General features: G+C 64.7%; 42 protein-coding genes. 28 read left to right on the plus strand and 14 right to left on the minus strand.

Going from position 1 to position 42,069, the window contains the following annotated elements; genetic code table 11:
- The first annotated feature begins 270 nt into the window (after positions 1 to 270).
- The 4 genes from gcvA (at position 271) to FUT88_RS08245 (ending at position 3,176) form a co-directional block, all read left to right on the plus strand.
- Positions 271 to 1,197 (plus strand): transcriptional regulator GcvA, encoded by a 927-nt coding sequence (gcvA, locus tag FUT88_RS08230; RefSeq protein WP_147214555.1) that lies wholly within the window; start codon positions 271 to 273, stop codon positions 1,195 to 1,197.
- 77 nt (positions 1,198 to 1,274) lie between these two features.
- On the plus strand, positions 1,275 to 1,694 hold the full coding sequence (locus tag FUT88_RS08235) for a VOC family protein (protein ID WP_092972427.1): 420 nt from the start codon (positions 1,275 to 1,277) through the stop codon (positions 1,692 to 1,694).
- A gap of 49 nt (positions 1,695 to 1,743) precedes the next feature.
- Entirely contained in the window at positions 1,744 to 2,493 is a 750-nt protein-coding gene (locus FUT88_RS08240) for a 16S rRNA (uracil(1498)-N(3))-methyltransferase (protein WP_147214556.1), read from the plus strand.
- An 83-nt stretch (positions 2,494 to 2,576) separates the two neighbouring features.
- The gene (locus tag FUT88_RS08245) at positions 2,577 to 3,176 is read left to right on the plus strand and encodes a YidB family protein (RefSeq protein WP_147214557.1); all 600 of its coding nucleotides are present in this window, start codon (positions 2,577 to 2,579) and stop codon (positions 3,174 to 3,176) included.
- 56 nt (positions 3,177 to 3,232) lie between these two features.
- On the opposite strand, the gene FUT88_RS08250 is transcribed toward FUT88_RS08245, so the two are convergent.
- Positions 3,233 to 4,177 carry a LysR family transcriptional regulator gene (locus FUT88_RS08250; RefSeq protein WP_147214558.1) on the minus strand — a complete coding sequence of 315 codons (945 nt, stop codon included), beginning with the start codon at positions 4,175 to 4,177 and terminating at the stop codon, positions 3,233 to 3,235.
- A gap of 203 nt (positions 4,178 to 4,380) precedes the next feature.
- Here FUT88_RS08250 and FUT88_RS08255 point away from each other — a divergent pair, with 203 nt between their 5' ends.
- The 7 genes from FUT88_RS08255 (at position 4,381) to araH (ending at position 13,135) form a co-directional block, all read left to right on the plus strand.
- Positions 4,381 to 6,117 carry an IlvD/Edd family dehydratase gene (locus tag FUT88_RS08255; protein ID WP_147214559.1) on the plus strand — a complete coding sequence of 579 codons (1,737 nt, stop codon included), beginning with the start codon at positions 4,381 to 4,383 and terminating at the stop codon, positions 6,115 to 6,117.
- Between the two features lie 15 nt (positions 6,118 to 6,132).
- Complete coding sequence (locus FUT88_RS08260; RefSeq protein WP_147214560.1) at positions 6,133 to 7,458, plus strand: MFS transporter; 1,326 nt, start codon at positions 6,133 to 6,135, stop codon at positions 7,456 to 7,458.
- A 25-nt stretch (positions 7,459 to 7,483) separates the two neighbouring features.
- Positions 7,484 to 8,413: a dihydrodipicolinate synthase family protein gene (locus FUT88_RS08265; protein ID WP_147214561.1), complete on the plus strand. Its 930-nt coding sequence runs from the start codon at positions 7,484 to 7,486 to the stop codon at positions 8,411 to 8,413.
- A 2-nt stretch (positions 8,414 to 8,415) separates the two neighbouring features.
- Positions 8,416 to 9,354: a Gfo/Idh/MocA family protein gene (locus tag FUT88_RS08270; RefSeq protein ID WP_147214562.1), complete on the plus strand. Its 939-nt coding sequence runs from the start codon at positions 8,416 to 8,418 to the stop codon at positions 9,352 to 9,354.
- A gap of 53 nt (positions 9,355 to 9,407) precedes the next feature.
- Positions 9,408 to 10,412: an arabinose ABC transporter substrate-binding protein gene (locus FUT88_RS08275; protein WP_147214563.1), complete on the plus strand. Its 1,005-nt coding sequence runs from the start codon at positions 9,408 to 9,410 to the stop codon at positions 10,410 to 10,412.
- A 152-nt stretch (positions 10,413 to 10,564) separates the two neighbouring features.
- Positions 10,565 to 12,094, plus strand: a complete 1,530-nt coding sequence (gene araG / locus FUT88_RS08280) for an L-arabinose ABC transporter ATP-binding protein AraG (protein ID WP_147214564.1) — start codon at positions 10,565 to 10,567, stop codon at positions 12,092 to 12,094.
- Positions 12,095 to 12,124: 30 nt separating this feature from the next.
- On the plus strand, positions 12,125 to 13,135 hold the full coding sequence (gene araH, locus FUT88_RS08285; RefSeq protein WP_147214591.1) for an L-arabinose ABC transporter permease AraH: 1,011 nt from the start codon (positions 12,125 to 12,127) through the stop codon (positions 13,133 to 13,135).
- A 95-nt stretch (positions 13,136 to 13,230) separates the two neighbouring features.
- Here araH and FUT88_RS08290 read toward each other — a convergent pair whose 3' ends face one another.
- The 3 genes from FUT88_RS08290 to FUT88_RS08300 form a co-directional block, all read right to left on the minus strand.
- Positions 13,231 to 13,854, minus strand: a complete 624-nt coding sequence (locus tag FUT88_RS08290; protein ID WP_009241534.1) for a barstar family protein — start codon at positions 13,852 to 13,854, stop codon at positions 13,231 to 13,233.
- Positions 13,851 to 14,285 (minus strand): ribonuclease, encoded by a 435-nt coding sequence (locus FUT88_RS08295; protein ID WP_147214565.1) that lies wholly within the window; start codon positions 14,283 to 14,285, stop codon positions 13,851 to 13,853. The genes FUT88_RS08290 and FUT88_RS08295 overlap by 4 nt, the downstream gene beginning before the upstream one ends.
- A gap of 472 nt (positions 14,286 to 14,757) precedes the next feature.
- Positions 14,758 to 17,103 carry an NADP-dependent malic enzyme gene (locus FUT88_RS08300; protein ID WP_147214566.1) on the minus strand — a complete coding sequence of 782 codons (2,346 nt, stop codon included), beginning with the start codon at positions 17,101 to 17,103 and terminating at the stop codon, positions 14,758 to 14,760.
- 161 nt (positions 17,104 to 17,264) lie between these two features.
- Here FUT88_RS08300 and thiL point away from each other — a divergent pair, with 161 nt between their 5' ends.
- From thiL to FUT88_RS08315, 3 genes are read left to right on the plus strand one after another with little or no spacing between them, the layout of a single operon-like run.
- Positions 17,265 to 18,350 (plus strand): thiamine-phosphate kinase, encoded by a 1,086-nt coding sequence (thiL, locus tag FUT88_RS08305; RefSeq protein ID WP_147214567.1) that lies wholly within the window; start codon positions 17,265 to 17,267, stop codon positions 18,348 to 18,350.
- On the plus strand, positions 18,347 to 18,925 hold the full coding sequence (locus FUT88_RS08310) for a phosphatidylglycerophosphatase A (protein ID WP_147214568.1): 579 nt from the start codon (positions 18,347 to 18,349) through the stop codon (positions 18,923 to 18,925). The genes thiL and FUT88_RS08310 overlap by 4 nt, the downstream gene beginning before the upstream one ends.
- Before the next feature lie 32 nt (positions 18,926 to 18,957).
- Positions 18,958 to 19,458, plus strand: a complete 501-nt coding sequence (locus FUT88_RS08315; protein WP_027680373.1) for a CinA family protein — start codon at positions 18,958 to 18,960, stop codon at positions 19,456 to 19,458.
- Position 19,459: 1 nt separating this feature from the next.
- Here FUT88_RS08315 and FUT88_RS08320 read toward each other — a convergent pair whose 3' ends face one another.
- Entirely contained in the window at positions 19,460 to 19,678 is a 219-nt protein-coding gene (locus FUT88_RS08320) for a metal transporter (protein ID WP_147214569.1), read from the minus strand.
- Between the two features lie 40 nt (positions 19,679 to 19,718).
- Entirely contained in the window at positions 19,719 to 20,534 is an 816-nt protein-coding gene (gene pyrF / locus FUT88_RS08325; protein WP_147214570.1) for an orotidine-5'-phosphate decarboxylase, read from the minus strand.
- A 210-nt stretch (positions 20,535 to 20,744) separates the two neighbouring features.
- Between pyrF and corA the strand changes: the two genes are divergently transcribed.
- The gene (gene corA / locus FUT88_RS08330; RefSeq protein WP_102066831.1) at positions 20,745 to 21,707 is read left to right on the plus strand and encodes a magnesium/cobalt transporter CorA; all 963 of its coding nucleotides are present in this window, start codon (positions 20,745 to 20,747) and stop codon (positions 21,705 to 21,707) included.
- A 3-nt stretch (positions 21,708 to 21,710) separates the two neighbouring features.
- On the opposite strand, the gene mtgA is transcribed toward corA, so the two are convergent.
- The 7 genes from mtgA to mpl form a co-directional block, all read right to left on the minus strand.
- The gene (gene mtgA, locus FUT88_RS08335; protein WP_147214571.1) at positions 21,711 to 22,415 is read right to left on the minus strand and encodes a monofunctional biosynthetic peptidoglycan transglycosylase; all 705 of its coding nucleotides are present in this window, start codon (positions 22,413 to 22,415) and stop codon (positions 21,711 to 21,713) included.
- 20 nt (positions 22,416 to 22,435) lie between these two features.
- Positions 22,436 to 23,353: a shikimate dehydrogenase gene (gene aroE, locus FUT88_RS08340; RefSeq protein ID WP_147214572.1), complete on the minus strand. Its 918-nt coding sequence runs from the start codon at positions 23,351 to 23,353 to the stop codon at positions 22,436 to 22,438.
- Positions 23,354 to 23,364: 11 nt separating this feature from the next.
- A complete protein-coding gene (locus FUT88_RS08345; RefSeq protein WP_147214573.1) occupies positions 23,365 to 24,279 on the minus strand; it encodes an energy transducer TonB in 915 nt (304 codons plus the stop codon).
- A gap of 51 nt (positions 24,280 to 24,330) precedes the next feature.
- Complete coding sequence (locus tag FUT88_RS08350) at positions 24,331 to 26,427, minus strand: ribonuclease catalytic domain-containing protein (RefSeq protein ID WP_147214574.1); 2,097 nt, start codon at positions 26,425 to 26,427, stop codon at positions 24,331 to 24,333.
- Positions 26,428 to 26,581: 154 nt separating this feature from the next.
- Positions 26,582 to 27,160 carry a chorismate--pyruvate lyase family protein gene (locus FUT88_RS08355; protein ID WP_147214575.1) on the minus strand — a complete coding sequence of 193 codons (579 nt, stop codon included), beginning with the start codon at positions 27,158 to 27,160 and terminating at the stop codon, positions 26,582 to 26,584.
- On the minus strand, positions 27,157 to 27,780 hold the full coding sequence (locus FUT88_RS08360; protein ID WP_147214576.1) for a YqiA/YcfP family alpha/beta fold hydrolase: 624 nt from the start codon (positions 27,778 to 27,780) through the stop codon (positions 27,157 to 27,159). The genes FUT88_RS08355 and FUT88_RS08360 overlap by 4 nt, the downstream gene beginning before the upstream one ends.
- A 6-nt stretch (positions 27,781 to 27,786) precedes the next feature.
- Positions 27,787 to 29,172: a UDP-N-acetylmuramate:L-alanyl-gamma-D-glutamyl-meso-diaminopimelate ligase gene (gene mpl, locus FUT88_RS08365; protein ID WP_147214577.1), complete on the minus strand. Its 1,386-nt coding sequence runs from the start codon at positions 29,170 to 29,172 to the stop codon at positions 27,787 to 27,789.
- A gap of 78 nt (positions 29,173 to 29,250) precedes the next feature.
- On the opposite strand from mpl, the gene FUT88_RS08370 reads away from it, so the two are divergent.
- From FUT88_RS08370 to FUT88_RS08415, 10 genes are all read left to right on the plus strand, one after another.
- A complete protein-coding gene (locus tag FUT88_RS08370; RefSeq protein WP_147214578.1) occupies positions 29,251 to 29,925 on the plus strand; it encodes a UDP-N-acetylmuramate--alanine ligase in 675 nt (224 codons plus the stop codon).
- A gap of 66 nt (positions 29,926 to 29,991) precedes the next feature.
- Positions 29,992 to 30,516, plus strand: coding sequence for a TlpA family protein disulfide reductase (locus FUT88_RS08375; protein WP_147214579.1), 525 nt, complete (start codon positions 29,992 to 29,994; stop codon positions 30,514 to 30,516).
- 183 nt (positions 30,517 to 30,699) lie between these two features.
- A complete protein-coding gene (gene aroQ, locus FUT88_RS08380; RefSeq protein ID WP_147214580.1) occupies positions 30,700 to 31,167 on the plus strand; it encodes a type II 3-dehydroquinate dehydratase in 468 nt (155 codons plus the stop codon).
- 138 nt (positions 31,168 to 31,305) lie between these two features.
- Complete coding sequence (accB, locus tag FUT88_RS08385) at positions 31,306 to 31,773, plus strand: acetyl-CoA carboxylase biotin carboxyl carrier protein (RefSeq protein ID WP_147214581.1); 468 nt, start codon at positions 31,306 to 31,308, stop codon at positions 31,771 to 31,773.
- A 133-nt stretch (positions 31,774 to 31,906) separates the two neighbouring features.
- Entirely contained in the window at positions 31,907 to 33,274 is a 1,368-nt protein-coding gene (gene accC, locus FUT88_RS08390; RefSeq protein WP_147214582.1) for an acetyl-CoA carboxylase biotin carboxylase subunit, read from the plus strand.
- The gene (prmA, locus tag FUT88_RS08395; protein ID WP_147214583.1) at positions 33,271 to 34,167 is read left to right on the plus strand and encodes a 50S ribosomal protein L11 methyltransferase; all 897 of its coding nucleotides are present in this window, start codon (positions 33,271 to 33,273) and stop codon (positions 34,165 to 34,167) included. The genes accC and prmA overlap by 4 nt, the downstream gene beginning before the upstream one ends.
- 96 nt (positions 34,168 to 34,263) lie before the next feature.
- On the plus strand, positions 34,264 to 35,706 hold the full coding sequence (locus FUT88_RS08400; RefSeq protein ID WP_147214584.1) for a DUF3426 domain-containing protein: 1,443 nt from the start codon (positions 34,264 to 34,266) through the stop codon (positions 35,704 to 35,706).
- 120 nt (positions 35,707 to 35,826) lie between these two features.
- Positions 35,827 to 36,327: a thiol peroxidase gene (tpx, locus tag FUT88_RS08405; RefSeq protein ID WP_004632960.1), complete on the plus strand. Its 501-nt coding sequence runs from the start codon at positions 35,827 to 35,829 to the stop codon at positions 36,325 to 36,327.
- A gap of 92 nt (positions 36,328 to 36,419) precedes the next feature.
- A complete protein-coding gene (locus FUT88_RS08410; protein ID WP_147214585.1) occupies positions 36,420 to 37,355 on the plus strand; it encodes a carbohydrate kinase family protein in 936 nt (311 codons plus the stop codon).
- A gap of 9 nt (positions 37,356 to 37,364) precedes the next feature.
- Entirely contained in the window at positions 37,365 to 37,832 is a 468-nt protein-coding gene (locus FUT88_RS08415) for a membrane protein (protein WP_009241557.1), read from the plus strand.
- A gap of 251 nt (positions 37,833 to 38,083) precedes the next feature.
- On the opposite strand, the gene FUT88_RS08420 is transcribed toward FUT88_RS08415, so the two are convergent.
- Positions 38,084 to 38,614 (minus strand): histone H1-like DNA-binding protein, encoded by a 531-nt coding sequence (locus FUT88_RS08420; protein ID WP_147214586.1) that lies wholly within the window; start codon positions 38,612 to 38,614, stop codon positions 38,084 to 38,086.
- 1,248 nt (positions 38,615 to 39,862) lie between these two features.
- Here FUT88_RS08420 and FUT88_RS08435 point away from each other — a divergent pair.
- The 3 genes from FUT88_RS08435 to FUT88_RS08445 form a co-directional block, all read left to right on the plus strand.
- The gene (locus tag FUT88_RS08435; protein ID WP_147214588.1) at positions 39,863 to 40,270 is read left to right on the plus strand and encodes a hypothetical protein; all 408 of its coding nucleotides are present in this window, start codon (positions 39,863 to 39,865) and stop codon (positions 40,268 to 40,270) included.
- Positions 40,271 to 40,350: 80 nt separating this feature from the next.
- Positions 40,351 to 41,148, plus strand: coding sequence for a collagen-like triple helix repeat-containing protein (locus tag FUT88_RS08440; protein WP_147214589.1), 798 nt, complete (start codon positions 40,351 to 40,353; stop codon positions 41,146 to 41,148).
- 132 nt (positions 41,149 to 41,280) lie between these two features.
- Positions 41,281 to 42,069: collagen-like triple helix repeat-containing protein (locus FUT88_RS08445; RefSeq protein ID WP_147214590.1), on the plus strand; the 789-nt coding region annotated here is incomplete at its 3' end.

The following is a 42,069-nucleotide window of genomic DNA, read 5'->3' on the forward strand; positions in this document are numbered from 1 at the left end:
AGCGTGACGTTGGTTTGTGCGAGGGCGGGAGCGGTCCAGCCAGCGAGCGCAAGGCCGCACGCCAGCATCCCGCGAACAGCGGTGGTTCGATTCATGACGTCTCCTGAAATGTTTTTGTAGGCGGGGTCCGGTGCGGCGCGCGGTTTGAGATCGCTGGAGGCACACACCAGGCATCGTCACCGTCCCCAGGCGCATTTGTAGTCGGGGCGGCCTTAACGTGGCAAACTACAAATTCTTCGTTAGACGTTAAATTTTTCTTAACGAGAACGCATGCCACGGCGCCTCCCTCCCCTTAATGCGTTGCGCGTCTTTGAAGTCGCGGGCCGGCACCTGAGCTTCAGCCGGGCCGCCGATGAGCTTTGCGTGACGAACGCCGCCGTCAGCCACCAGATCAAGCAGCTCGAAGATCATCTGGGGAAAAAGCTCTTCGCGCGCCGCAACAACCAGCTCACGCTCACAGACGCCGGCGAGAACTACCTGCCCCGCGTGCGCGACGCGCTGCGTGCGCTGGAACAGGCCACCGATCTGTTGATGGACACCGCCGACGCGCCCCTGCGCGTGGCTGTGCCGCCAACCTTCGGCGCCAAGTGGCTGGTGCCGCGGCTGTACCGCTTCTTCAACCAACATCCGCACGTGCGCGTCGAGGTGTCGACCGCCGACGTGCAGGACCACGGCCAGTTCGATCTGTGCATCGACGACCGGCAAGTCAATGCGCCCAACCTTCGCGTCGAGTGGTTCACCTCCACCGATTTCTTCCCCGTGTGCAACGCCACGCTGCAGGCCGCCATCCGCATGCCGCAGGACCTCGCCACGCAGACGCTGCTGCACGAGCGCGGCGGACGCCATCTCGCGCACCATCCAACGTGGCGGCAATGGCTTGACGAGGTGGGTGTTCCCCACATCGACGCCACGCGCGGGCCGGCGTTTTCCGAGGCGCTGATGGCCCTGCAGGCCGCCATTGATGGCCAAGGCGTGGCGCTCGGCCAGGGCATCCTCGTCGAATACGACATCGCCGCCGGACGCCTGATGCGGCCGCTTGCGACTGAAGCCTCGCTGCGCCTGTCGTACTACCTGATCTATCCGCACCAGGCTGCCGAACACGCAGGCTTTGCCCTGTTTCGCCAATGGCTCGTCGACGAAGTTGCCCGCAGCGGTGGGCGCGCCCGCAATGAACTCGCGGCAGGCGAGGTGTTTTGATTTCTTTTTGATTGTGGTGCGGCCGGCGCTCTACACTACTCGTCCCTGGTTGCATCGCGCCGAAGAAGGAGCCCGCCATGAGCTTCCCCCGCCCCGCCAACACGCCGTGGCTCGTCCCGTACCTGACCGTGCGCGACGCCTCGGCCGCCATCGCCTTCTATCGCAACGCGTTCGGTTTCGGTGTGCAGGATGAGGTGCACGACCATGGCCGCCCGATCCACGTCGAGATGACGTACCAGGGCCAGCTCATGCTGATGTTTGCGCCCGAAGGCGCCTTCGGCTCCACCGCCAAAGCCCCGGCCGGCGCCGGCTTTGAATGCCCGCAGAGCTTCCACCTCTATTGCGACGACGTCGACACCGTGTACCAGCACGCGCTCGACCAGGGTGCCGCGTCGATCATGGCGCCGCATGATGCCTTCTGGGGCGAGCGCTACGCCGCCGTACGCGATCCCGATGGTTATCGCTGGGGCCTTGCCTGCCGCCCTGCCGCAGCCTGATCGCGCCATCGCCGGATCGCCTGACCGATTCACAACAAGGATTGCAGTAATGGGGCTTCCCCGTTTTTTCGTCGATACGCCGCTCGCCCCCAACACCACCGTCACGCTGGACGAGTCCGTCACGCGCCACATCCACGTTCTGCGCCTGGCCGCTGGCGATGACGTCTGCCTGTTCGATGGCTCCGGCCACGAATTCCGCGCGCGGCTCGACGCCATCAACAAGCGCGATGCCACTGCCAGCCTTGCCGACGCCACGCAGCCTGACACCGAAGCGCGCTACGCCATCACGCTTGCGCAAGGCATTGCCGGCGGCGACAAGATGGATTGGCTCATCGAAAAGGCCGTCGAACTGGGCATCAATGCCGTCGCGCCGCTGCAGACCGAACGCGGCGTGGTGCGACTCTCGGGCGAGCGCGCCGCCAAGCGCGTGCAGCACTGGCAGGCACTCGTGCAAGCCGCCTGCGAGCAATGCGGCCGCGCCCGCGTGCCGGTGGTCGCGCCGGTCGCCACGCTGCGCGAATGGCTTGCCGCCGCCAAGTCGACCGACACGCCGCGCGTGTTGCTGTCACCGCGCGGCACGCAGTCGCTCACGCAGTGGGCGGTGCAGTCGCGCACGCACATCGAAGGCAGCGGCATCCTCCTGCTGATCGGCCCCGAGGGTGGCCTCTCGCCCGACGAAGAAGCGCTTGCCGAGGCTGCCGGTTTCTTACCACTGACACTCGGGCGACGTATTCTGAGAACGGAATCGGCGGCGCTTGTTGCCGTCTCCGCGCTGCACGCCGTGCTCGGCGAGTTCTAAGTTCTCGCGACGAAACACTGACCGTTTGATCCCCCGGCGGGCCTTATCCCCCCCTGCCCGCCATTGACCAAAGGAGCTTCATCATGGGTCTACTCGATTCGATTCTCGGCGGCGGCAATGACGCCAGCGGCGCGCAATCGTCCTTGCTGGGCAACAAGAAAGTGCTGCTGGCCGTGGGCGTGCTGGCCTACCTGGCAATGAAGCACAGGTCGCCGGGCGCGGGCGATGCGGCCGCGCCGCAAGGGCAGGAAGATCAGGGGGGCGGGCTGTTCGGTTCGCTGGGTGGCTTGCTTGGTGCGGCAGGCGGTGCCGGCGCGCTGGGCAGTCTGCTCGGCGGTGCTGGTGGGGCCGGTGGCCTTGGCGGCCTGCTCGGCGGTTTGCTGGGCGGCGGCAATGGCAACGCGGATCAGGCCGCGGTCGGTGGCCTCGGGCCGCTGCAACAGATCCTGGAGCAAGCGGGTCTGGGCGAAGAGGTCAAATCGTGGATCGGCAATGGCCAGAACCTGCCGGTGTCGGGCGAGCAGATTACCCAGGCACTGAGCGGTACGGGCGCGCTGGAGGAAGTCTCGAAACTGGCCGCCCACTTCGGCGTCAACGAAGGCGACCTCGCGAACCAGCTCGCCGAGGGCCTGCCTGAGGCCGTCAATCACCTCACGCCGCAGGGTGCGGTGCCGGCAGCCTGAGCGTCATCTCGGCACAGTAAAAAAGCCCGCAATGCGGGCTTTTCTTGACTCGGCAATCACGCCGCGCCGTAGGCCGTTCGGCCCGCGTCGCGCAGCGCCTGCACCACATGCAGCGCCGCCGGAGACAACAACCGGTCCGTGCGCGTGATGATGCCGAAGTCGTCCATCTGACACGGTATCGCCATCGGAAGAATCGCCAGCATCCGATACGACGCGTAGTACTGCGCGACGTCGGCGCCGATCACGGCCAGCATGTCGCTCTGCTCGAGGATGCGCGTCAGGAAGAGCAGCGCGGGGGTTTCGACCACGCTGGACGGCGCTGTCAGGCTCTCCCGCTGGAACATCAAATCGAACCGGTGACGCAGCACGCTGCCGATGGGCGGCACCACCCAGGTGGCGGGCTGCACATCGGCCAAGGTCAGCGACGGTTCAGCCAGCAGCGGATGCCCCGGCCGCGCCACCGCCACCACCGGCTCGTCGGCCAGCGGCTCGTAGCGCAGGTGCAGTTTGTCGTGCTCGGCAAACAGCCTGCCGACCACTAAGTCGAGCTTGTCCTGCGCAAGGCGTTCGAGCAGCACGTTGCTGCTTTCGATTTCAAGCGACACCCGCAGCCCCGGATGCTCGCGCGTGATCTGCGCCACCACCGGCGGCAACAGCCGCACGCCGGGCGATGTGATGGTGCCCACCGCCACGTGCCCCAGGTGACCAGCCTTCAGCCCAAGCACCTCCTCCTGCGCCTGGTCCAGGCTGCCGACGACTGCGCGCGCGTGCCGGATCAGCGCATCGCCATAGCGCGTGGGCCGCATGCCGCGCGGCATGCGCTCGAACAGTTGCACATCCAGCATGGCCTCCAGCTCGCGCAGCAGCTTGGAGGCGGCGGGCTGCGTCATGTTCAGCGCGGCGGCCGCCCGGTGGATGTTGCCCTCCTCGGCCAGGGCAATCAGCAGCAGCAGTTGTCGCGTCTTCAGGCGCGCACGGACATACCAGGGGCTGTTCGACATCGGGTCTTCCTCGAGATATCAAATCGGATATCGGTCACGGCCAATATTTCATTGGAAGGATATCAGGGCGCTCCGTACACTCGGTCCGATCAAAAAACCACAACCACACCGGAGACAACGGACGTGCCGCGCGGCCTGCAAGTAGTGCCGCGCTGCCAGTCGACGCGCGCGCTTCGACAACCACGTCCGTAACACACGCACCCATGTCGGAATCGAAACCCAAGCTGCGCTCGGCCGAATGGTTCGGCACCGCCGATAAGAACGGCTTCATGTATCGAAGCTGGATGAAGAACCAGGGCATCCCCGACCACGAATTCGACGGACGCCCGATCATCGGCATCTGCAATACCTGGTCGGAACTGACGCCGTGCAACGCGCATTTCCGCAAGCTGGCCGAACACGTCAAGCGCGGCATTTACGAGGCGGGCGGCTTTCCGGTGGAGTTTCCGGTGTTCTCCAACGGCGAATCGAACCTGCGCCCCACCGCCATGCTCACGCGCAACCTCGCCGCCATGGATGTGGAAGAGGCGATTCGCGGCAACCCGATCGACGCGGTGGTGCTGCTCACGGGCTGCGACAAGACCACGCCCGCCCTGCTGATGGGCGCGGCAAGCTGCGACGTGCCGGCGATTGTCGTGACGGGCGGGCCGATGCTCAACGGCAAGCTCGACGGCAAGAACATCGGCTCGGGCACGGCGGTGTGGCAGCTGCACGAATCGCTCAAGGCCGGCGAGATCGACCTGCATCACTTCCTGTCCGCCGAGGCGGGGATGTCGCGCTCGGCCGGCACCTGCAACACGATGGGCACGGCGTCCACCATGGCCTGCATGGCAGAAGCGCTCGGCACATCGCTGCCGCACAACGCAGCCATTCCCGCAGTGGATGCGCGGCGCTACGTGCTTGCGCACATGTCAGGCATCCGCATCGTCGAGATGGCGCTGCAAGGGCTGACGCTGTCCAAGATCCTCACGCGCGCTGCATTCGAGAACGCCATCCGCGTCAACGCGGCCATTGGTGGCTCCACCAACGCTGTGATCCACCTGAAAGCCATTGCCGGGCGCATCGGCGTGCCGCTTGAGCTGGAAGATTGGTCGCGCATCGGCCGGGATACCCCCACCATCGTCGACCTGATGCCCTCGGGGCGCTTCCTGATGGAGGAGTTCTATTACGCCGGCGGCCTGCCCGCCGTGCTGCGCCGCCTTGGCGAGGCCAAGCTTCTGCCGCACCCCGATGCGCTGACCGTCAACGGCAAGACGCTGTGGGAGAACGTCAAAAACGCGCCCATCACCGACGACGAAGTCATCCGACCGCTCACCAATCCGCTGATCGACGATGGCGGCATTCGCGTGCTGCGCGGCAATCTCGCGCCGCGCGGTGCGGTGCTCAAGCCGTCGGCGGCGAGTCCGGAATTGCTGCGGCATCGCGGCCGTGCAGTCGTGTTCGAAAACCTCGAACACTACAAGGAACGCATCGTCGACGAGACCTTGGACGTGGATGCCAGCTCCGTGCTGGTGATGAAGAACTGCGGGCCGAAGGGATATCCGGGCATGGCCGAGGTGGGCAACATGGGTCTGCCCCCAAAGCTGCTGCGCCAGGGCGTGAAGGACATGGTCCGCATTTCCGACGCACGCATGAGCGGCACCGCCTACGGAACTGTCGTGCTGCACGTCGCGCCCGAAGCTGCCGCTGGCGGGCCGCTGGCCGCGGTGCAGGACGGCGACTGGATCGAACTCGACTGCGAGGCCGGCACGCTGCACCTGGACATCGACGACGCCGAACTGGCGCGCCGCATGGCGGCCTATCAGGCACCGCGCTCCCATGGTGAAGGCGGCGGCTACCAGCGCCTGTACGTCAATCACGTGCTGCAAGCCGACGAAGGCTGCGACCTTGATTTCCTGGTCGGCTGCCGTGGCGCCGCCGTGCCGCGCCACTCGCACTGAGCCGAGGAAAGACCGATGGACATCTCCCAAACCGCAGGCGCCGCTCCGACTTCGGCCGATGCATCGGAGGAGCAGCGCATCATCCGCATGCTCACGCGCAAGCTGATGCCGTTCCTCGCGCTGATCTACGTGGTGGCGTATATCGATCGCTCCGTAGTCGGCTTCGCCAAGCTGCACATGAACGCGGCAGTGGGCATCGGCGATGCTGCCTACGGGCTGGGAGCGGGCCTATTCTTCATCGGCTATTTCCTATGCGAGGTGCCGAGCAACCTGGCACTCGAGCGCTTTGGCGCACGCCGCTGGTTCGCGCGCATTCTGTTTACGTGGGGCGTCATCACCATGGCCATGGCGCTGGTCAGCGGCCCGGTCAGCTTCTACGTGCTGCGCTTCCTGCTCGGTGCGGCCGAGGCCGGCCTGTACCCGGGCATTCTGTATTTCCTGACCAAGTGGTTTCCGATGCGCCACCGTGCGCGCATCGTCGGCTTGCTGGTGCTGGCGCAGCCCGTCGCGCTCATCATCACCGGGCCGATGGCGGGGTGGCTGCTGTCGGTGCCGGGGCTCTTCGGCATGTCCAGCTGGCAGATGCTGTTCGTGGTCAGCGGCCTGCCGGCCACGCTGTTGTGCCTGCCGACGCTGCGTATCCTGCCGGAATCGCCCGCGCATGCGCGCTGGCTGCCCGCTGCAGACCGCGCGTGGATCGAACGTGAGCTGGCCGCAGACCAGGCCGCCTATGCGCTGAAATCGCACGGCAGCCCGCTCAAGGCGCTCAAGGATGTGCGGGTGCTGATGCTGGCGCTGCTGTTTCTGCCGTTTCCGCTGAGCATCTACGGCCTCTCGCTGTGGCTGCCGACGATCATCAAGCAGTTTGGCGTGAGCGATGCCGCCACCGGTTTGCTGTCGGCTGTGCCCTATCTGTTTGCCGTGCTGGGCTTGTACCTGGTGCCGCGCCATTCGGACCGCACGGGCGAGCGCTACTGGCACATCGCCATTCTGTCGGCGCTGGCCGCGCTCGGCATGGCGGCCAGCGCATGGGTTCAAACGCCCGCGCTGCAACTGGCGTGCCTCTGCCTGTTCGCGTTTTCCGCCTATGCAATCCAGGCAGTGCTGTGGACGCTGCCCGGACACTTCCTGACCGGCACGAGCGCCGCCGTGGGCATCGCGACCATCAACTCGCTGTCCAACCTGGGCGGTTACCTCGGCCCCTATGGCATGGGCATCCTCAAGAACGCCACAGGCAGCCTGTCTGCCGGTCTGTACTTCCTTGCCGCCGCGCTGGCATTTGCCGTGGTGATGACGTTCATCGTTCGCGCCGTGCTGGGCGCACGCCAGCACCTCTCCTGACACCCATTCCCGACTTCACGATTTCATGACCCGCAACAGCAAACCGCGCTACCAAGGCATCTTTCCGGTGGTGCCCACCACGTTCACGGAAACTGGCGAACTCGACCTTGCCAGCCAGAAGCGCGCCATCGATTTCATGATCGACGCCGGCTCCGATGGCCTGTGCATCCTCGCCAATTTCTCCGAGCAGTTCTCGCTGTCGGACGACGAACGCGAAGTCCTCACCCGCACCGCGCTGGAACACGTGGCGGGCCGCGTACCGGTGATCGTCACCACGTCGCACTACAGCACGCAGGTCTGCGCACAACGCAGCCGTCGCGCGCAGGACATGGGCGCCGCCATGCTGATGGTGATGCCGCCCTACCACGGCGCCACCTTCCGCGTGCCGGAAACGCAGATCTACGAATTCTTTGCGCGCGTGTCGGATGCCGTGGGCATTCCGATCATGATTCAGGATGCGCCGGCCAGCGGCACTGTGCTGTCTGCGGCATTCCTCGCGCGCGTGGCCCGCGAGATCGAGCAGGTGGCGTACTTCAAGATCGAAACGCCCGGGGCGGCGGCCAAGCTGCGCGAGCTGATCCGCCTCGGCGGCGACGCCATCGAAGGCCCCTGGGACGGCGAAGAGGCCATCACGCTGCTGGCCGATCTCGATGCCGGCGCCACCGGCAGCATGACCGGCGGCGCGTATCCCGACGGCATCCGGCCGATCATCGAGGCGCACGCCAAAGGACAACACGATCTCGCCTTCGATCTGTATCAACGCTGGCTGCCGCTCATCAATCACGAGAACCGGCAGGCCGGCATCCTGGCCGCAAAGGCGCTGATGAAGGAAGGCGGCGTGATTGCCTGCGAGGCATCGCGCCATCCGCTGCCCGCAATGCACCCGGACACGCGCCGGGGCCTGATCGACATTGCCCGGCGGCTCGACCCGCTGGTCTTGCGCTGGGGCCGATAACCATGCACGGCAACTCCACCCCTGTTTCGATCGGCATCGTCGGCGTTGGCAAAATCGCGCGTGACCAGCATCTGCCTGCGCTTGCCGCGCAGCCGGGCTTTACGCTTGCGGCCTGCGCCAGCCCGCATTCGCGCGTTGAGGGCCTGCCGCATTACACGACGCTCGAGGCCATGCTGGCAGACGAACGCGCGCTGCAGGCAGTGTCGCTGTGCACGCCGCCGCAGGTGCGGTTTGCCCAGGCCCGGGCGGCACTCGCCGCCGGCAAGCACGTCATGCTGGAGAAGCCTCCCGGCGCCAGCGTGTCGGAAGTGGCGATCCTCGCTGATCTGGCGCGGCAGAACCGCCGCACCTTGTTCGCCTCCTGGCATTCACGCCACGCGCCCGGTGTCGAGGCCGCTCGGGAGTGGCTGGCAAGCCGCGCCATCGTCTCGGTCGACGTGCAATGGAAAGAAGACGTGCGCCGCTGGCACCCGAACCAGGCATGGATTTGGGAACCCGGCGGCCTGGGCGTCTTCGACCCGGGCATCAACGCGCTGTCGATCCTGACCCGCGTACTGCCTCATGCGTTCTTTCTGACGTCCGCCGACCTGTGGGTGCCCGCCAATCAGCAGACGCCGATTGCAGCACACCTCGCATTCACCGATGAACGCGGCACGGCCATCGCGGCGGAATTCGACTGGCGCCATGACGCGGGCGAGCTATGGCAGATCGACGTGACCACGCGCGACGGCACCCTGCGGCTCGCCCAAGGCGGCAAGCAATTGACCATCGACGGCGCTGAGATCGACGTCGGCCCTGAACGCGAATACCCGAGCCTGTACACACGCTTTCTCGAACTGATCGCCAGTGGTGAAAGCGATGTGGATGTCCGCCCGCTTCAGCATGTCGCCGATGCCATGCTGCTCGGCCGCCGCCATCTGATCGATCCGTTCGTGCCGTGATGCACGGCCGACTTACGTAGTGCCATAAGAGCCATTCCAACGAGGAGACAACCATGCAACGCAAACTTCGCCGGCTGACCCTGTCCGCCCTGGCAGCCGCCCTTTGCCTGGCGCCGCTGGCCGCCAGCCTGCCCGCCCACGCCGACGAGCCGCTCAAGATCGGCTTCCTGGTCAAGATGCCGGAGCAGGCGTGGTTCATCAACGAGCAGAAAGCCGCCACCGAACTTGGCAAGAAGAACGGTTTTTCGGTGGTGAACATCGGTACGCCCGATGGTGAAAAGGTGCTGGCCGCCATCGACAACCTGGGCGCGCAAGGTGCCAAGGGCTTCGTCATCTGCGCACCGGACGTGCGCCTCGGGCCGGCCATCTCCGCACGCGCCAAGCACTACAACATGAAGTTCGTCACGGTGGACGATCAGCTCGTCGACTCGTCCGGCAAGCCGCTGGCCAACGTGCCGCACCTCGGCATGTCGGCCTTCAAGATCGGCAACCAGGTCGGCCAGGCCATCTCCGACGAGATGAAGCGCCGCGGCTGGAAGCCCGAGGAAGTGGGGGCGCTGCGCATCACCAACTACGAACTGCCGACCGCCAAGCTGCGCACCGACGGCGCCACGCAGACGCTGCTGGCCGGCGGCTTCAAGAAAGAGAACATCTTCGACGCGCCGCAAAAGACGACCGACGACGCTGGCGGCTTCAATGCGGCATCGCCGGTGCTGGCGCAGCATGCCAACATCAAGAAGTGGGTGATCTTCGCGCTCAATGAAGAGAGCGTGCTGGGCGGCGTGCGCGCCACCGAGCAACTGCACATCCCGGCAGCCGATGTGATCGGCGTCGGCATCAACGGTGCCGGCGAGGCGTTTGCCGAATTCCAGAAGAAGGAGCAGACGGGCTTCTTCGGCACGATTGCCGTCAGTTCGACCAACCACGGCAAGGACAGCGCTGCAAACCTCGTCGACTGGATCAAGACGGGCAAGCAACCGCCGGCCGATACGCAGACCACCGGCAAGCTGATGGTGCGCAGCAACTGGCAAGAAGTGCGCAAGGAACTGGGCATTTGAGAACCGGCTCACGATCCCACTGCGCGGCTCGCAGTTGACCTTGCGATGCTCGCCGTACCCATGTACGACTGCGCTTCTCAGGCCAGCCTCGGGCCGCTCGCTACGGATCGTGAACCGGTTCAGCGCCAAGGCCAGCGAAAAAAAGGCAATCGATGACAGTCCAATCACTTGAAGAGAGCGGCCCGCCGAACGCTTCCGCTGGCGCGTATCTGAAGCTCGACGGCATCACCGTGCGCTTTCCTGGCGTGCTCGCGCTCGACCACGTCTCGCTCGACATCCGCCGCGGCGAGGTGCACGGCCTGATGGGCGAAAACGGCGCGGGCAAGTCGACGCTGCTCAAGGTGCTGTCGGGCGTCAACCAGCCGGAGAACGGCACGCTGTCGCTCGACGGCGTGCCGCAGCAGTTCACGAACACGCGTGCAGCCATTGCGGCGGGCATCGCGATCATCTATCAGGAACTGCACCTCGTACCTGAACTGACGGTGGCGGAAAACCTGATGCTCGGTGCGCTGCCCAACCGCTTTGGCGTGCTCGACGAGAAGACGCTGATCGCCCGCGCGCTGCGCGAGCTCGAACGGCTGGGCGAGAAGCTCGATCCGGCGCAGCCCGTCAAGCATCTGTCGATCGGCCAGCGCCAGATGATCGAGATCGGCAAGGCGCTGATGCGCGACGCACGCGTGATCGCCTTTGACGAACCCACGAGTTCGCTCTCCTCGCGCGAGACGACGCAGTTGTTCCGCATCATTCGCGCGCTCAAGGCCGAGGGCCGCGCAGTCATCTACGTCACGCATCGCATGGAAGAGGTGTACGAACTGTGCGATCGCGTGACCGTGTTCCGCGACGGCCGGCACATCGACACGTTCAACGCCGGCGCGAACCTCGATCGCGAACGGCTCATCCGCTGCATGGTCGGCCGCTCGATCCAGGACGTGTACGGCTACAAGCCGCGCCCGCTCGGCGGCGTGAAGGTCGACGTGCGCGGACTGATGGGGCCCGGCTTGAGCGAACCCGCATCGTTCCGGGCGCATGCAGGCGAAATCGTCGGCTTCTTCGGGCTGGTGGGCGCAGGGCGCTCCGAGCTGATGAAGCTGCTCTACGGCGCGGTCAAACCCACAGCAGGCGAGATTCGCCTGAACGGCAAGCGCGTCCAGTTCAACTCGCCGCGCGATGCGGTCCGCGCGGGTGTCGCGCTCTGCCCGGAAGACCGCAAGCAGGAAGGCATCGTCGCCATCGCTTCGGTCTCGGACAACCTGAACATCAGTTGCCGGCGCCACTTCAGCCGCTTCAGCGTGCTCAACAACCGGCAGGAAGCGCGGACCACCCAGTCGTTCATCGACAAGCTCGCCATCAAGACGCGCAACGGCGAAACGCCCATCGGCAAGCTGTCGGGCGGCAATCAGCAGAAGGTGATTCTCTCGCGCTGGCTGGCCGAGGACATCGACGTCTTCCTGATGGACGAGCCCACGCGCGGCATCGACGTCGGCGCCCGCAGCGAAATCTACAGCCTGCTCTACGGCCTTGCCGAGGCGGGGCGCACCGTCATCGTCGTGTCGAGCGACCTGGCGGAAGTCATCGGCGTGGCCGACCGCGTGCTCGTGATGAAGCAAGGCCGCATCGTCGGCGATCTGCCCAGAGAGCACGCCTCGCCCGACACCCTCATCAAACTCGCGCTGCCACGCTAGCGCGAATCACGCCTCATGGAAACCGACCCTATGCAAACGCCATCCACCGAATCCGTGCCGGGCGGCCCGCCGTTAGCCGCCTCCGGCATTCCAAGCCGCGCCGCCCTCACGTGGGAGCTGGTCAACCGATCGGGCATCGTCGTGGTGTTCCTCCTGCTGTTCACCGCGCTGGCGTTCACGGTGCCGGGCTTCGTCAGCAGTCGCAACATCCAGGGCCTGCTGCTCTCCGTCACCCTGATCGGCTCCATTTCCGTCACGATGATGTTCGTCCTCGCACTCGGCGAGGTGGACTTGTCCGTCGCCTCCATCGTCGCCTTCGCGGGCGTGGTGGCATCGACGCTCATCACCGCAACGCACAGCGTGGCGCTTGGTGTCGGAGCCGGCGTGCTGGCAGGCGGCCTGGTCGGGCTCGTCAACGGCGTGCTGGTGGCGCGCTACCAGATCAACTCGCTGATCGTCACGCTGGCCATGATGGAAGTCGTGCGCGGCCTCGCCTTCATCACCTCCAACGGCGACGCGGTCATGATTTCCGAAGAGAGCTTCTTCGACCTGGGCGGCGGATCCTTCCTCGGTATTTCATACCCGATCTGGAGCAACATCGTTGGTTTCGCACTGTTCGGCTTCCTGCTCAAGAAGACGGTGTTCGGTAAGAACGTCCTTGCCGTCGGCGGCAATGAAGAAGCCGCGCTGCTTGCCGGCCTGCCTGTCACACGCATCAAGATCGCCGTGTTCGTCCTGCAGGGCCTGGTGACGGGCTTTGCCGGCGTGATGCTGGCCTCGCGCATGAGTCTGGGCGATCCGAAAACGTCCGTCGGGCTTGAGCTGGGCGTGATCTCGGCCTGCGTGCTGGGCGGAGTGTCGCTCACGGGCGGGGTCGCAACCGTGTCCGGCGTGCTGGTCGGCGTTCTGATCATGGGGTCGGTGCAGAACGCAATGAGCCTGATGAACGTGCCGACGTTCTATCAGTACCTGATCCGCGGCGGCATTCTGCTGCTGGCGGTGTGGTTTGATCGGATTCGCCGCAACAAGCGGGCAAGCTGACACGCCACTCGGCTTTTACACGGCAACAAAAAAGCCCGCATGTGCGGGCTTTTCCATTCCAATGCCGATGATCGATGATCGGCGCCGGAGCACCTTCAAGCGAACGAATAGAACACGCGGAACTGAACCTTGCGCTCGGCCCAGAATTCGGCTGCGTCGCGGAAGACGTCCAACAGCACTTCACGCGCTTCCTTATCGAACTTGGGCTGGCACGGCAGACCCTCAAGCACGATCACAAAACCCGGTTGCGGGCCGGCCTTGTAGATCATGTCGGTCAGGCAGTCGGCCAAGGCATCGAAGTTCTTGCCGAAATGCTTCGGGAACAGAAACTCGCGCGCAATCACGTCGAGCACTTCACTCTTGGTCGTCGCCGCCGCGCAGTTGGCGTACAGGAAATGCTGGCCAAGGCTGGCCGCCGACTCGGCCAGATCCGCCACGCGGAACGCGCGGATCGACTGCACGATATTCGGACGCACCGTCTTGAACAGGTTCATGGCGTCTTCGCGACCTCCGTCGTCGTCCGTCTGAGTGTTGTCCTGCGTCATGATGTTCTGCGGTGCGCTTTGAGGCAACTTGGCCGCCCCCCCGACGCGTGCGCCCAGGGCTTGCATCCCGACCACACCGTCGTACAGATTTTGCGCCTTGTGCCACGCCTCGCGGGCCACGCGCTCATCGCGTGCGGTGAGCGAGTCGTCCAGCCCAAACATGTTGGTCGTCATCGCTGTATCCGTTGAAAACTGTTGTAGTGATCTTCCGTGTAGTAGCAGTCGTTGGCCGCTTGCTGATCGCCGCCGCAGATGATGCGTCGGGCGCCACGGTTGCGAGCCCCTCGCGTCTTCACGGTGTACTCGTGGTAATAGCCACGCCGTTGCGCAGGCAAACGCCGTTCATAGTTGCCGAACGTGGTGCCATCTTTCGCATAGGGGAACGGACCGCCCTGCTCGATCAGTGCCAGCGTGCGCTGCGCCTCATTGGGCAGGTCTGCCGCACGAATGGTTCCCACGGCGGCAGCCATGCCGGATGTGTCCCGAGCGACTGCATTGGCCGGCAAACCGGCCGCCACCGACAACGCAAGCGTTGCCGCCAGCGCGCCACGCGCCATCGCCTGAGATACGGAGCGGCCGATCCACGCCCCAAGTCGCTTTGTCATCAGCAGGCCCTAACGGGAGAATCGCGCCAGCCGGAGCCCGGCGCAGGTCACAAGCGCAGGTGGCCGCCCAATAGTGATCCGGACAGCCGGTTTGCAGCTGAAAGCGAAGCGGCTCAATGCGTGAGAGGCCTGGCAGGGAATGACAAGTCGGGCGACTGCCGAAGACTTGGGGAATCCTTCCGCCTGCAAAAACCTACCCATTGCGCGCACCAAATAAGGCAAACCGGCTAGACGTGTGTACGGAAAACCGCTTTTTCGAACCGTCTGGCCCTGTTCGGACCTCATGTGCTCAGAAGCACCCCTTCAGCCCGTAAGGGTACGCTCATCGATGGCAACAATCAACCGATGGTAAAAGTCTGAAGGGTTTTTCCACATCAGTATTGAGTTCTTTCGAATGTAAGCGCACGCACACTTACAGAGCAAAAAAAAGGAGCGCAGCATCGTGCGCTCCCTTTTTCTGGTGCAGTGGCGATCAGCGTTGCGCCTGTGCAGCAGCATCCACCACGGTCAGGGCCGTCATGTTGAGGATGCGTCGCACCGTAGCCGACGGCGTGAGGATATGCACCGGCTTCTTCGCGCCCAGCAGGATCGGGCCGATGGCGATGTTGTTGCCAGCCGCCGTCTTCAGCAGGTTGTAGGCGATGTTGGCAGCGTCGATGTTGGGCATGACCAACAGGTTCGCTTCGCCCTTCAGGGTCGAATCGGGCACCAGCGAGTCGCGGAGCTTTTCGTCGAGCGCCGCATCACCGTGCATCTCGCCATCCACCTCCAGGGTCGGCGCACGTTCGCGCAGAATGGCCAAAGTTTCACGCATCTTGACGGCGGAAGGCGCTTCCGAGGAGCCGAAGTTGGAGTGCGACATCAGCGCAACTTTCGGCTTGATGCCAAAGCGGCACAGTTCCTCGGCAGCCATGATGGTGATCTCGGCGAGCTGCTCCGCAGTCGGATCGACGTTGACGTGTGTGTCCGTGAGGAAGATCTGGCGCCCGGGCAGAACCAGGCCGTTCATGGCGGCGTACACGCAGTTCGTGCCGCCAATGACCTGGTCGATATAGCGCAGGTGGGCGGCGGTGTTGCTGACCGTGCCGCAAATCATGCCGTCGGCTTCGCCCTTGTGGATCATGACAGCGCCGATCAGCGTCGAACGGCGGCGCAATTCGAGCTTCGCGTATTGCGGCGTCACGCCCTTGCGCGCCATCAGCTTGTAGTACGTCTCCCAGTAGTCGCGGAAGCGCTGGTCGTGTTCAGGGTTCACCACGGTGAAATCCACGCCCTCGCGCAGGCGCAGGCCGAAACGCTCGATGCGATGGGCGATCACGCTCGGGCGGCCGATCAGGATCGGGCTGGCGAGCTTTTCGTCCACGACGATCTGCACGGCACGGAGGACGCGCTCTTCTTCACCCTCGGCAAAGACGATGCGCTTGTTCTCCATCGGCACCTTGCGGGCGGCCGAGAAGATCGGCTTCATCAGCGTGCCGGAGTGGTAGACGAACTGCTGCAGATGCTGGCGGTAGGCGTCCATGTCTTCGATCGGACGCTGCGCCACGCCCGAGAGCATGGCCGCTTGCGCCACGGCCGGCGCGATCTTGACGATCAGGCGCGGGTCGAAGGGCTTCGGAATCAGGTATTCGGGGCCGAACGACAGATCCTGGATGCCGTAGGCGGAAGCCACGATGTCGCTTTGCTCCTGGCGGGCCAGTTCTGCCACCGCGTGCACGGCGGCAACTTCCATCTCACGCGTGATGGTGGTCGCGCCCACGTCCAGCGCCCCGCGGAAGATGAACGGGAAGCACAGGACGTTGTTGACCTGGTTCGGGTAGTCCGTGCGGCCGGTGCCCATGATGACGTCGGGGCGCACTTCCTTGGCCAGCTCCGGCAGGATTTCCGGGTTCGGGTTGGCCAGCGCGAAGATGATCGGCTTGTCGGCCATGCGCTTGACCATGTCCTGCTTAAGCACGCCGGCGGCGGACAGCCCCAGGAAAATGTCGGCGCCGTCGATGACTTCGGCCAGCGTACGCAGATCGGTCTTCTGTGCGAAGTGCGCCTTGTCCGGATCCATCAGTTCGGTACGGCCTTCGTAGACAACGCCCGCCAGGTCCGTCACCCAGATGTTTTCGCGCGGCAGGCCCAGATCGACCAGCAGGTCGAGGCAGGCCAGCGCCGCAGCGCCCGCGCCCGATGCCACCAGCTTGACCTTCTTGATGTCCTTGCCGACGACCTTCAGTGCGTTTGTGATGCCTGCGCCCACGACGATGGCGGTGCCGTGCTGGTCATCGTGGAAGACGGGAATCTTCATGCGCTTGCGCAGTTCGCGCTCGACGAAGAAGCACTCCGGCGCCTTGATGTCTTCCAGGTTGATGCCGCCGAAGGTCGGCTCCAGCGAGGCGATGATATCGACCAGCTTCTGGGGGTCTTTTTCGTTGATCTCGATGTCAAACACATCGATACCGGCAAATTTCTTGAAGAGGCCTGCCTTGCCTTCCATGACCGGCTTCGAGGCTTCCGGGCCGATGTCGCCAAGGCCGAGCACCGCCGTGCCGTTGGTCACCACGCCGACGAGGTTGCCGCGTGCGGTGTAGCGGAACGAGTTCGCAACGTCTTCGACGATCTCTTCGCAGGCGGCGGCAACGCCGGGCGAATACGCCAGGGCCAAGTCGCGCTGGTTCGACAGCGGCTTGGTCGGCGTGACGGAAATCTTGCCCGGGGTCGGAAACTCGTGGTACTCCAGCGCGGCCTTGCGCAAGGCGGCGCGCTGCTGCGCCTTGAGTTCTTCATCCGTGCGGGCGGGCTGCTGAGGCTGGGAATCCACCGTGGTCATGGGTCTCTCGTATCGGGTGGCCAGCGCGCACGCCGGCCGTCGCATCTAGCGGGCCACCGGGATACCCTCACGAGCGCCACGGGAATACGGTCCGCCTCCTTGGGCCCGTCATTTTATATAGTGAAAAGCGATCTCACAACGGGATTTTGGGTGGGAGTGCCATGCGCATTCGCTACAATATTCCACCGTCCTGTCACGGCACCATCGGGCTTGCCCCATATTCTTCCATCGCCGCTGCCGTGTCTAAACCCGTCCACCCCTCCAACTTCGGCGATCCGGCGGACAATCTGTCCGAATTTGGTCTGATCCGCCGTTATTTCACGCGGCCGACCTCGAAAGCGACGTTGGGCGTGGGCGACGACTGCGCCCTGCTTGCGCCGCGCCCGGGGCACGAATTGGCGATCTCCACCGACATGCTGGTCGCCGGCCGTCACTTCTTTCCACATGCGGAGCCGCGCGCACTTGGCCATAAGGCGCTCGCTGTCAACCTCTCTGACCTGGCAGCGATGGGCGCCGAGCCCCGCGCCTTTACGCTCGCCGTGGCATTGCCCCAGGCCGATGCGGCGTGGCTCAAACCGTTTTCCGAAGGCTTGCTCGCCTTGGCCGATGCGTTTCGCTGCGAACTGATCGGCGGCGACACTACACGGGGGCCGCTCACCCTCAGCCTGACCGTCTTCGGCGACGTTCCCGCCGCTGCGGCACTACGTCGCGACGCCGCCCGCCCTGGCGATGACATCTGGGTCTCGGGCTCCGTAGGCGACGCACGACTCGCGCTGGGCGCCTTGCGCGACGAGTGGCCGCTGACGCCCCAGGCGCTCGCTCAGGTGCAGCCGCGCATGGACATGCCCTCGCCGCGCATCACGCTCGGCCTGGCATTGCGCGGTATCGCCCGGGCAGCACTTGACGTATCTGACGGCTTGTTGGGCGATCTTGGCCACATCCTCGCGCAATCCCGCGTGGGAGCGACGATCGTGGTGGACGATGTTCCGCGCTCGGCGACACTGGCGGCGCAGTCGCCGGCGCTTCAGCTGCAATGCACGCTGGCCGGCGGCGACGACTACGAACTTTGCTTCACTGCGCCTGCCGATGCGCGCGACGCTGTGATCGCCGCCGGCAAGCGTGCGGGTGTGGCCGTGACGCGCATCGGCCGCATCGACGGCGAAACCGGCTTGCGACTCATCGATGCCAAAGGCGCGCCGGTTATCTTCACGCACGGCAGCTTCGACCATTTTTCTTCCGCCTCATGATGTCTTCCGCTCCCTTCCCGCCATCCAATCCGCCGGGCCAGCCTGACACTGTTGTGCTCGAAGCGGGCCAGACCGTACAGGTACGCCGCCCCACGGCACGCTTCATGTTCGGCCATCCGGCGCGCATCCTCGCGCTCGGCTTCGGCTCGGGCCTCTCTCCCATCCTGCCGGGCACGGTCGGCACCCTGTACGCGTGGCTGATCTACGTTGTGTTTGCTCGGTGGATCTCAGGGCCGACTTGGCTGCTGATCGCGGCGGTGGGTTTCGTGATCGGTATCTGGGCATGTGCCCGCACCGCGCGCGATCTGGGCGTGGCAGACCACGGCGCCATGGTGTGGGACGAAATGGTGGCGTTTTGGATCGTGCTGGCGTTTGTCACGCCCACCACGCTGGGCGGGCAATTCGCCGCTTTCCTCTGGTTCCGCTTCTTCGACATGGTCAAGCCGGCGCCCATTCGCTACTACGACCGCTCGCTCAAAGGCTTTGGCGTGCGCGGCGGCTACGGCGTGATGGTCGATGACATCCTGGCGGCGTTCTACACGCTGCTGGTGTTCGCGCTGTGGCGCTCGCTTTGACGTTTGACGACCGAAGCTCCAAAGGTATCGCAATGGCTGAATCCCGCGCCCTGGCCCAACTGGCCGAACTTGTCGCTGACACGCTGCACAAGCGCAGCCTGATGATGGCGTCCGCTGAATCGTGCACAGGCGGGTTGGTGTCCGCCGCCATTACCGACGTATCGGGGTCGTCCGCGTGGTTTGAACGGGGCTTCGTCGTCTATTCCAACGAAGCGAAATCGCAGATGTTGGGCGTGCCGGCGGCGCTGATCCGCGAACATGGGGCCGTGAGCGAACCGGTGGCGCACGCCATGGCCGAAGGCGCGGTGCTCAACAGCCGCGCGCAGGTGGCGGTGGCGATTACTGGCGTCGCGGGCCCGACCGGTGGCACGCCCGACAAGCCCGTCGGCATGGTCTGCTTTGGCTGGAGCAACCGCCTGCAAACCCGCGTGGAAACGCGCCACTTCAAGGGCGACCGCAAGCAGGTCCGCCTGCAGGCCGCCGAGCACGCACTGCGCGGCCTGCTCGACTTCCTCGACTCGGCGGAGTCCTGATCTAGATTTCGCTGGGATGATCCGGCCGGCGACGATCTCCGTGATCGTGTTCCGGCTGGTGTTCGTGGTCGTGCTCGTGGCGACGGTCGCGATCATGATCGCGCCGCGTCGTCTCGTGCTGGTGGGTGTCGTCGCGCTCTTTCTCGAGCTTGCGGTCCGGGTCCTTACCCGTCTCTTCCCGATGCGTGCCGGCGGCGGGGCGGTGCGGTTGCGTGGTCATGGCGTCCTCGCTCTCGCCGCAACCGGACCGACAGCGCCGATCAGTTGCGGAACTGGTTGATCTGGTTGCGCGTGGTCTCGGCCACGCGGCGGGCCGCATCAGCGAAATCACTGTCGGTGCTGGCGTAGAGAATCGCCCGCGACGAGTTGATCATCATGCCCGTGCCGTCAGCCGTGCGGCCGGCGCGCACCGTGGCTTCGATGTCGCCGCCCTGGGCGCCAACGCCCGGAATCAGCAGCGGCATGTCGCCGACGATCTCCCGCACCTTGGCAATCTCTTCGGGGAACGTTGCGCCCACCACCAGGCCCATCTGGCCGCTCGTGTTCCATACGTCGCGCGCACGTTCCGCCACGACCTGGTAGACGGGGCGGCCGTCGGTTTCCAGGAACTGCACATCGCTGCCGCCAGCGTTGGAGGTGCGGCACAGCACAATCACGCCCTTGTCGGCATGCGCCAGATACGGCTGCATCGAGTCGAAACCCATGTAAGGGCTGACGGTGATGGCATCAGCCTGGTAGCGCTCGAAGGCTTCCTTGGCGTAGTGCTCGGCGGTGGAGCCGATATCGCCGCGCTTGGCATCAAGAATGACGGGGATGCCCGGATAGGCTTCGTGGATGTAGCTGATGAGTTGCTCGAGCTGATCTTCGGCGCGCTGCGAGGCGAAGTAGGCGATCTGCGGCTTGAAGGCGCAGACCAGATCGGCGGTGGCGTCCACAATGGCGCGGCAGAACGAGAAGATTGCTCCGCCCGTGCCGGTCAGCGATGCCGGCAGGCGTGCCGGGTCAGGATCGAGGCCAACGCACAGCAGGGAGTTGTTGCGTTGCCAGGCGGCAGCGAGTTGTTCGGTAAATCGCATGGTGTCGGGAATGTGAGGGCGGCCGGATGGCCGCATGAGTTGCCTGCATTTTACCCGTCGGGCGGCCCGGTGGCGGCATCTTCCAGACGTGGCGTCGGCCCCACGCGTGCGCGCCGAGCCACCGTTTGTGGCTGAACCCGTCGCTTCTTTAGGCTACACTCGGCGCGATTTTTCGCTGCCCGTTCAACGCCTGCTTCAAGGAAACACCCCATGATCAACCTGTTCGTCGTGCAAAAAGGCCGTCTCGCGCAGGAACAGGTCGAAGAACGCAGCGAACTGCTGCAGCACAAGCCGATCTGGATCGACGTGATCGACCCCGACGACGAAGAACTGGCGTGGATCAAGGAAGCCTATGGCGTGGTCCTTCCGGAGCTGGAGCAATTAGGGGACCTGGAAGCATCCGCCCGCTACTTTGAAGGCGAAGACGGCCACATCCACATCCGCACCGATTTCCTGCTCGACGAAGAAACGACCTCCCGCAACGTGCGCGTGGCCTTCGTGCTGACCAAGGATGTGCTCTTCTCCATCCACGACGAAGATCTCCCCGCGTTCCGGCTGGTGCGCATGCGTGCGCGGCTGCGCCCGGGCTCGGTGCGCAACGCCAAGGATGTGCTGATGGATCTGTACGCCACCGACGCAGAATACTCAGCGGACTCCATCGAAGAAGTCTACGAACGCCTCGAAGATGCCAGCAAACGCGTGCTGGCCGATGAGGTGACCGATGCCGCCGCGGCCGATGTGCTGGAGATCATCGCCCGCGTGGAAGACTTGAACGGCCGGATCCGCCGCAACGTGATGGATACGCGCCGCGCGGTGTCCTTCCTGTTGCGCAGCCAGTTGCTCTCGGCCGACCAGCAGGACGAAGCGCGCCAGGTGCTGCGCGACATCGATTCCATCGAGAACCACACCGCGTTCCTGTCGGACAAGGTCAACTTCCTGATGGATGCCACGGTCGGCTTCATCAACATCAACCAGAACAAAATCATCAAGCTGTTCTCGGTGGTGTCGGTGGCGCTGATGCCGCCCACGCTGATCGCCTCGATCTACGGCATGAACTTCAAGGTGATGCCGGAGCTGGACTGGGCTGAAGGCTACCCCTATGCGATCGGTCTGATGATCGTGTCGGCGGCCATTCCGCTCATCTATTTCCGTCGCAAGGGCTGGTTGAACTGAGCGTCAGTCGGGAAGCGTCGCCGAGCCCATCCGGTTGGCGATGATGGTTGCCTTGCGCGTGAAGTTCACGTGCACGTTGGCGCAATAGCTCTTCTTGTCGAAGCACTTCGGTGCGGGCAGCGCCGCAGCCAGGCGCGCAGCCTGGCCTACCGTAAGTTGCGAGGCCGGGCGTTTGAAGTAATGCTGCGCCGCCGCTTCCGCGCCGAACACGCCCTCGCCCCATTCCACCGAGTTCAGATAGATCTCGAGAATGCGCTCCTTGTCGAGCCAGAACTCGAGCATCCACGTGATGACCAGCTCTTCGCCCTTGCGCAGGTAGTGGCGTTCGCCCGAGAGGAACAGGTTCTTGGCCAACTGCTGCGTGATGGTCGAACCGCCCGCGACCACGTGGCCGCGCCGCTTGTTCTTCTCCCACGCATCGAGCATGGCGTCGACCTCCCAGCCGCTGTGCGAGACGAAATCGGCGTCTTCGCTGGCGATGACCGCGCGTTTGAGGTTGCGCGAGATCTGGTCGTAATTGACCCAGCGGTGGTCGACCTTGCAGGTGAAGACATTGGCGCCGCACAGGCGCATGCGCTCGGCGCGCATGAAGCTGGTGGACGACGGATCGAACACCTGCCAGCTCGCGATCGCAGCGAAGAAATACAGGTTGAGTGCGATCACGCCCGCAACGAAGCAGCCGATCACGTAGCCGAACCAACGCATCATCGCAGGGCTGCGCTCCAGGTTCAGCGAGGCGCGCGCGCCGCGACCGCAGCTTCGCCCTGCAGCCCTTCGCGCATGGCGAGCAGCACCGGAGCGGTGTCCGGGCGCACGTCGCGCCAGACGAAGAACGATTCCGCCGCCTGCTCCACCAGCATGCCCAGACCGTCCCATGCGCGGGCGCCGTTGCGCCGGGCGAACTCCATGAACACCGTCGGGCGCGGGCCGTACATCATGTCGTAGGCCAGCGCGTTGGGGCCGAACACGGTGGTCGGAATCGGCGGGACTTCGGCCTGCAGGCTGCTCGCCGTAGCGTTGATGATGACGTCGAACACGTCGTCTGCCGCAAGCTCGTCATAGCCGCCGCCCACGAGTTCGACCTCGTGCAGCTTGGCCGAAACCTCGAAGCGGTCAACCAGCTTGTTGGCCCGATCGGCCGTGCGGTTGGCAATGAACACGCGCGCGGGCTTGTGTTCGAGCAGCGGCAGTAGCACGCCACGCGCCGCGCCGCCCGCGCCCAACAGCAGCACGCGTTCGCCTTCAAACGAGTTGCCGATGTTGTGGGTGATGTCGCGCATCAGGCCGACGCCGTCGGTGTTGTCGCCAAAAATCTCTTCGCCATCGAACTTCAGCGTGTTGACCGCGCCGGCCGATTCCGCCCGCAGCGACAACGACGTCGACATGGCATATGCATCGAGCTTGAACGGCACGGTCACGTTGAGCCCGCGCCCGCCTTCGCGCACGAAGGTCATCACGGTTTCGTCAAACGCGATCAGCTCGGCGTAGATGCGGTCGTAGCGGATGAGCTGCCCCGTCTGCTGCGCAAACGCGGCGTGGATGATGGGCGACTTGCTGTGCGCGATCGGGTTGCCGATCACGCCATAACGATCTGTGGGCGGGGCGCTCGCAGCGGCGAGGATGGCCTCTTGAAACGACGACGGCATGGACGACGAAATCAGCGGGTCTGCAGGTGGGTTTCCAGGCCTGCGCGGGTGAACTTGAACGTGGCAACCACATCCTGGATGTCGACGCGCTTGCGCATCTCGGCCGGGAAGGCGCCAAACGGTGAAGACGATCGCACGATGGCTACAGCCTGGCGATCGAGTGCGGGGTTGCCCGAGCTTTTGGCGATCTCGATGCCTTCGATCTTGTAACCGTCCTGGTTGTAGCCGAGCTGGCCTTCGCGGTTGATGCTGATCACGACGATCAACTCGCCGTACAGCGGGCGGCCATTCTGGCTGGGGAAGTTGGCGGTGCCGCGCGCTTCGATCTTGCGGCGCACGGCATCGTAGTAGCGGGCGTAATCGACCTGGCGTGCGCTGGCGGCCGTCAGCACATTGCGGCGCGGGCGCTTGGCGTAGTTCTCAAGGTTGCGATCGATCTCGGCCTGCAGGCGAGCGATTTCGTCTTGCGTGGTGCGATCGTCGGTGCCGTTGGTGGGCGACGGCTGCGGACGCTCGCCCGGCTTGACTTGGCGATCGTTGACCAGCGGTGCGCGCTCGGTCGATTGCGTCAGCAGGCGGCGCTGCTCTTGCTCGAGATACTCGACGCGACGCTGTGTGAGCTTGATGGCATCGCCAGTCTGCTCATTGGTGTCGGCGGGCAGCGGCGTGGTGGCGCGCTGTTGGTCGTATTCGCCGCCACCGTTCAGGTTGACCTGGGCGACGGCCGTCGCCTTCGAAGGGGCCGTCGATGACTTGGCGTTGACCAGCACCACATCGAGGCCCGGATCTTCGCGCTTGATATCGAACGCCTCCGGAGCCACGACGCGTACGAACAAGAGCAGAACATGCACGGCCAGCGACACGACCAGTGCCTTGGTGAGCGTGCTGCTGCCGGACCAGTCCGGACGGTTTGCGAGGGCGGCCATGGGGTATTCCTGGTCGGTGCGCGAAGAATGAAGGTCAGACTGCGATTGTAGTTAGGCGGCGGCGGGCGTTCCACCGCTCTCGCCGTCCTGCGGCGGCGGCGCCACAGCAGCGTCGGCTTCTGCACGAGCCTCTTCCCCATCGGCGGCGGGTTGTGGTTCAGCCGGCACCTCAGCTTCTGTCTCTGCCTCGGCCAGTTCTGCTTCAATGGCTTCGGCTTCAGCTTGGGCGTCCGCAGCCGGGGCGAGAATCTCGACCACGCGGCACGACACTTCCAGGCTGATCTCATCGGTCTCCAGGATATCGAGCACGACATGCGTGCCGCGCGCCGTTTGCGCCAGCTCGGGCACCTTCGTCACCAGCGGAATGTCGGCGAAACGCACGGCGCCTTCCTTGAGCACCACGGCCTGCATGCGCGTGCGGTTCTCCTGCTTGAGCCAGCGCAGGCACCAGTAGCGCTCCATGGTCGACTGGTGGTCGGCGTAGGCGGCGTAAGTGGCTTCGAAGTCGGCCACGGCGGCCAGCAGGTCGGCATCTTTGGGCTTGAACGGCGCGATCAGCTTGGCCGTCACGCCGTGCTGCGCCACCGCTGCGATCTGCCACTGGTTGACCAGATCGACATAGCGACGCAGCGGCGAGGTACTCCACGCGTACTGCGCCACGCCCAGACCTTCGTGCGGCGCCGGATACGTCTGCATGCGCGTGCGGTGCATGCCCCACGCCTTCTGCGTGCGGTAGATGCCGGGCACACCGGCGTCAGCCAGCATGCGGCCCCACGTGCTGTTGGCCAGGATCATCAGCTCGGCCACGATCTTGTCCAGCGGCGAGCCGCGTTTGCGCTGTTCGATCCGCACGCGCTCGCCACCGCCTTCCGCCTCGGGAATCGGGTCGATGTAGAACGAATAATCACCCTTCTGCGCGCCCTCGGGCTTCAGGCCGCTGGCGATGCGGGCCTGCTGGCGGCCGTCATACAACGCGCACACAAACGGCCACAGCACCGCCAGTTCAGCCTTGAACGGGTAGTCGCCCGAGCCATCGGCGAGCGCGTCGGCGGTGATCACGTCGTCGAGCAGGTTGTGGCGCAGGTTGGCCGCCACGGTCACCGATTCGCAGCGCGTCTCACTGGCGGTGACCGCCCATGTGGCGCGGTCGACCGTCACATACAGCGAGAGCGCCGGGCACGCGCGCCCTTCCTGCAGCGTGTAACGATCGACCACCGACTCCGGCAGCATCGTGATCTTGTCGCCGGGGAAATACACGGTCGACAAACGCTGGCGCGCAATCACGTCCAGCGGGTCGCCACGCTGGATGCCGAAGCCCGGCGCGGCAATATGGATGCCGATGCGCACGGTGGCGTCATCAATGGGCGTGACGGAGATGGCGTCGTCGATTTCCGTGGTGGTCACGTCGTCGATCGAGAAGGCGCGCACGTCGGCGGCCGGCAGCTCCATCGCCGGTTCCGGCACGGTCACGTCCGGGAAGCCGGTGCCCTTCGGGAAACATTCCGAGAGGAAGCGGGCCTCGTGCAGCGCGCGGGCGTTGGCGATGCCGCCGACCGCCACCATCAGGCGCATCGGCGACAGGCCCAGCGCGGTGCACGCGGCATCGAGCGCCTTGTATTCGAGGCTGTTTTTGTCCGGCTTGAACAGCAGTTGCAGCGTCTTTCCGCGGAAGGCCTCCGGCAGGCGCATCGCCTTCAGCTCGGCTTCGTACTCGGCCTGCAGGGCGGCTTGCTGCTTCTTGCGCTCCAACCCTGCAAGCGCGGCCTTCAGCTGATCTTCGGGCGCGCGCTGATAGCGGCCGCGGCCCTTGCGGCGGAAGTAGATCGGTGAGCCGTGCAGCGCGATGGCCAGCGCGGCCTGCTGCGTGGCATTGGCGCCGGCGCCGAAATACTCACCGGCCAAGTCGGTAAAGCCGAATTCTTCGGCCGACGCGCATTCCCAGAGGAAATCCAGGTCGATCTCCGCCGACAGCGCCTGGGCGGCCTGCGACAACTCGCCGGCGGACGGCTGCGCGAATTGCAGCAACACGTCGCGCGACTTGACCTTGGTGCGCTTGGCGCTCGGCAACTCGACCTGATAGGCCTCGCCTTGTTGGGACAAGACGGTGCCCGCGCGGATCTCGCCGCCTTCTTCAAACAGCAACTGCATGGATTTGTATGGATTGCGGCACTCGCACGAGCGAGCGTCACTTTGAATGAGGTGGAATGGCCGCGCCGCCCGACGTTACAACGTCACGCGCGGCGATCAAAAGTTGGGGGCGATGATACCGCACTGGCCCGCCGCCCGGCCCGCGAAAATACGCTTACCGCGGCGGATGGAAACCCGCCAGCGCGGGCAGGAAAACCTCCGTCACGAGCATGGCGCTTGCCCCGCGCCGGAACACTGACCGGCGGGCCGGCAGCCGTGATGTGCCGGCGACAGGCGCATCGCCCAGCGCGTCGTGCGCGCGGCGCACCAGCGGGTGGCGCGCGTCCAGCAAGGCGAATTCGAAGTCCCCGCGCTGCACACGCGGATCGGCAAACAGAGAATGCCCCAGCGGCTGCGTCCCAAGCGCTTTCAGGAACGGCCAGTCGAGCGCCACGCTGCGCGGATGGACGATGGTGTGGGCATACACCACGGGAATCTCGTCGCAAATCAGCAAAACTTCGCGGACGAGCGTCTTTGCGGCACGCGACATGCCAAGGCAACGCCACTCGTCTCGTAGCGGCATCGCGCGCTCCTGGCCGAGCAATTGGACGCGAAAGCGCGACGATGCCGCACGAAGACGTGCTGTCAGCGAGTCTGCACCCAGGGCCCAACGTGCCCAATGCCGGTCATAAACGACAGCCGGGGGCAGCGCGCTGCGCCACAGGCTGCGCGGATACGACGGTGAATCGGTCATGCCGCGCCGAAGGGATGTGCGGCCAGCAACTGAGCAGGAATACCGCAAAAGACGAGCACTTCGTCCATGTACTGCGCAAAATCGCTGATGCCATGGTCGCTGCCGTCGATGACGCGCGTGGCCGCCCCCGGGAAATGAGCGAGCATTTCGCGGTAGTCGAGCACCTCGTCACCCGTCGTTGCGAGCAGGTAATAACGCTCGGGCTGCGTGATAGCAGGCACGGCGAGCGCGCGCAGCTCGTCCAGATGGTGCGGCTCGACGCGGATCGTGCCGCCGCCATGCCACAGCGGCTGTTCCCCGACATATTTGGCGAGATCCCGCTCCGGCCGGGTGGCCGGATTGAGCATCGCCGCGCGGAGCCCGTGGCGCTCCGCCAGCCAGGTCGCATAAAAGCCTCCTAGCGAGGAGCCAATGAGCACCGGTTGCGCGCCGTCACGCCCGCTCAACGCGGCAATCAGCGCCTCGGTTTCCGCCATCGCCTCGCGCGGCGAGACGGGCAATGCCGGGCAGACGTACCGGTCCGCCAGCCCGACCGAAGCCATCCGCTTGCCCAGCAACTGCGCCTTGAACGAGCGCGGCGACGAACGGAATCCGTGCAGATAGACGATGGATGCCGGCATATCGACTCAGTTCGCCGCGTTTGCCTGTTCTGCGAGTGCGTCGAGCAGCTTCTGATGAACGCCCCCGAAGCCGCCATTGCTCATGACCAGCACATGGTCGCCCGGGCCGGCCGCAGCGGTGACAGCGCCCACCAAAGCCGTCAGGTCTGAGAACGTGTTTGCACGCGCGCCCAAAGGCGCCAACGCGCCAGCCAAGTCCCAGCCGATGGCGTCGCGGCCGCTGGCGGCGCCGTAAGCGAAGACTTGATCCGCGCCGGACAGGCTCTCAGGAAGCGCTTGCTTCATCACACCGAGCTTCATGGTGTTGGAACGCGGCTCCAGCACGGCCAGAATGCGGCCGTTGCCGACGCGACGGCGCAGGCCTTCGATCGTGGTGCGAATGGCCGTGGGGTGATGAGCGAAATCGTCGTAGACCGTGACGCCGTTGACCGTGCCGCGCACTTCCATCCGGCGTTTCACATTTTCGAAACGGGTCAGGCTTTCAATGGCTTGTGCGGCCGGCACACCGACGTGGCGTGCAGCGGCGATGGCGGCGACGGCGTTCATACGGTTGTGGTCGCCCTGCAGTGCCCAGCGGACGCGACCCTGCGCTTGCCCGTTAAACACAACGTCAAAGCTGTCGTCCTCGCCCAGATTGGCGATTTTCCAGCCCTCGCCGTCTTCTGCGCCGAACCGCTCGACTTCCGACCAGCATCCGCGCTCAAGTACGCGCGTGAGGCTGTCTTCGCGGCTATTGACGAGCAGCCGCCCTTGGCCGGGCACGGTACGCACCAGATGGTGGAATTGTGTTTCGATCGCGGCCAGATCCGGAAAGATGTCGGCGTGATCGAACTCCAGATTGTTCAAGATGGCCGTGCGAGGGCGGTAATGGACGAACTTGCTGCGCTTGTCAAAGAAGGCCGTGTCGTACTCGTCGGCCTCAATGACGAAGAAGTCGGATTCCGTCAGCCGCGCGGACAAGCCGAAGTTGCGCGGCACGCCACCGACCAGAAAGCCCGGGTTGTAGCCGGCGTCCTGCAGAATCCACGCGAGCATCGACGTGGTGGTCGTCTTGCCGTGCGTGCCGGCGACGGCAAGCACCCATTTCTGGCGCAGTACGTTGTCGCCCAGCCATTGCGGGCCGGAAATGTAAGGCAGATTGCGATCCAGGATGGCTTCCATCAACGGATTGCCACGGGAGATCACGTTGCCGACCACGTAAAGATCGGCGCCGATGGACAGCTGTTCCGGGTCGAATCCTTCAATCAGTTCGATGCCCTGAGCCTCAAGCTGGGCGCTCATCGGCGGGTAGACGTTGGCGTCGCAGCCAGTGACGCGGTGACCGGCCTGACGGGCGATCAGGGCAATCCCGCCCATGAAGGTGCCGCAGATTCCAAGGATGTGGATATGCATGGGTGCCATCTCAACTTCGTAGCGCCGCATTGTACCTGCGGCTTCAGGCGGGTCCGCGCGCTTCAGTAAAATAGAGCCATGTCCAAACGCCCCACCCTCGACCCCGCCCGCGTGCGGGAGGAAATCGCCATCACCGCGGCGCGCATGATCGCGGAAGACGGCGCCGACTACGCCACCGCCAAGCGCAAGGCGGCCCGCCAAGTGCTCGGCACGGAATCGCGCACGCCCGGCGAATGGCTACCGGACAACGAACAGGTCGAAACGGAAGTCCGCGAATACCAGGCGCTGTTCCAGGCAGAATCGCAGCCGCGCGTGCTGGCGTTGCTGCGCCGTATCGCCCTGCTGCTGATGGAAGGGCTGGCAGTCCATAACCCGTACCTTGCTGGCGCGGTCTTTAACGGCACCGCCAGCGAGCATTCCGACATCCACCTGCAAGTCTTCTGCGACAGCCCGAAGGATGTGGCGATCTTCCTGCTCAATGCGGGCGTGGATTTCGATACAACAGAGAGCGCTCACTTCGCCGGCCGCGACGAGGTGGAAACGCTCAGCTTCCTGTGGCGCGGCCAGTGGCCGGCCGGGCCCGAATCCCGCGACCTGGCGCGTGAGCTGCGCGCTGAAACGGGCACGCCGGTCGGCGTCCATATCGCCCTATATGACATGAACGATGTGCGCGGCGCGCGCCGCGCGGACGCCACCGGCAAGACCCAACGCGGCGACGCGGCGGCGGTGCGTGCCCTCCTGTCGCAGGGGTGATCCGCCGACAGGAGTACAATCCCGCACGCTCCGCCTCTGTCTATATAGAGAGACCACCGCAGAACCATGTCGCGCCGTACCACTTTGACCGCTTTGTTGATCGCAGGCCTCGTTGCCGCGGCCGCGGGCGTCTATTTCGGACATCGCGCTACCGCGCCCAAGACGCCAGCCGACAATGCCGTCGCCGCGTTCTACGGCAGCAAGCTCTCGGACGCCAATGGCGCGCCGCTGGATCTGGCAGCGTTTCGCGGCCAGCCGGTAGTGATCAATTTCTGGGCACCGTGGTGCGGTCCTTGTGTGGAGGAAATGCCGGAACTGTCCGCGCTGGCACAGGAACAGAAGTCCAAGGCGAAGTTCGTCGGCATCGGCATTGACTCAGCCGCCAATATCCAGACGTTCCTGAGTAAGGTTCACGTCACATACCCCGTCGCCGTGGCGGGTTTTGGCGGGACGGAACTGGGCCGGCAATTCGGCAACGAGGTGGGCGGACTTCCGTTTACTGTGATCCTTAACTCACAAGGCGAAATCACTTTCCGGAAGATGGGCCGGGTGCATGCCGACGAACTGCGAGAAGCCCTGCAGCGCACGTGAATATGGAAAAACGTCATATGACGTTCATGTGCACGTAACTCCCCTTCTTCTTCGGCAAAAGCGTAGAGCTGACGCACAAGATCGGTGAAAACACCGATTTGTTGAGAGTTTTTCAGCAAAAACTAGACAAAGCATTCTAAGTTGCTGTAAATTGCGCCCAACTTCGCTCAACCGGTCCAAACCGTGGCTGATAAACCCATCGCCAAAGCGCTTCGCAACGTGCTCGTCCTGCACGGCCCGAACCTCAATTTGCTGGGGACGCGCGAGCCGGAAGTCTACGGTGCAACCACGCTCGCCGACATCAATGCTGCCTTGGTTGAACGCGCCACTGCGCGCGGTGTGACGCTGGCGCATTTCCAGTCGAACCATGAGGGCGCGCTGGTGGACCGCATCCACGCTGCCAAGAGCGAAGGCGTTGAATTCATCATCATCAATCCGGCCGCCTACACGCACACCAGCGTGGCGCTGCGCGATGCGCTGGCCGGCGTGGTGATCCCGTATATCGAAGTCCATCTGTCCAACGTGCATCGTCGTGAGCCGTTCCGCCACCATTCATATCTGGCGGACCAAGCGGTGGGCGTGATTTGCGGACTGGGCTGGCGCGGCTATCTGGCGGCGCTGGATTTCGCAATCGATCAACACGGCGGCTGATCAGCCGTCTACTTCCTTTTATTTCAACCACTTAACCAACGCAACGACGCCAGCGCCTGGAGCGCCTTTGACCGATGCGCTGAAGAGCCATTCGCGCGCATCGACCGCCCAGACCGCCGACGCTGCAGGAGAACGTTCATGGATTTGCGCAAGCTGAAAACGCTGATCGACCTGGTGGCCGAATCGGGCATTTCGGAACTCGAAGTGACCGAAGGCGAAGGCAAGGTCCGCATCGTCAAGTCGGCGCCGCAAGTGGTGGCCCCGATGCAATATGCGCCGATGCCGATGCAGGCAGCACCCGCTGTCGGCACACCGGCCGCAGCGGCTCCGGCAGCCGTCGGCGCCGAGGCTCCCGCCGCGGCCCTGCCGGCTGGCCACATCGTGACGTCGCCGATGGTGGGCACGTTCTATCGCTCGCCGTCGCCGGGCGCAGCGGAGTTCGTCAAGGTGGGCGACACCGTCAAGGAAGGCCAGACGATCTGCATCATCGAAGCGATGAAGCTGCTCAACGAGATCGAAGCGGACAAGGCCGGCGTGATCAAGGAAATCCTGATCGAAAACGGCCAGGCGGTGGAATACGGCCAGCCGCTGTTCGTGATCGGCTGATCCTCCGGCATCTGCCCCCTCATCGTGCGGCGCACAGCGTGCCGCATCCGAGCGCGAGCCGGCGCACCAGGGCTGCCACTGAGCGCAGCCCGGCCACAGCGCCCTCGCCTCTCCTTTTTGTAGCGAGAACACGATGTTCGACAAGATCCTGATCGCGAATCGCGGCGAGATCGCTCTTCGCATCCAGCGCGCCTGCCGCGAACTCGGCATCAAGACCGTGGTGGTCTATTCCGAGGCGGACAAGGAAGCCAAATACGTCAAGCTGGCCGACGAAGCCGTGTGTATCGGCCCCGCACCGTCGCCGCTGTCGTACCTCAACATGCCGGCCATCATCTCGGCCGCCGAGGTGACCGACGCCCAGGCCATCCACCCCGGCTACGGCTTCCTGTCGGAAAACGCCGACTTTGCCGAGCGTGTGGAGCAATCCGGCTTCACCTTCATCGGCCCGACGCCCGAATCGATCCGCCTGATGGGCGACAAGGTCTCGGCCAAGCAAGCGATGATCAAGTCCGGCGTGCCGTGCGTGCCGGGCTCGGAAGGCGCCCTGTCGGAAGACCCGAAGGAAATCCTGGCAACGGCCAAGAAGGTCGGCTATCCGGTGATCATCAAGGCAGCTGGCGGCGGCGGTGGCCGTGGCATGCGCGTGGTGCACACCGAGGCCGCGCTGATCAATGCCGTCAACATGACGCGCGAAGAAGCCGGCCGCGCCTTCGGCAATCCGGAAGTCTATATGGAGAAGTTCCTGGAGCATCCGCGCCACGTGGAGATCCAGGTCCTGGCTGACCAGCACCGCAACGCCATCTGGCTGGGCGAGCGCGATTGCTCCATGCAGCGCCGCCACCAGAAGGTGATCGAGGAAGCGCCGGCACCGCACATTCCGCGCCGCCTGATCGAGCGCATTGGCGACCGCTGCGCCGAGGCCTGCAAGAAGATCGGCTACCGCGGCGCCGGCACGTTCGAATTCCTGTACGAGAACGGCGAGTTCTACTTCATCGAAATGAACACGCGCGTGCAAGTCGAACACCCGGTGACGGAGATGATCACGGGCGTCGACATCGTGCAGGAGCAGATCCGCGTGGCGGCCGGCGAAAAGCTGCGCTTCCGTCAGAAGGACATCGTGCTCAAGGGCCACGCCATCGAATGCCGCATCAACGCGGAAGATCCGTTCAAGTTCACGCCGTCGCCGGGCCGCATCACGTCGTGGCATGTGCCGGGTGGCCCGGGCGTTCGTGTGGATTCGCACGCCTACAACGGCTACTTCGTGCCGCCCAACTACGACTCGATGATCGGCAAGGTCATCACGTACGGCGCCACGCGCGAGCAAGCGATTGCCCGCATGCGCATCGCCCTGTCGGAAATGGTGGTGGAAGGCATCCAGACCAACGTGCCGCTGCACCGCGACCTGATGCTCGACGCCAACTTCGTTGAAGGCGGCACCGACATCCACTACCTGGAGCACCGTCTGGCGCAACAGGAAGTGGCCAAGGGTGGCGGCAAGTGACGTACCGCGAATGCGTGCTCGAAGTGGCGCGCGACGACGCCGAAGCGTTGTCCGAAGCCCTGTTTGATCTCGGCGCGCTGTCGGTCTCGGTGGAAGACGCCGATGCTGACACGCCTGAAGAGCAACCGCTCTTTGGCGAGCCCGGCCACGAACCGACACGCCTGGCGTGGAACCGCTCGCGCGTGGTTGCGCTGCTCGCCGACGATGCCGATCCGGCATTGCTGGTGGCAGCCGCAGCCAACGAGATCAACCTCTCGCCGCTGCCTGCGTACACCGTGCGCGAAGTCGAAGAGCAGGACTGGGTGCGCGTGACGCAATCGCAGTTCGAGCCCATCCATATTGGTGAGCACATCTGGGTCGTGCCGTCCTGGCACGATGCGCCGGAACCCGACGCCGTGGTGCTGGAATTGGATCCGGGGCTCGCGTTCGGCACGGGCAGCCACCCGACAACGCGCCTGTGCATGGAATGGCTGGAGCAGCACGTGCAACCCGGCGAGCGCACGCTCGACTACGGCTGCGGCTCGGGCATCCTGGCCATCGTCGCCAAGAAGCTCGGCGCCGGTGAAACGGTCGGCGTCGACATCGATCCGAATGCGGTCGAAGCCTCGCGCTACAACGCCGAGCGCAACCACGTCGAAGCGACCTTCGCCCTGCCCGACGATGCACCGGAAGGCACGTTTGATCTCGTCGTCGCCAACATCCTGTCGAATCCGCTCAAGCTGATGGCGGCCATGCTGTGCGCGCGCGTCCGTCCGGGCGGCCGGTTGATTCTGTCAGGCGTGCTCGAGCGCCAGGCAGAAGAGGTCGCGGCCGCGTATGCCTCGGCCATTCCCCTCACGGTGTGGCGTGCACGTGACGGCTGGGTCTGCCTGCATGGTGTGAAGCCCGCGTAATTTCACGGTGTTGCGCGCCAGCGCCGCCTGCAAAGGTCGACGCTGGCGCCGCTGTCTGCAATACTCGCGCGGTCGGCTTTTTTCTCCTCGTCCCGCATGGCAACTGCGCCACAAGCTGCGCCACGTTTGGCGGCCCGCTGTCCCAACTGTCAAACCGCATTCCGCGTTGTCGCCGATCAGCTTCGTCTGCGCGGCGGTCTCGTCCGTTGTGGGCGCTGCAATCACGTCTTCGATGGCCGCGATCATCTGATCGAATTGGGCGCCATAGCCACGCCTGCGGCGCCGGCCCCCGAAGCACCGCAGCTTCCGCAATCGCCCGAACCCGCCGCTCGCGTAGCGCCACTTGCGCCGCCCGTCGCCCCTGAACCCGAAGCGCCCGCAGCACCTCCCGCTGCAGAGGACGACCACGGCTTCGGCATGACGCTGATCTGGGAAGAAGACGTTCCCGATGAAGGCATCGCGGAAGTTCATCTGGGCGAAGTTGAAGGAGCAACACCTGCGCCCGACGTGCAATCGACCGCACCCGACACGCGTCCGCTACCGGACGAAGCGCCAATCGAGCACGCTGTCGATCCCGCCGCTGAACCAGCGCAGCAAACACGAGCGCCAGAACCGTCCGCGCCGCCTGCCGATCCATTCCACGGCCTACCGCCCATCCGCGACCTGGACGACGAGGAAGACGCGTTCGCGGCGGCTGTCCCCAAGCAGCCGTCGGCAGACTTGCCGGTGGAACCGGCCCTCGCGCCCGCGGCGGCTCCGGCAGCGACGAGCCCCGCGGCGGCAGCGGTCTCGGCCCCTGCAAAGCTTGAGGCCGAGAAGCACGATTCGGTCTGGATGCGCCACGAAACCGATCCGCACACGCTTTTTGCGCCGGTGCGGCGCCGCCATGGACACGCACGTCGCGCGCAATCCGAGCCGACCGGCCCGACGCCGCAGCGCACGCTGACTGGCGCGCCGCGTCCGCGCAAGGTGCGTGGGCCGAATCACGGTGTCTCTGCCGCGACGCTGGATTTTCTGCGTGCCGCACAGGCCCGCGAGCAGGCGCGCAAAACGACCGGACGCCGTGCCCTCGCGCGCGTCGCGATTGGTTTGCTGACAGTGCTGGCGGTGGCGCAACTGCTCTTCCTCGCTCGCGCCGAGATCGCCCGACGCGCGCCGTCCACACGCCCGATGTTGGAAGCCCTGTGCCAGCCGTTGCATTGCACGATTGCACCACCGCGTGACCTCGATGCGCTGCAGATCGAATCGTCGCAACTGCAGCGGCAGGAAGGCGACGCGTCCGACCAGTACGTGCTGACCGCGACGCTGCGCAACCGCGCCGGCGGCCCCATCGCCTTGCCTGCCATCGAACTCGTCACGACCGATCTGCAGGACCAACTGCTCTCGCGCCGCGCCCTGCTGCCCAGCGACTACCTCAACCCGAGCGACAGTGCATACAGCAAGTCAGGGCTGCCCGCCCGCGCCGAACTACCGATTCGGGTACGATTCCAGTCCCAGCGCCCGACGGCCAATTACCGGGTCCTGATTTTTTACCCCTGAGTTTTCATCCTGGCTTAGAGCCGCTAACAAGAACCTGCCGGCCCGGCGTGCCGACGCAGATGCCACGAGGATCTTGTTAGCGGCTTTTCCCCAACACGCATCAAAGGAAGGAGTAACACCATGGCAAACGTGACCCTTGGCGGCAACCCGATCGAAGTCGGCGGCCAATTCCCGACCGCAGGCTCGAAGGCCCCCGCATTCACGCTGGTCGGCGCAGACCTGAAGGACGTCTCGCTCGCCGACTTTGCCGGCAAGCGCAAGGTTCTGAACATCGTGCCGAGCCTGGACACCCCGGTGTGCGCCACCTCCACGCGCAAGTTCAACGAAGCCGCCGCCAAGCTGGACAACACGGTCGTGCTGTCCATCTCTGCCGACCTGCCGTTCGCAGCCGGCCGCTTCTGCACCACCGAAGGCATCGCGAATGTGAAGCCGCTGTCGACCTTCCGCGACAAGGGTTTCAAGCAAGCCTACGGCGTCGACATCACGTCGGGCCCGCTGGCTGGCGTGACCGCCCGCGCCGTCGTCGTGCTCGACGCCGACGACACCGTCCTGTACTCGCAACTCGTGCCCGAGATCAAGGACGAGCCGAACTACGACGCGGCCCTGGCTGCGCTGAAGTAAGCTGAACTGACTGCATCGAGACCGACTTCCGGTCTCTTGTTCATCACACGGCCGTCCACTGGGCGGCCGTGTCATATCTGGAGTGCTTCAATATGGCCAGCGTGATCTGCGGCTCGGTTGCCTACGACACCATCATGACGTTCGACGGACACTTCCGCGAACACATCCTGCCCGACAAGATCCACATCCTGAACGTCTCCTTTCTGGTGCCGACCATGCGCCGGGAGTTCGGTGGCTGCGCAGGCAACATCGCCTATACGCTGAAGATGCTCGGCGGCGAGCCCATCATCATGGGCACGGTCGGCCAGGATGCGGGCCCGTATCTGGACTACCTGAAAAAGCTCGGCATCTCGACCGCGCATATCACGGAGGTGCCGGACACGTTCACCGCGCAAGCGATGATCACGACCGACCGCGACAACAACCAGATCACCGCCTTCCACCCAGGCGCGATGAGCCATTCGAGCATCAATTCGGTCAAGAATGCCTTGCCGGCAAGGCTCGGTCTGGTGGGCCCCGACAGCCGCGAAGGCATGCTGCACCACGCCACCCAATTTGCCGAATCGGGCGTGCCTTTCATCTTTGATCTGGGCCAGGCAATGCCGCTGTTTGACGGCGCCGACCTCCGCCACTTCGTTGAACTCGCCAGCTACGTGGTGGTCAATGACTACGAAGCGCAGGTCATGCTGTCACGCACGGGCTACAGTGCGGCAGAACTTGCGCAGCGCGTCGAGGCTTACATCGTCACGCGCGGGGAAGAAGGGGCGGAGATTTACGCCGGCGGCAAGCAGTACACTATTCCGGTCGTGCCGGCCGAACGTGTGGTCGACCCAACCGGATGCGGCGACGCCTTCCGCGGCGGCCTGCTCTACGGCATCGAGAACGGCCTGGACTGGGACACCACCGGTCGTCTCGCCAGCCTGATGGGCTCACTCAAGATCGCTTGCCAAGGCCCGCAGAATCACGGCCTGCCCGTCGACGAGATTGCCCGGCGCTTCGAATCCGCTTTCGGGTATCGGTATCAATAAGGAACGAACATGAAACCCATCTATCGCATCGGCGCCGCGACTCTGCTGGTCGCCGCCCTTGGCCTGCAAGGCTGCGCCATGGGCACCAACTCCAACAGCGCCTACACCTCGGGGCAGGCGCAGCGCGAGCAGACCGTGCGCTTCGGTACGGTAGATTCCGTGCGCAATGTCGTGATCGATCGTGAGCAGACCGGCGTTGGCACCATTGCCGGCGGCGCAATCGGCGGCATCGGTTCGGCAGCAGCCATCGGGCGCGGCAACGGCTCGGTGGCGGCGGGTGTGCTCGGTGCGATTCTCGGCGGCGTCGCAGGCAGCGCGCTCGAAGGTCAGATGAACAAGCGGCCTGGCCTGGAAATCACCGTCAAGCTCGACAACGGCGAGTACCGCGCCATCACGCAAGACGCGGACGAGGCGTTCCGCCCTGGCGAGCGCGTGCGCCTGCTGTCATCGGGCGGCGTGACGCGCGTCACGCACTGATCGATTGCGCTCGGCTGATACGCCGAGAGATTCATCGGAAACACCGCATCGGCATCGCGCCGGTGCGGTTTTTTATGCTCGCGAGAAACGTATGCGAAACGCGCGGGCAAGAAAAAGCCCGCCGGGGCGTGAGCCGATCGGCGGGCGGTGCAAGACACCAAGGCCTTGCGGACCGGATACGCAGTATCCGATCAGGTGGGCGCGACCTGCGCGCCGCTGTGGTCCCGGAGGATCACCGTCGTCAGAATGACTTACGGACGGTTGCCGGTCGGGAACGGCCATGCCGCAGCCGGGTTCAGCGCGGTCTTGGCAGCGGGTGCAGCAGGTGCAGCGGCCGGAGCAGCAGCGGGCTTGGCGACAGCCTTCTTGGCCGGAGCCTTCTTCGCAGCAGGCTTGGCGGCAGCCTTCTTCGCAGCCGGGGCCTTCTTCGCAGCAGCCTTCTTCGCAGCAGGCTTGGCAGCAGCCTTCTTGGCAGCCGGAGCCTTCTTGGCTGCAACCTTCTTCACTGCGGCTTTCTTGGCCGGAGCCTTCTTGGCTGCAACCTTCTTCACTGCAGCTTTCTTGGCCGGAGCCTTCTTGGCTGCAACCTTCTTCACTGCGGCCTTCTTGGCGGGTGCCTTCTTGGCAGCGACCTTCTTAGCTGCAACCTTCTTGGCCGGGGCCTTCTTAGCGGCCGGAGCAGCCTTCTTTGCAGCAGCCTTCTTGGCGGCCGGAGCCTTCTTTGCAGCGGCCTTCTTGGCCGGGGCCTTGGCGGCCGGTTTCTTCTTAGCAGCAGTTGCCATGGGAAACTCCTTCAAGATTGGGTATCGAACTATCGAGATTGAGCAACCCGACCGGCCCGATCCCACGATGCATTGGCACCGCCAGACCAACCGAGCGAGCGATTCATCGGCGCGCCACCAAACGGCAGTCGCACGCTAATGAATTCGGTAGGAAGATCTGCGACTTGCGCGGTGAACACACGCAGCAAGTTGCACGCCCCGGTTGCGCGCACGAGCGCAGCCGCAGTCGGCCGGACAGAATGCATCCGGCGAGTCTTCATCAATTGAGAGGACCGGGGCATCGTGGCCACACCGGTCGAAATCTGATCTTGCGCGAATCGCTGCGTAGACCGCAAAGCCGCTTGCAGCGTGACTTCGCGGACAGCGAAAAACTGGAGAGCGCGCGTTTTCTTTTGGGGGTAGTACGCCCATCCCGACGGGGGGATCGCAGAGACGGCACCGAGTTCAAACAGCCCTGTCGGCGTGGCGTGCATCAAAGTGGTTACGCTCCTCGACTACCTTTCACTTGCCGCTTGGAACTTCATCGTCGTTGATCGCGCGAAGGTCCCTTGCATCGAAGTCAACGTCTTGTCAAGGCGAATCATAATTCGTTTGCGCGGTGATGTTAAGAGATTTATGCAAAAAGCGCGGTGAGTTTTGGTGAAGGATTGCGCTGCGTCTGTGCGTCGCTGCGATTCGCATCGCGCATGCGCGCAGATCGCTGTCGCGAATGCGCATTTTCTTGCGTCGTGACATCACGTTGCGGCGTTGCTCCACGTTGACACACGTGTCCCGCAAACCCAGTGTTCATGCCGGTTTACAGCAACACGCGATGTTGTGCGCGTGTGCATCATCAACTCGCGCACGCGCCTCGCGCGCGTTCGGCATCGTCGTGCGCGACGACGTGCGAGCTGCGCGATGCGCGTCGAAAAAAACGATGCGTAGATGCGACAACGCGCGCGAATTTTTCGCGCTCGACACGTCGATACGCACGCAATCGAAGCGATCGACGCGCGTCTATCGACGTGTTGAGCGTGTCGACGACGACGCTGATCTGCATCTCGAACGCCGTCGACGCGCACTGCGCGAAGTCGATGCGATTGCGACGACCAACAGCGTGCATGCAGATGCCGCAAATCGCGTGCCGCGCATCCGATGCGCGAGGTGGTTGCGATGGGACCGAAGCATCGATGCCTGCATGAGCGCGACTCGCATCCGCGCATGCGCGATGGATGTCGATGCCTCCGACGCGGACATCGGATCGCGACGATGCCCGACTGCGCGAACGACTTCGACAGCGCGGCCCGCGCGACGCTCAACCGATCGCCGATCGCGGGAAAACCCTGCTCAGCAACCGCTGAAAACTTTACGCAACTGCGTTTGAAACGACGCTGTTTTGCGACGATAGAAGAATTGTTCTACGGCAATCCGCAGGCCATTTTTGCTGCAACCCTGTCACCCCAAGAATGGCTTGCCGTAGCGTTTTATTCGAAATCGAGTTCGCAAATTGCTGCAACCGCAAATCCGGGTGTCAGGTTGGCGCTGATTGTCATGCCATTCGGTTTCACTTCACGATCCGCTCACCACATCAGCACGGCATCGATCGCGCGGTGTGGCACGGGCCTGCGCGTGGCACGTGAGAAGACAGGGAGGTCGTCGCCAACCCCACATGGCTGACGACGACAAACCCGACGAGCAAAGAGCGCAAGACAGAAGGGGTCCAACAAGCGTTCTGTTCTGAGTAGTGGAGGCACAAGATGCGCGATCGAGCGTTCTTGTCGAAATCGAATCCGCCGAAGTGCGGACTGTTCCTGCAGTGCATGCTGGCGACAGCATCGCTCGCCATGTTGGCCGGTTGCGCGAATTCGGGCAGCGGCGACATGGGTACGTCGCTGGGCGGCGGCAGCGATTCGCAGTCCAAGCCGGCGATTGCGGCATCGACCTCGCCCACGTGGTCGAACAACGACAGCGGCAATGCAACGGGTAGCACCGGATCGACCGGCAGCACACCCATCGCGACGCTGACCGGCCCCGTCGAGCAGCTGACGACTACGACCATCAGCGCCATCGTGCCGCTCACCAGCGCGCTGACTTCCACCACGCAAACGCTGGGTGCGGCCACTGGCCTCGGTGCACCGGTGAGCAACGTGTTGTCGACGCTGGGCAGTGCGCTCGGCAGCGAAGGCAGCACGATCACGACGGCCGGCAAAGGCGATGCGCTGGTGTCAACGCTGGGCAACACAGTCAGCGCACTCGGCTCGCTCACCAGCGGGTTGTCGACGATCGCCGCGCCGGCGGCGCCGTCCTCAGCAGGCGGTGCGCCGGGTGGTGCGTTGACCGGCGCGCTCGGCGGTGCGCTGGCGCCGGTTACGTCGGCAGTCGGTTCGCTGACGGCGGGCTTGCCTGGTGTCAGTACGCTCGGCTCGATCGGCGCAGTCGGCAGTGGTGGTACGGCCGCAACGGGTCCGCTCGGCGGATTGGGCAGCGCCGGCGCAACGGTGGGCGGGTTGGTTGGCGGGGTGCTGTCGGGTGTGACATCCGGCGTGCATCACTGATCACCGCTCTGTAGAACTTTCTTTGCATTCGACAGCAAACGCAGGCGGATGCTACCCGCTGGACGCCAGATGCGCGTTCTTCTGACCCGGCGGTGACACGCGGTACGGGCCGCGCTTACAAGGAGACTCACCATGAAGATTCAGAACCCGCTCCACACTTCTTCTTCGGCTTCGTCGTCCGCCGTTTCGGCGTCGCGCACGCTGCTGGCAGCCGCTGCAGTGACCGTGCTGACGCTGGCCGGCTGCGCTTCGGGCGGCAATCCGAACGGCGATACGACACCGTCGTCGACGGCCAACAACGATCCGGGCGCGGTGCCGGTCGGCAACGTCGCCAGCAGCAGCGGCAACGTCGTCACGCAGACGGGCAAAACCGTCAGCGACCTTGGTACGACGATCGGCACGGCGTCGGTGCCCGTCATCGGCGGCACGGCGGCGCAGAAGGATCTGGGTGCAACGGTCACCTCTGCCGGCAACACGGTCCAGACATTGGGCGGCGGCATCAGCAACGGGCTCGGCAAGATCGGCTCGACGCCCGACCCGGTCGGCACGACGGTGCAAAGCTCGGGTGACGTGATCCGCTCCGCCGGGGTGACGGTCGGCAACGCAGGGCAGACCGTCTCGGATCTGGGTGCCGCCGGCAGCCCGCTGGCGCCGCTGAATCCGGTGACGTCGCCGGTGGGCAGCGGTGTGTCTGCGCTGGGTCAGGTAATGCAGGGTGCCGGCGGGCTCGTCACGATTGGCACGTCGAGCGGCCCGGTGCAGCAGGTCACGCAGCAGACCAGCAACGCGATCGTGCCGCTGTCGTCGCAGCTCGTGAAGGGCACGCAGACGGTCGGCAGCGCGACGATGCTCGGCGGCCCGTTGGCCGGTGCGCTGAATACGGTTGGCGGCGGCCTGCAGAGCGCGGGCGCGCAAGTCGGC

The sequence above is a fragment of the Ralstonia sp. TCR112 genome, assembly GCF_007997035.1.
GTDB classification, from domain to species: domain Bacteria; phylum Pseudomonadota; class Gammaproteobacteria; order Burkholderiales; family Burkholderiaceae; genus Ralstonia; species Ralstonia edaphi.

Bases quoted from the DNA above. Each gene is read 5' to 3' on its own strand.
- FUT88_RS08420 (WP_147214586.1), bottom strand. From the start codon at position 38,614: ATGGCAACTGCTGCTAAGAAGAAACCGGCCGCCAAGGCCCCGGCCAAG.
- mtgA (WP_147214571.1), bottom strand. From the start codon at position 22,415: ATGATGCGTTGGTTCGGCTACGTGATCGGCTGCTTCGTTGCGGGCGTG.
- FUT88_RS08250 (WP_147214558.1), bottom strand. From the start codon at position 4,177: ATGTCGAACAGCCCCTGGTATGTCCGTGCGCGCCTGAAGACGCGACAA.
- FUT88_RS08290 (WP_009241534.1), bottom strand. From the start codon at position 13,854: ATGACGACCAACATGTTTGGGCTGGACGACTCGCTCACCGCACGCGAT.
- gcvA (WP_147214555.1), top strand. From the start codon at position 271: ATGCCACGGCGCCTCCCTCCCCTTAATGCGTTGCGCGTCTTTGAAGTC.
- FUT88_RS08240 (WP_147214556.1), top strand. From the start codon at position 1,744: ATGGGGCTTCCCCGTTTTTTCGTCGATACGCCGCTCGCCCCCAACACC.
- FUT88_RS08315 (WP_027680373.1), top strand. From the start codon at position 18,958: ATGGCTGAATCCCGCGCCCTGGCCCAACTGGCCGAACTTGTCGCTGAC.
- FUT88_RS08440 (WP_147214589.1), top strand. From the start codon at position 40,351: ATGCGCGATCGAGCGTTCTTGTCGAAATCGAATCCGCCGAAGTGCGGA.
- FUT88_RS08300 (WP_147214566.1), bottom strand. From the start codon at position 17,103: ATGACCACGGTGGATTCCCAGCCTCAGCAGCCCGCCCGCACGGATGAA.
- tpx (WP_004632960.1), top strand. From the start codon at position 35,827: ATGGCAAACGTGACCCTTGGCGGCAACCCGATCGAAGTCGGCGGCCAA.
- FUT88_RS08435 (WP_147214588.1), top strand. From the start codon at position 39,863: ATGCCCGACTGCGCGAACGACTTCGACAGCGCGGCCCGCGCGACGCTC.
- FUT88_RS08360 (WP_147214576.1), bottom strand. From the start codon at position 27,780: ATGCCGGCATCCATCGTCTATCTGCACGGATTCCGTTCGTCGCCGCGC.
- FUT88_RS08345 (WP_147214573.1), bottom strand. From the start codon at position 24,279: ATGGCCGCCCTCGCAAACCGTCCGGACTGGTCCGGCAGCAGCACGCTC.
- pyrF (WP_147214570.1), bottom strand. From the start codon at position 20,534: ATGCGATTTACCGAACAACTCGCTGCCGCCTGGCAACGCAACAACTCC.
- FUT88_RS08355 (WP_147214575.1), bottom strand. From the start codon at position 27,160: ATGACCGATTCACCGTCGTATCCGCGCAGCCTGTGGCGCAGCGCGCTG.
- FUT88_RS08410 (WP_147214585.1), top strand. From the start codon at position 36,420: ATGGCCAGCGTGATCTGCGGCTCGGTTGCCTACGACACCATCATGACG.
- FUT88_RS08260 (WP_147214560.1), top strand. From the start codon at position 6,133: ATGGACATCTCCCAAACCGCAGGCGCCGCTCCGACTTCGGCCGATGCA.
- FUT88_RS08265 (WP_147214561.1), top strand. From the start codon at position 7,484: ATGACCCGCAACAGCAAACCGCGCTACCAAGGCATCTTTCCGGTGGTG.
- araH (WP_147214591.1), top strand. From the start codon at position 12,125: ATGCAAACGCCATCCACCGAATCCGTGCCGGGCGGCCCGCCGTTAGCC.
- FUT88_RS08270 (WP_147214562.1), top strand. From the start codon at position 8,416: ATGCACGGCAACTCCACCCCTGTTTCGATCGGCATCGTCGGCGTTGGC.
- FUT88_RS08235 (WP_092972427.1), top strand. From the start codon at position 1,275: ATGAGCTTCCCCCGCCCCGCCAACACGCCGTGGCTCGTCCCGTACCTG.
- FUT88_RS08310 (WP_147214568.1), top strand. From the start codon at position 18,347: ATGATGTCTTCCGCTCCCTTCCCGCCATCCAATCCGCCGGGCCAGCCT.
- thiL (WP_147214567.1), top strand. From the start codon at position 17,265: ATGCGCATTCGCTACAATATTCCACCGTCCTGTCACGGCACCATCGGG.
- FUT88_RS08415 (WP_009241557.1), top strand. From the start codon at position 37,365: ATGAAACCCATCTATCGCATCGGCGCCGCGACTCTGCTGGTCGCCGCC.
- FUT88_RS08375 (WP_147214579.1), top strand. From the start codon at position 29,992: ATGTCGCGCCGTACCACTTTGACCGCTTTGTTGATCGCAGGCCTCGTT.
- FUT88_RS08320 (WP_147214569.1), bottom strand. From the start codon at position 19,678: ATGACCACGCAACCGCACCGCCCCGCCGCCGGCACGCATCGGGAAGAG.
- FUT88_RS08400 (WP_147214584.1), top strand. From the start codon at position 34,264: ATGGCAACTGCGCCACAAGCTGCGCCACGTTTGGCGGCCCGCTGTCCC.
- mpl (WP_147214577.1), bottom strand. From the start codon at position 29,172: ATGCATATCCACATCCTTGGAATCTGCGGCACCTTCATGGGCGGGATT.
- FUT88_RS08275 (WP_147214563.1), top strand. From the start codon at position 9,408: ATGCAACGCAAACTTCGCCGGCTGACCCTGTCCGCCCTGGCAGCCGCC.
- FUT88_RS08370 (WP_147214578.1), top strand. From the start codon at position 29,251: ATGTCCAAACGCCCCACCCTCGACCCCGCCCGCGTGCGGGAGGAAATC.
- araG (WP_147214564.1), top strand. From the start codon at position 10,565: ATGACAGTCCAATCACTTGAAGAGAGCGGCCCGCCGAACGCTTCCGCT.
- FUT88_RS08295 (WP_147214565.1), bottom strand. From the start codon at position 14,285: ATGACAAAGCGACTTGGGGCGTGGATCGGCCGCTCCGTATCTCAGGCG.
- FUT88_RS08245 (WP_147214557.1), top strand. From the start codon at position 2,577: ATGGGTCTACTCGATTCGATTCTCGGCGGCGGCAATGACGCCAGCGGC.
- FUT88_RS08350 (WP_147214574.1), bottom strand. From the start codon at position 26,427: ATGCAGTTGCTGTTTGAAGAAGGCGGCGAGATCCGCGCGGGCACCGTC.
- aroE (WP_147214572.1), bottom strand. From the start codon at position 23,353: ATGCCGTCGTCGTTTCAAGAGGCCATCCTCGCCGCTGCGAGCGCCCCG.
- FUT88_RS08255 (WP_147214559.1), top strand. From the start codon at position 4,381: ATGTCGGAATCGAAACCCAAGCTGCGCTCGGCCGAATGGTTCGGCACC.
- accB (WP_147214581.1), top strand. From the start codon at position 31,306: ATGGATTTGCGCAAGCTGAAAACGCTGATCGACCTGGTGGCCGAATCG.
- accC (WP_147214582.1), top strand. From the start codon at position 31,907: ATGTTCGACAAGATCCTGATCGCGAATCGCGGCGAGATCGCTCTTCGC.
- corA (WP_102066831.1), top strand. From the start codon at position 20,745: ATGATCAACCTGTTCGTCGTGCAAAAAGGCCGTCTCGCGCAGGAACAG.